This window comes from Streptomyces sp. NPDC002730 (genome assembly GCF_042888805.1).
In the GTDB taxonomy this organism is placed as follows: Bacteria; Actinomycetota; Actinomycetes; order Streptomycetales; family Streptomycetaceae; genus Streptomyces.
On sequence record NZ_JBIAQG010000007.1, the window covers coordinates 170,537 to 227,010 of the forward strand.

The 56,474-nt window shown below is 70.1% G+C and carries 52 protein-coding genes (2 of these 52 running past the window's edge); 39 read left to right on the forward strand and 13 right to left on the reverse strand.

The features are described from left to right. The 4 genes from ACFYXH_RS19495 to ACFYXH_RS19510 all read left to right on the forward strand — a co-directional run. Window positions 1-133 carry the 3' end of a trimeric intracellular cation channel family protein gene (locus tag ACFYXH_RS19495; protein ID WP_389564238.1) on the forward strand. The gene continues 527 nt to the left of window position 1, outside the view, so 133 of the gene's 660 nt are visible here — the last part of the coding sequence; its start codon lies beyond the left edge, outside the window; it ends in the stop codon at window positions 131-133. 152 nt (window positions 134-285) lie between these two features. Continuing rightward, on the forward strand, window positions 286-1,134 hold the full coding sequence (locus ACFYXH_RS19500; RefSeq protein WP_389564240.1) for a thioesterase family protein: 849 nt from the start codon (window positions 286-288) through the stop codon (window positions 1,132-1,134). Between the two features lie 69 nt (window positions 1,135-1,203). Next, window positions 1,204-1,521, forward strand: a complete 318-nt coding sequence (locus ACFYXH_RS19505) for an ArsR/SmtB family transcription factor (RefSeq protein WP_389564242.1) — start codon at window positions 1,204-1,206, stop codon at window positions 1,519-1,521. Then, a complete protein-coding gene (locus ACFYXH_RS19510) occupies window positions 1,518-2,366 on the forward strand; it encodes an SRPBCC family protein (protein WP_389564245.1) in 849 nt (282 codons plus the stop codon). Before ACFYXH_RS19505 ends, ACFYXH_RS19510 begins: the two co-directional genes overlap by 4 nt. A 27-nt stretch (window positions 2,367-2,393) precedes the next feature. Here the strand turns inward: ACFYXH_RS19510 and ACFYXH_RS19515 are convergent, their stop codons facing one another. Continuing rightward, a complete protein-coding gene (locus ACFYXH_RS19515; RefSeq protein WP_389564248.1) occupies window positions 2,394-2,966 on the reverse strand; it encodes a TIGR03086 family metal-binding protein in 573 nt (190 codons plus the stop codon). A 97-nt stretch (window positions 2,967-3,063) separates the two neighbouring features. On the opposite strand from ACFYXH_RS19515, the gene ACFYXH_RS19520 reads away from it, so the two are divergent. Continuing rightward, on the forward strand, window positions 3,064-4,116 hold the full coding sequence (locus ACFYXH_RS19520; protein ID WP_389564251.1) for a helix-turn-helix transcriptional regulator: 1,053 nt from the start codon (window positions 3,064-3,066) through the stop codon (window positions 4,114-4,116). Here the strand turns inward: ACFYXH_RS19520 and ACFYXH_RS19525 are convergent. Continuing rightward, complete coding sequence (locus ACFYXH_RS19525; protein ID WP_389564254.1) at window positions 4,052-4,666, reverse strand: TetR family transcriptional regulator; 615 nt, start codon at window positions 4,664-4,666, stop codon at window positions 4,052-4,054. The two genes, ACFYXH_RS19520 and ACFYXH_RS19525, sit on opposite strands and share 65 nt — an antisense overlap. A 103-nt stretch (window positions 4,667-4,769) precedes the next feature. Here ACFYXH_RS19525 and ACFYXH_RS19530 point away from each other — a divergent pair, with 103 nt between their 5' ends. The 3 genes from ACFYXH_RS19530 to ACFYXH_RS19540 all read left to right on the forward strand — a co-directional run bounded on the left by ACFYXH_RS19530 (window position 4,770) and on the right by ACFYXH_RS19540 (window position 6,600). Continuing rightward, window positions 4,770-4,922 carry a hypothetical protein gene (locus ACFYXH_RS19530; RefSeq protein WP_327326229.1) on the forward strand — a complete coding sequence of 51 codons (153 nt, stop codon included), beginning with the start codon at window positions 4,770-4,772 and terminating at the stop codon, window positions 4,920-4,922. A 21-nt stretch (window positions 4,923-4,943) separates the two neighbouring features. Next, a complete protein-coding gene (locus ACFYXH_RS19535) occupies window positions 4,944-5,336 on the forward strand; it encodes a hypothetical protein (protein ID WP_389564256.1) in 393 nt (130 codons plus the stop codon). Window positions 5,337-5,436: 100 nt separating this feature from the next. Continuing rightward, a complete protein-coding gene (locus ACFYXH_RS19540) occupies window positions 5,437-6,600 on the forward strand; it encodes a cysteine desulfurase family protein (RefSeq protein ID WP_389564259.1) in 1,164 nt (387 codons plus the stop codon). A 30-nt stretch (window positions 6,601-6,630) separates the two neighbouring features. On the opposite strand, the gene ACFYXH_RS19545 is transcribed toward ACFYXH_RS19540, so the two are convergent. After that, on the reverse strand, window positions 6,631-7,302 hold the full coding sequence (locus tag ACFYXH_RS19545) for an N-acetylmuramoyl-L-alanine amidase (RefSeq protein WP_389564261.1): 672 nt from the start codon (window positions 7,300-7,302) through the stop codon (window positions 6,631-6,633). Between the two features lie 61 nt (window positions 7,303-7,363). Between ACFYXH_RS19545 and mnmA the strand changes: the two genes are divergently transcribed. Next, complete coding sequence (gene mnmA / locus ACFYXH_RS19550) at window positions 7,364-8,491, forward strand: tRNA 2-thiouridine(34) synthase MnmA (protein WP_389564263.1); 1,128 nt, start codon at window positions 7,364-7,366, stop codon at window positions 8,489-8,491. A gap of 116 nt (window positions 8,492-8,607) precedes the next feature. Here mnmA and ACFYXH_RS19555 read toward each other — a convergent pair whose 3' ends face one another. Further along, on the reverse strand, window positions 8,608-9,423 hold the full coding sequence (locus tag ACFYXH_RS19555; RefSeq protein WP_389564266.1) for an alpha/beta fold hydrolase: 816 nt from the start codon (window positions 9,421-9,423) through the stop codon (window positions 8,608-8,610). A gap of 57 nt (window positions 9,424-9,480) precedes the next feature. Continuing rightward, window positions 9,481-9,807, reverse strand: coding sequence for a DUF427 domain-containing protein (locus ACFYXH_RS19560; protein ID WP_389564268.1), 327 nt, complete (start codon window positions 9,805-9,807; stop codon window positions 9,481-9,483). Window positions 9,808-9,857: 50 nt separating this feature from the next. Between ACFYXH_RS19560 and ACFYXH_RS19565 the strand changes: the two genes are divergently transcribed. From ACFYXH_RS19565 to gatB, 9 genes are all read left to right on the forward strand, one after another. After that, window positions 9,858-10,397 (forward strand): TIGR00730 family Rossman fold protein, encoded by a 540-nt coding sequence (locus ACFYXH_RS19565; RefSeq protein WP_389564271.1) that lies wholly within the window; start codon window positions 9,858-9,860, stop codon window positions 10,395-10,397. A gap of 7 nt (window positions 10,398-10,404) precedes the next feature. After that, window positions 10,405-11,103, forward strand: a complete 699-nt coding sequence (locus ACFYXH_RS19570; RefSeq protein WP_362680391.1) for an SDR family oxidoreductase — start codon at window positions 10,405-10,407, stop codon at window positions 11,101-11,103. 48 nt (window positions 11,104-11,151) lie between these two features. Next, the gene (locus ACFYXH_RS19575; RefSeq protein WP_389564273.1) at window positions 11,152-12,156 is read left to right on the forward strand and encodes a methionine synthase; all 1,005 of its coding nucleotides are present in this window, start codon (window positions 11,152-11,154) and stop codon (window positions 12,154-12,156) included. Between the two features lie 15 nt (window positions 12,157-12,171). Then, entirely contained in the window at window positions 12,172-14,355 is a 2,184-nt protein-coding gene (gene ligA, locus ACFYXH_RS19580) for an NAD-dependent DNA ligase LigA (protein WP_389564275.1), read from the forward strand. Window positions 14,356-14,671: 316 nt separating this feature from the next. Further along, window positions 14,672-16,786, forward strand: a complete 2,115-nt coding sequence (locus tag ACFYXH_RS19585) for a putative bifunctional diguanylate cyclase/phosphodiesterase (RefSeq protein WP_389564277.1) — start codon at window positions 14,672-14,674, stop codon at window positions 16,784-16,786. A gap of 183 nt (window positions 16,787-16,969) precedes the next feature. Next, the gene (gene gatC, locus ACFYXH_RS19590) at window positions 16,970-17,266 is read left to right on the forward strand and encodes an Asp-tRNA(Asn)/Glu-tRNA(Gln) amidotransferase subunit GatC (protein ID WP_327326241.1); all 297 of its coding nucleotides are present in this window, start codon (window positions 16,970-16,972) and stop codon (window positions 17,264-17,266) included. Window positions 17,267-17,271: 5 nt separating this feature from the next. Next, window positions 17,272-18,783: an Asp-tRNA(Asn)/Glu-tRNA(Gln) amidotransferase subunit GatA gene (gatA, locus tag ACFYXH_RS19595; RefSeq protein ID WP_389564280.1), complete on the forward strand. Its 1,512-nt coding sequence runs from the start codon at window positions 17,272-17,274 to the stop codon at window positions 18,781-18,783. 5 nt (window positions 18,784-18,788) lie between these two features. Further along, window positions 18,789-19,019: a hypothetical protein gene (locus ACFYXH_RS19600; RefSeq protein WP_389564755.1), complete on the forward strand. Its 231-nt coding sequence runs from the start codon at window positions 18,789-18,791 to the stop codon at window positions 19,017-19,019. Between the two features lie 16 nt (window positions 19,020-19,035). Continuing rightward, window positions 19,036-20,544, forward strand: a complete 1,509-nt coding sequence (gatB, locus tag ACFYXH_RS19605; protein WP_389564283.1) for an Asp-tRNA(Asn)/Glu-tRNA(Gln) amidotransferase subunit GatB — start codon at window positions 19,036-19,038, stop codon at window positions 20,542-20,544. A gap of 375 nt (window positions 20,545-20,919) precedes the next feature. On the opposite strand, the gene ACFYXH_RS19610 is transcribed toward gatB, so the two are convergent. Next, the gene (locus ACFYXH_RS19610; RefSeq protein ID WP_389564286.1) at window positions 20,920-21,819 is read right to left on the reverse strand and encodes a hypothetical protein; all 900 of its coding nucleotides are present in this window, start codon (window positions 21,817-21,819) and stop codon (window positions 20,920-20,922) included. 333 nt (window positions 21,820-22,152) lie between these two features. Here ACFYXH_RS19610 and ACFYXH_RS19615 point away from each other — a divergent pair, with 333 nt between their 5' ends. From ACFYXH_RS19615 to ACFYXH_RS19645, 7 genes are all read left to right on the forward strand, one after another. Continuing rightward, entirely contained in the window at window positions 22,153-24,270 is a 2,118-nt protein-coding gene (locus ACFYXH_RS19615; protein WP_389564289.1) for a phosphocholine-specific phospholipase C, read from the forward strand. Between the two features lie 193 nt (window positions 24,271-24,463). Next, window positions 24,464-26,668 (forward strand): MMPL family transporter, encoded by a 2,205-nt coding sequence (locus ACFYXH_RS19620; protein ID WP_389564291.1) that lies wholly within the window; start codon window positions 24,464-24,466, stop codon window positions 26,666-26,668. A gap of 18 nt (window positions 26,669-26,686) precedes the next feature. Further along, window positions 26,687-27,238, forward strand: coding sequence for a GNAT family N-acetyltransferase (locus ACFYXH_RS19625; protein ID WP_389564293.1), 552 nt, complete (start codon window positions 26,687-26,689; stop codon window positions 27,236-27,238). A 35-nt stretch (window positions 27,239-27,273) separates the two neighbouring features. Then, window positions 27,274-27,846, forward strand: coding sequence for a hypothetical protein (locus ACFYXH_RS19630; RefSeq protein ID WP_389564296.1), 573 nt, complete (start codon window positions 27,274-27,276; stop codon window positions 27,844-27,846). A 57-nt stretch (window positions 27,847-27,903) separates the two neighbouring features. After that, complete coding sequence (locus tag ACFYXH_RS19635) at window positions 27,904-28,722, forward strand: GNAT family N-acetyltransferase (RefSeq protein ID WP_389564299.1); 819 nt, start codon at window positions 27,904-27,906, stop codon at window positions 28,720-28,722. 155 nt (window positions 28,723-28,877) lie between these two features. Beyond that, on the forward strand, window positions 28,878-29,096 hold the full coding sequence (locus ACFYXH_RS19640) for a hypothetical protein (protein ID WP_389564302.1): 219 nt from the start codon (window positions 28,878-28,880) through the stop codon (window positions 29,094-29,096). Window positions 29,097-29,115: 19 nt separating this feature from the next. Continuing rightward, on the forward strand, window positions 29,116-32,208 hold the full coding sequence (locus ACFYXH_RS19645; protein WP_389564304.1) for an AAA family ATPase: 3,093 nt from the start codon (window positions 29,116-29,118) through the stop codon (window positions 32,206-32,208). A gap of 29 nt (window positions 32,209-32,237) precedes the next feature. Here the strand turns inward: ACFYXH_RS19645 and ACFYXH_RS19650 are convergent, their stop codons facing one another. The 3 genes from ACFYXH_RS19650 to ACFYXH_RS19660 form a co-directional block, all read right to left on the reverse strand. After that, complete coding sequence (locus tag ACFYXH_RS19650; RefSeq protein ID WP_389564307.1) at window positions 32,238-32,420, reverse strand: DUF6191 domain-containing protein; 183 nt, start codon at window positions 32,418-32,420, stop codon at window positions 32,238-32,240. 15 nt (window positions 32,421-32,435) lie between these two features. Continuing rightward, a complete protein-coding gene (locus ACFYXH_RS19655) occupies window positions 32,436-33,596 on the reverse strand; it encodes a PQQ-dependent sugar dehydrogenase (protein ID WP_389564309.1) in 1,161 nt (386 codons plus the stop codon). A gap of 191 nt (window positions 33,597-33,787) precedes the next feature. Beyond that, window positions 33,788-34,786 carry an aldo/keto reductase gene (locus tag ACFYXH_RS19660; RefSeq protein WP_389564311.1) on the reverse strand — a complete coding sequence of 333 codons (999 nt, stop codon included), beginning with the start codon at window positions 34,784-34,786 and terminating at the stop codon, window positions 33,788-33,790. Window positions 34,787-34,861: 75 nt separating this feature from the next. Between ACFYXH_RS19660 and ACFYXH_RS19665 the strand changes: the two genes are divergently transcribed. The 7 genes from ACFYXH_RS19665 to ACFYXH_RS19695 all read left to right on the forward strand — a co-directional run bounded on the left by ACFYXH_RS19665 (window position 34,862) and on the right by ACFYXH_RS19695 (window position 45,470). Continuing rightward, window positions 34,862-35,812, forward strand: coding sequence for a 2-hydroxyacid dehydrogenase (locus ACFYXH_RS19665; RefSeq protein ID WP_389564314.1), 951 nt, complete (start codon window positions 34,862-34,864; stop codon window positions 35,810-35,812). 385 nt (window positions 35,813-36,197) lie between these two features. Then, on the forward strand, window positions 36,198-39,014 hold the full coding sequence (locus ACFYXH_RS19670; RefSeq protein ID WP_389564316.1) for a putative bifunctional diguanylate cyclase/phosphodiesterase: 2,817 nt from the start codon (window positions 36,198-36,200) through the stop codon (window positions 39,012-39,014). A gap of 202 nt (window positions 39,015-39,216) precedes the next feature. After that, the gene (locus ACFYXH_RS19675) at window positions 39,217-41,085 is read left to right on the forward strand and encodes an acetolactate synthase large subunit (RefSeq protein ID WP_389564319.1); all 1,869 of its coding nucleotides are present in this window, start codon (window positions 39,217-39,219) and stop codon (window positions 41,083-41,085) included. A gap of 39 nt (window positions 41,086-41,124) precedes the next feature. Continuing rightward, window positions 41,125-41,649, forward strand: a complete 525-nt coding sequence (gene ilvN, locus ACFYXH_RS19680) for an acetolactate synthase small subunit (RefSeq protein WP_005311534.1) — start codon at window positions 41,125-41,127, stop codon at window positions 41,647-41,649. Between the two features lie 120 nt (window positions 41,650-41,769). Beyond that, on the forward strand, window positions 41,770-42,771 hold the full coding sequence (gene ilvC / locus ACFYXH_RS19685) for a ketol-acid reductoisomerase (RefSeq protein ID WP_327326256.1): 1,002 nt from the start codon (window positions 41,770-41,772) through the stop codon (window positions 42,769-42,771). A gap of 278 nt (window positions 42,772-43,049) precedes the next feature. After that, window positions 43,050-44,642, forward strand: coding sequence for a phosphoglycerate dehydrogenase (gene serA / locus ACFYXH_RS19690; RefSeq protein ID WP_389564323.1), 1,593 nt, complete (start codon window positions 43,050-43,052; stop codon window positions 44,640-44,642). A 252-nt stretch (window positions 44,643-44,894) separates the two neighbouring features. Further along, on the forward strand, window positions 44,895-45,470 hold the full coding sequence (locus ACFYXH_RS19695) for a TetR/AcrR family transcriptional regulator (RefSeq protein WP_389564325.1): 576 nt from the start codon (window positions 44,895-44,897) through the stop codon (window positions 45,468-45,470). Window positions 45,471-45,896: 426 nt separating this feature from the next. Here the strand turns inward: ACFYXH_RS19695 and ACFYXH_RS19700 are convergent, their stop codons facing one another. Continuing rightward, complete coding sequence (locus ACFYXH_RS19700) at window positions 45,897-47,234, reverse strand: PucR family transcriptional regulator (protein WP_389564327.1); 1,338 nt, start codon at window positions 47,232-47,234, stop codon at window positions 45,897-45,899. Between the two features lie 190 nt (window positions 47,235-47,424). On the opposite strand from ACFYXH_RS19700, the gene ACFYXH_RS19705 reads away from it, so the two are divergent. From ACFYXH_RS19705 to ACFYXH_RS19715, 3 genes are all read left to right on the forward strand, one after another. Beyond that, a complete protein-coding gene (locus tag ACFYXH_RS19705) occupies window positions 47,425-48,351 on the forward strand; it encodes a proline dehydrogenase family protein (RefSeq protein WP_389564758.1) in 927 nt (308 codons plus the stop codon). Between the two features lie 40 nt (window positions 48,352-48,391). Next, entirely contained in the window at window positions 48,392-50,023 is a 1,632-nt protein-coding gene (gene pruA, locus ACFYXH_RS19710; protein WP_389564330.1) for an L-glutamate gamma-semialdehyde dehydrogenase, read from the forward strand. 140 nt (window positions 50,024-50,163) lie between these two features. Further along, entirely contained in the window at window positions 50,164-50,403 is a 240-nt protein-coding gene (locus tag ACFYXH_RS19715) for a hypothetical protein (RefSeq protein WP_362680469.1), read from the forward strand. Between the two features lie 104 nt (window positions 50,404-50,507). Here the strand turns inward: ACFYXH_RS19715 and ACFYXH_RS19720 are convergent, their stop codons facing one another. Together ACFYXH_RS19720 and ACFYXH_RS19725 are read right to left on the reverse strand one after the other, a co-directional pair. Next, window positions 50,508-50,906 carry an ArsR/SmtB family transcription factor gene (locus ACFYXH_RS19720; RefSeq protein ID WP_389564333.1) on the reverse strand — a complete coding sequence of 133 codons (399 nt, stop codon included), beginning with the start codon at window positions 50,904-50,906 and terminating at the stop codon, window positions 50,508-50,510. Then, window positions 50,903-51,358, reverse strand: coding sequence for an SRPBCC family protein (locus ACFYXH_RS19725; protein WP_389564336.1), 456 nt, complete (start codon window positions 51,356-51,358; stop codon window positions 50,903-50,905). The genes ACFYXH_RS19720 and ACFYXH_RS19725 overlap by 4 nt, the downstream gene beginning before the upstream one ends. A 114-nt stretch (window positions 51,359-51,472) precedes the next feature. Between ACFYXH_RS19725 and ACFYXH_RS19730 the strand changes: the two genes are divergently transcribed. The 3 genes from ACFYXH_RS19730 to ACFYXH_RS19740 all read left to right on the forward strand — a co-directional run bounded on the left by ACFYXH_RS19730 (window position 51,473) and on the right by ACFYXH_RS19740 (window position 53,737). Continuing rightward, a complete protein-coding gene (locus ACFYXH_RS19730) occupies window positions 51,473-52,015 on the forward strand; it encodes a GNAT family N-acetyltransferase (RefSeq protein ID WP_389564339.1) in 543 nt (180 codons plus the stop codon). Between the two features lie 180 nt (window positions 52,016-52,195). Beyond that, window positions 52,196-53,293, forward strand: a complete 1,098-nt coding sequence (locus tag ACFYXH_RS19735; protein ID WP_389564341.1) for a calcium-binding protein — start codon at window positions 52,196-52,198, stop codon at window positions 53,291-53,293. 315 nt (window positions 53,294-53,608) lie between these two features. Then, window positions 53,609-53,737: a hypothetical protein gene (locus ACFYXH_RS19740; RefSeq protein WP_326652808.1), complete on the forward strand. Its 129-nt coding sequence runs from the start codon at window positions 53,609-53,611 to the stop codon at window positions 53,735-53,737. A 22-nt stretch (window positions 53,738-53,759) separates the two neighbouring features. Here the strand turns inward: ACFYXH_RS19740 and ACFYXH_RS19745 are convergent, their stop codons facing one another. Next, the gene (locus ACFYXH_RS19745; RefSeq protein WP_389564344.1) at window positions 53,760-55,352 is read right to left on the reverse strand and encodes a purple acid phosphatase family protein; all 1,593 of its coding nucleotides are present in this window, start codon (window positions 55,350-55,352) and stop codon (window positions 53,760-53,762) included. A 178-nt stretch (window positions 55,353-55,530) separates the two neighbouring features. On the opposite strand from ACFYXH_RS19745, the gene ACFYXH_RS19750 reads away from it, so the two are divergent. Beyond that, a protein-coding gene (locus ACFYXH_RS19750) for a 3-isopropylmalate dehydrogenase (RefSeq protein ID WP_389564347.1) crosses the window boundary here: on the forward strand, window positions 55,531-56,474 show its 5' portion. It continues 100 nt past the right edge of the window; only the first 944 of its 1,044 coding nucleotides appear in the window; it begins with the start codon at window positions 55,531-55,533; its stop codon lies beyond the right edge, outside the window.

Sequence of the window (56,474 nt, forward strand, 5' to 3'; positions counted from 1 at the left end):
CGACGTACTGAACGCGGCCACCAGCGGACTGGCCGTGGTGACCGCGTTCGTACTTCGGTTGCTCGCGATGCGCTTCCACTGGCGGGCGCCGCGCGCCTGGAACCGGCGCTCGGAAGCCGCCGAAGAGAGCTAGCTGAAGAGAGCTGGTCGAAGAGAGCCGGCCGACGAGAGCCGACTGAGCCGGACCGCCTCCGGAGCGCCGCGTTCTGCCGACGCGGACGGCGCCCGGTGCCGGGGCAGAGCAAAAAGCTACCGCTCAGTAATTTTCTGTTGTACGGTGCCGCCATGGCACAGGCAGTACAGGCAACCATCGGGGACAGCGAGTTCGACCGCGACACCGCTGTCACCCTGCGCGCACCGGGCGTCTACGACGCGGAGCTCTCAGCGGGCTGGACGATCATCCGCGCCGTCAACGGCGGCTACCTGCTGGCCCTGCTCGGCCGTGCGCTCGGTGACGCCCTGCCGCACCCCGACCCGTTCACGGTCTCGGCGCACTACCTCACGGCGTCGCACCCGGGCCCCGCTGTGATCCGCACCGAGGTCGTACGCAGCGGTCGCACCCTCTCCACCGGACAGGCCTCGCTGTTCCAGTACGCGGAGGACGGCACGGAGGTCGAGCGCATCCGTGTCCTCGCCTCGTACGGAGACCTGGACGCGCTGCCCGACGACGTGCGCACGTCGGCGAAGCCGCCCGTCATGCCGGCATTCCAGGACTGCCTCGGCCCGTCCGACGGCCCCGCGCCGAAGATCCCCGGCAGCTCGGCGATCACGGAACGCCTGAACATCAAGCTCGACCCGGCGACCGTCGGATGGGCCGTCGGTGCCCCCTCCGGCAAGGGTGAGATGCGCGGCTGGTTCGGCCTCGCCGACGGCCGTGACGCGGACCCGTTCTCGCTGCTGCTCACTGTCGACGCGCTGCCGCCGACCTCGTTCGAGCTGGGCCTGCCGGGCTGGACGCCGACGGTCGAACTCACCACGCACATCCGCTGCCGCCCGGCCCCCGGGCCGCTCCGGGTCTCCATCACGACCCGCAACCTGGCCGGCGGATTCCTGGAGGAGGACGCGGAGGTCTGGGACAGTGCGGACCGTCTGGTGGCTCAGTCGCGCCAACTGGCGAAGGCGCCGCGCGGCTGAGGCCGGTCGCGGTTGAGGCTGAACCTTCATTCTCTTGCGGTTATATAACCCGCGAAGTATGTTCGGGGTATGCCCATACCGTTCGACGTGCTCGCGGAGCCGAGCAGGCGCAGGATTCTCGATCTGCTCCTGGAGCGTCCGCACCTGGTCGGTGAGCTCACCGGCCGGCTCGGCCTGAGCCAGCCCGGCACCTCCAAGCATCTGCGGGTGCTGCGGGAGGCCGGTCTGGTCCGGGTCCGCCAGGACGCCCAGCGCCGCTGGTACGAGCTGACGCCCGAGCCCCTCGCGGAACTCGACGCCTGGCTCGCGCACTACCGCCATCTGTGGGCGGGGAGTCTCGACGCGCTCGAACGGCATCTCGACGCCATGGAGGACGACTCCTCATGAACCCGCACTCCGACACCCTCACCACGGCGGACGGGCGCACCGCGCTCCGGATGGAGCGCCGGCTCGCGCATCCGCCGCAGCGGGTCTGGGACGCGATCACCCAACCCGCCCACCTCGCCCAGTGGTTCCCGTCCGAGGTGTCCGTGGAGCTCAGGCCCGGAGGGGCGATGGGCTTCTCCTTCCCCGGTGCCGGCGAGCCGGGGATGACAGGCACCGTGACGGAGGCCGAGGAGCCGCGTGTCTTCGCCTTCACCTGGGGCGAGGACCATCTGCGCTGGGAGATCACCCCGGAGGGCGAGGGCTCGCTGCTCACCCTCGTCCACACCTTCGGCGACCGCTTCGGCGCGGCGAGCTTCGCGTCCGGCTGGCATCTGTGCATCACAGCGCTGGAGCAGCTGCTGGACGGCGAGAAGGTGGACGTCGGCCGCGACAGGGGCGAACTGCACGAGGCGTATCTGGAGCAGTTCGACCTGGGGCGGGGCATCGTCGAGTACTCCGCCGACGGATGGCGGATCCGCTTCGAACGGCAGCTGGTGCGGCCCGCGGAGACGGTCTGGGCGGAACTGACCGCAGGCACGGAGGTGTTGGAGGGTGCGCCGGTCCCGGCGGGCTTCACGGCCCCCAAGACCCCACCGGGCCCGGTCACCGAGGTACGGCGACCGGCCCTGCTCGCCTACGCCTTGGACCCGGAGGGCGAGGTCCGCTGGCAACTCGCCGAGGGCACGGGCCACGGCCCCCGCCTGATCCTGACCCAGACCGGCCCGCGGGACATGGACGTGGATGACCTGCTGGCCTCCTGGCACACCCGCCTCACCCACCTGGCGGCGCGCCTGCTGGAAGGGTAGGGGCGGGTGAGTGGGGGGCACATCCCGTTACGCGGCGCGGCCCAGCCACGATGCCAGTCGGCCGTACGCGTCCGCCCCCTCCGGTGCCTCCTGGACCGCCGCGAACGGGACGCCCTCGCCGCGGCTGTCCGCCGGCAGGACCTGCTGGGCGATCGGGAGGATGACCTTGGCCAACTCCTCGTCCAGGGCCATCGGGTGGCCCAGTGCCTGCGACAGGTCCCAGGTGTGGGTCAGCGTCTCCATTACATAGCCACCCACCGCTGCCGCGCCCGGCAGCTCCGCAGCCCACGGGACCGCGACCAGGCGGGACAGCTTCGCATCGTCCGCCCACGCCGCCGTGAAGCGTCGCCTCGCCTCCTCGTACACCGTGGTCCAGCCGTCGTCCGCGACGCCGTCCACCCGTGCCGGCACCGACAGGCCGTCGCCGCCCTCGCCGATGGTCGCGATCCGGTGCGTACCGCCGACGACATGGGACAGCAGCGCCCGTACATCGAACTCCGTACACGGCGTCGGGTCGCCGAGCCGCTCCGGCGTCACGGTCTTCAGCAGGCTCGCGAACTGGTCGGCCGCGCGCTCGTACAGGGGGCGGGGGTCGTTCATGGTGTCCATCTCCTCAATTGCCGGTCTCGATGACGAGGCACACCCTGCCCGGATAACCTGACATCCACCGTCAAGTTTTCCGGAGACCCTCAGACCCGTGAAATCCGACCGGCTGCTCTCGATCCTGCTGCTCCTCCAGACCCGCGGCCTCGTCCCGGCCGCCGAACTCGCCGAGCGGCTCGAAGTCTCCGTACGCACCATCTACCGCGATATCGAGGCGCTCTCGTCCTCCGGCGTCCCCGTCTACGCCGAGCGCGGGCGGCACGGCGGCATCGCGCTGCTGCCCGGCTTCCGTACCGACGTCACCGGGCTGACCGCCGACGAGTCCCGTGCCCTCTTCGTCCTCGCCGCCCAGGGCGCCCACTCCGCACTCGGCCTCGACGAGGCGCTCGGCTCCGCACTGCGCAAGGTCATGGCCGCGCTGCCCGAACCACACCGGCCCGCCGCCGAGTTGACGAGCCGGCGGATCCTGGTCGACCCGGCCCGCTGGATGCGCGTACCGCAGCCGGCCGTCGATCTGGACGTGCTGAACTCCGCCGTGTTCACCGACCGTCGGCTGCGGCTGCGCTACCGGCACAGCGGGACGACCGAACCACGGACGTACACGCTCGATCCGTACGGACTCGTCGTCAAGGCGGGCGTCTGGTACCTGGTCGCCGATCACCGGGCAGCCCCCCGGCTCTTCCGCGCGGACCGGGTGCTCGCCGCCACCCTCACCGACGCTCCGGTCCGGCGGCGCCCCGGCCAGGAACTGGCGGACGTCTGGCAGGTGTTGCGCCGTCAGGTCGAGGACCGCCCGGCGGACGTACGGGTGACGGCGCTGGTGAGGACCGACCGGCTGGACATGTTCCTGCGCATACAGGCCAGTCAGCTCACCGCGGAGCCTCAGGTCGCCGGTGAGTGGGCGCGCGTGGAGCTCGCACTGCCGACCGCGATGGCGGCCCGCGCGCTGCTGGCCTTCGGCGAGAGCGTGGAGGTGCTGTCTCCGCCGGAGGCGCGGGAAGAGCTGGCCCGCGCGGCGGCGGCCGTGGTCGAGTTGTACGGAAGCGATTCCGGCAGGCCCGGCACGCTGCCCGTCGGGCCCGTCAGTCCAGCCAGTGGCGCCGGCCGAGGCTCACCAGACGCAGCTGACGGCGGGCCACCGAGCTGACCTGCTCCTCGCCCTCGGGACCGGCCTCCAGGAATGTGTACGCCGTCATCACCATGTGGTCGACATAGACACCCGCGAGCATCCGCAGATCGGCCTCGCTCCATCCGGCCGACTCCGGCTCGCGGGCGAAGGCCGCCGCCACTTCGTCGGCGAACCGGCGCAGTTGTGCGCCAATGGCCTCGCGTACGGGCTGTACACCGCCGTGCCGCTCGCGGGCGATGAAGCGGACATGGGCTGGTGACCTGCGGACGAGACCGGCGATCAGCGCGACGGTCCGGTCGATACGTACATCGTCACCGGTCTCGGCGAGCGCCTCGCCGATCATGGCGTGCAGGCTGCCGAGCGCCTCCTCGACGAGCGCGACGCCGAGGTCGGCCGTGTCCCTGAAGTGCCGGTAGAACGCCGTCGGCGCCACACCCACGGCCCGCGTCACCTCACGCAGTCCGAGGCTGCTCAGACTCTGCTCCTCGAGGAGCTGCAGCGCGGCGTCCAGGAGGGCCTGACGGGTCTTCTGTTTCTGGGCCTGACGGATCCCGACGGTGTGACTCATAGCATTCAGTAAACAACCGTTCTCTCGATAAGGGAAGTGTAGACTCGAGAGTCAGTGAACAGTCGTACCGACAAGTGTTCACCCAGAATTGGGAAGGAAGACAATGATCGCCATCGTCGCAGCGCTTCTCCTCCTGGGAATCATGCTGGGCGCCGTGGCCCAACTCCCGCTCTCCGTCACCTTCGTGGCCTGCTCCGTCATCGGCGCATGGCTGCTCGTCTTCGCCGTGCGCGAGCGTCGCGCCCGGAACCACTGACCCGGAAGGAGCCGAACCACCATGCAACTCACCGCCAGCGCACGCACCGCACGAACTTCACGCACCGCACGCGGCGCCCGCACCGAGAGCACCGCCGGGGATGCCACCGTCCGGAACGCCACTCGGCCCGAGACCCGGCCGGAGTCCGAAACCCGGCCGGAGGCGCAGCCCGGGACCCGGCGCGACGCCGACGGCATGGCCGTCGCCGCCTTCATCCTCGGCCTCGTCGGCCTGCTCGTGATGAACATCCTGCTCGGCCCGATCGCCGTCGTACTGGCCGCAATCGCCCTCCGGCGGGGCACCACCCGCCGCTTCCGCGCCCTGCTCGGACTCGCACTCGGACTGGCCGACCTGGCTGTTCTCGCCGTACTCGTCACCGTGAACGGAACCGTCGTCTGGGGCTTCGGAGGCTGACGCCGGCAGCCGCGGACAGCCGGGAAAGCGGAGCCCGCACGCCCGTGCACCCCTGCGCCGCGTCCGCGCCCCCGCCAGGCCTCGTAGAATCGTGGCCACCATGGCTTACCTCGACCACGCTGCGACCACTCCGATGCTGCCGGAAGCCGTCGAGGCGATGACCGCGCAGCTCACCGTCACCGGCAACGCCTCCGCGCTGCACGCCGCCGGGCGCCGGGCCCGCCGCGCCGTCGAGGAGGCCCGCGAGACCCTCGCCGAGGCGCTCGGCGCACGGCCCAGCGAGGTGGTCTTCACCTCCGGCGGCACAGAGGCCGACAACCTCGCCGTAAAGGGCCTGTACTGGTCGAGACGCGACGCCGACCCGGCCAGGACTCGCGTACTGGCCAGCCCCGTCGAGCACCACGCCGTCCTCGACGCCGTCGACTGGCTCGGCGAGCACGAGGGCGCGACGGTCGAGTTCCTGCCGGTCGACGCGTACGGGCGGGTGCACCCCGAAGCGCTGCGCCAGGCCATCGCGCGCAATCCCGACGATGTCGCGCTCGCCACCGTGATGTGGGCCAACAACGAGATCGGCACCGTCATGCCGGTGACCGAACTCTCCGCCGTGGCAAAGGAGTTCGGCGTCCCGCTGCACGCCGACGCGGTCCAGGCCTTCGGTCAGCTCGAAGTGGACTTCGCCGCATCGGGCCTCGCCGCCATGACCGTCTCCGGACACAAGATCGGCGGCCCGTACGGCATCGGCGCGCTGCTGCTCGGCCGCGAGTACAGCCCAGTCCCCGTCCTGCACGGCGGCGGCCAGGAGCGCCATGTACGCTCCGGCACCCTGGACGCCCCCGCCATCGCCTCCTTCGCCGTGGCCGGCCGCCTCGCCGCCGAGCGGCGTGAGGACTTCGCCCACGAGATCGGCTCGCTGCGCGACGAGCTGGTCCGGGCCGTCCGTACGGCAGTCCCGGACGCGATCCTCGGCGGCGACCCGGACGACCGCCTCCCCGCCAACGCCCACTTCACCTTCCCCGGCTGCGAGGGCGACTCCCTGCTGCTGCTCCTGGACGCCCAGGGCATCCAGTGCTCCACGGGATCCGCGTGCACGGCCGGCGTCGCCCAGCCCAGCCATGTCCTCCTCGCCATCGGCACCGACCCGGACCTGGCCCGCGGCACGCTGCGCTTCAGCCTCGGCCACACCTCCACCAAGGCGGATGTGGACGCGGTCGCGGAAGCAATCGGCCCGGCGGTGGAACGGGCCCGTACGGCCGGCCTGGTCTGATCCCGGACGCGCACAGCCCGCCCACAGGGGTTACCGTGCCGCCGCCCGCGCGTCCCCCACCAGCCTTATGTACCGGTCCCAGTCCCAGTGCGGCCCAGGATCCGTATGGTCCGTTCCCGGCACCTCCACATGCCCGATGATGTGCTCGCGGTCCACCGGGATCCCGTACCGCCCGCAGATCCCCGCCGTCAGCTTTGCCGACGACCGGTACATCGCGTCCGTGAAATCGGCCGGCCGGTCCACGAAGCCCTCGTGCTCTATGCCGACACTGCGTTCGTTGTACGAGCGGTTCCCGGAGTGGAAGGCAACATCCAGCTCGCGGACCATCTGCGCCACATGCCCGTCCTTGCGTACGACATAGTGCGTCGCGGCTTCGTGCCCAGGATCCTTGAAGGCCTTGAGCGCCGACGGATAGCTGCCCTGGACGACATGGATGACCACGCGGTCGATGGAGTAGTCGTCGGGCCGGTCCGCGAGCCGCCAGTTCGCCCGGGAGGCGGCCGTCCACTCCGCGCCCGCATAGTCGATCGCACCCTCCTTGCGCGCCCTCGTGATCCCCGGCACCCGCCACCAGATGCGCTTCAGCTCGTCCTTGGCCAGCACGCCCGTCCCCAGCACCACGACCCCGCCGCCGATCAGCACGGCCCGCCTGCTCACGGGCCGCTTACCGCCGTCGTCGCCGCGCTTCGATTCACTCCCCATGCGATCACCAACGCATACTCGCGAGCTTTCGGTTCCCCGGGCCCCTTACCCTGGTAGGGCTATGACTCCTCAGACTTCCCAGCGCCCCCTCCGAGTGCTCGCCGCCATGTCGGGCGGCGTGGACTCCGCCGTCGCCGCCGCCCGTGCCGCCGAGGCCGGACACGATGTCACCGGTGTGCACCTCGCGCTCTCCGCGAACCCGCAGTCCTTCCGCACGGGTGCGCGCGGCTGCTGCACCATCGAGGACTCGCGCGACGCCCGCCGCGCCGCGGACGTCATCGGCATCCCCTTCTACGTGTGGGATCTCGCCGAGCGCTTCCGCGAGGACGTGGTGGAGGACTTCATCGCGGAGTACGAGGCCGGCCGCACCCCCAACCCCTGTCTGCGCTGCAACGAGAAGATCAAGTTCGCGGCACTGCTCGACAAGGCGCTCGCGCTCGGTTTCGACGCCGTGTGCACCGGTCACTACGCCACGGTCGTGACGGGCGAGGACGGCAGCCGCGAGCTGCACCGCGCCAGCGACATGGCCAAGGACCAGTCGTACGTCCTCGGCGTCCTCGACGAGCGGCAGCTGGCGCACGCCATGTTCCCGCTCGGCGACACCCTCACCACCAAGGGCGAGATCCGCGCGGAGGCCGAGCGCAGGGGACTCGCGGTCGCCAAGAAGCCCGACAGCCACGACATCTGCTTCATCGCGGACGGCGACACCCAGGGCTTCCTCGCCTCGCGCCTCGGCACGGCGGAGGGCGACATCGTCGACGAGTCGGGCGAGAAGCTGGGCAGCCACGACGGAGCCTTCGGCTTCACGATCGGCCAGCGCAAGGGCCTGCGCATCGGCCACCCGGCCCCGGACGGCAAGCCGCGCTACGTCCTCGACATCTCTCCCGTGAACAACACGGTGACGGTCGGCCCGGTCGAGGCACTGGATGTCGACGCCCTGACCGCCATCAAGCCCCGCTGGTGCGGCACGGCTCCGGAGGGCCCGGGCACGTACACCGCTCAGCTGCGCGCGCACGGCGGCGAGACGTCAGTGACCGCCGAGCTCGTCGACGGCACGCTGAATGTGAGCTTCGCCGAGCCGGTACGTGGTGTGGCGCCCGGCCAGGCGATCGTGCTGTACGACGGCACGCGGGTGGTCGGCTCCGCGACCATCGCGACGACCGGGCGGGCGGCCGCGCAGGTCGCCTGATCCTGCGCCGAGTGGTCAGTCCCGGCGCCAGGCTGTCGGTCCCGGCTCCAGCCCTCGGTCCCGGAGCCAGACTGCCGGTCCAGGCTCCGGCGGCCCTCGGTCCCGGCGCCGGCCGGTCAGCCCTGGCTCCGGCCCTCACCGGCGAAGAAGTCCGCCAGTAGCGGGGCCAGCACCTGCGGCGCCACCTCATGCGTCTGCCCGGTCAGCGTGTGGTGCCGGCCCCGTGGCAGGCACTCGGACACCGCGCGTGCCGCGGCCCGCAGCCAGCCGGGGCTCGCGCCACCGTCGACAACCACCACGCGCTGGGCGATCGTACGCAGCTGCTCGACCGGCACCTGACCGTTGCCCATGATCTCGTGGTCGTAGGGGAGGGTGTGCGCCACCGCTTCCCTCTCGGCCCACATCGGCGTCTGCCGCATCCCTGCGACCGCCGCCGGCGGCATCCCGGTCTCCGTCAGGAAGAGGGCGAGCGCATCGCCGGGCCGCCCCTGCTCCACCAGCTCACGCAGCCTGGCGACGTAGGCGGCGGGCTCCTCGCGGCTCGCCGGATCCGCCGTGAACGGTGGCTCGTACACCGAGAGTTGAGTGATCGGCAGTCCGGCGGCCGCCGCCTTCAGAGCAAGCGCCGCGCCCGAGGAGATGGCGTGCGCACAGGCGCTGCCACCCGCCGCGGCGAGCACGGCGGCGAGATCCTCGATCTCGCGCTCCACCGCGTACGGAGCGGTGTCACCGCTCGCGCCCCGGCCTCGCCGGTCAAAGGTGAACACACTGAACTGCGAGGCGAGCAGCGCGGCCAGCGGCGCGTCCGTCGCCGCCGTGCACAGCGCACCGCCGATCAGAACCACCGGCGGCCCGGCGCCCCGCTGCTCGTACGCGATGAGCGTGCCGTCACTCGACGTGGCCTTGTGCAGCGTTCTGCTCGAGTTGTCCATGAGACTGCTGACCGCCCCGCTCGGCGGGACTCATCGCTCGCCCGCAAGATTCTTCTGTCAGGCCTCGACGACCTCCGTGTCGTAGAAGCAGAAATGCCCCTTGATCTGCGCCACTTCGTCTTTGGGCTCGGGATACTCCCACACCAGGTCCTGCGCGTCCGGCAGCGACCAGTAGGAGGCCGTTCCCTTGAACGGGCAGTACGTGTGGGTCTCCGAGGGCTTCAGCAGGTCGGTGCGTACGTCCTCCGGGGGGAGGTAGTAGCGCACGGGGCAGCCCGTCTCGCGCAGGACGAGCGGGCGACGGCTCTCCCCGAGAACTTCGTCGCCGCGCGCTACGCGTACGTGAACCGTGCCCTGCTCGATGGTGATCGTGTGTCCAGCCATACATGGCACAGCGTCGCCAGGGCCCGAGTTCTTCCCCGTACCGTGATCCCATGAATATCTGTGTCTTCCTCTCCGCCGCCGACCTCGACGACCGCTACACCCGGCCCGCCCGCGAATTCGCCGAGCTGGTCGGCAAGGGAGACCACACCCTGGTGTGGGGCGGGTCCGAGTGCGGACTGATGAAGGTCGTCGCGGACGGTGTCCAGCAGGCGGGCGGGCGGCTGGTCGGCGTCTCGGTCGACTTCCTCGGGGCGAAGGCCCGTACGAACGCCGACGAGATGGTGATCGCCAAGGACCTCGCCGAGCGCAAGGCGCTGATGCTCGCCAAGGCCGACGCGATCGTGATCATGGTCGGCGGTACGGGGACGCTGGACGAGGCCACCGAGATCCTGGAGCTGAAGAAGCACGGCAAGCACACCAAGCCGGTGGTGCTGCTGAACACCGCGGGCTTCTACGACGGGCTGAAGCAGCAGTTCCGGCGGATGGAGGACGAAGGCTTTCTGCCGCTTCCGCTGACCGACCTGGTGTTCTTCGCGGAGGACGGGGTCTCGGCGCTCGCCTACCTGGAGGAGTCGGTGGGCGTGCAGTAGTGCGAGCATGTCCCGTATGGGCACACATCTGATCACCGGGGCAGGCTCGGGCATCGGCGCGGCGGTCGCGCGCCGACTGCACGGACGCGGCGACGAACTCGTACTCCTGGCGCGTGACGCCGGCCGCGCCAAAGAGCTCGCGGGCCGCTATCCCGGGTCCCGTACGCTCGTCGCCGATCTCGCGGACCCGGACCGCATCTCCAGGTCGCTCGGCATGCAGCCGATGCCGGACCGCCTGGACTCCCTGCTGCACATCGCGGGCGTCGTCGACCTCGGCCCGATCGCGGAACTCCGCCCCACGACCTGGCACCAGCAGCTCAACGCCAATCTGATCTCCCCGGCCGAGCTGACCCGGCTGTTCCTGCCCCAACTCAGGGCAGCCAAGGGCCATGTTCTCTTCGTCAACTCGGGCGCGGGCCTCAACGCCCATGCGGAATGGGGCGCCTACGCCGCGTCCAAGCACGGTCTGAAGGCGCTCGCCGACTCGCTGCGCCACGAGGAGCACAGCAATGGCGTACGCGTGACCTCCGTCTATCCGGGGCGTACCGCCAGCCCCATGCAGGCCAAGGTGCACTCGCAGGAGGGCAAGGAGTACGACGAGTCCCGCTGGATCAGCCCGGAGTCGGTCGCGACGACGATCCTCACCGCGATCGATCTGCCGCGCGACGCGGAGATCAACGACGTGACGGTGCGGCCCGGGCGCTGAGGACGCTCGCGCCGGGCCCCCGACGGGAGCGGCGCGTACCCTTCCCGAGTGAGCGACAAGAACAACTTCCCCTGGGGCCCCGCCACCGGCATCGGATCCATGCCCGGCGGCGACGCACGCGAGGCCGCGAAGACCGTCGCCGGTTCCTTCGAGGACTTTCCCTATCTGGCCGAGCTGCCCGCCCGCGGGCCCGGCGCCGACATGATCGGGCGGACCATCGGGCTGCTCGTCGAGATGTACGCGCACGTCGAGCCCAGCGGCTGGCGGATCAGCGACCGGCCGGGGCGCGACACCCGCCGGGCCCGCTCCTGGCTCGGCGAGGACCTCGACGCGCTGGAGGAGTACACCCAGGGCTACGAGGGCCCGCTGAAGGTGCAGGCGGTGGGGCCGTGGACGCTCGCCGCCGCGCTGGAGCTGCGGGGCGGCGAGGCCGCGCTCGGCGATCCCGGCGCCGTGCGCGATCTGACGGCCTCGCTCGCGGAGGGGCTGCGCGGCCATCTCGCCGAGGTGCGCCGCCGGGTGCCGGGCGCGCGCGTGGTGCTGCAGCTCGACGAGCCGTCGCTCACCGCCGTGCTGCGCGGACAGATCAGGACCGCCAGCGGGTATCGCACACACCGGGCGGTCGACCGCCAGATCGTCGAGAGCGCGCTGCGGGACGTGATCGGGGTGAGCGAGGATCCCGTCGCCGTCCATTCCTGCGCTCCGGACGTGCCGTTCGCGCTGCTGCGCCGGGCCGGGTTCGCGGGCGTCTCATTCGATTTCGGGCTGCTAACCGAGCGTGACGAGGAAGAGATCGGCGAGGCGGTGGAAGGCGGTACGAAGCTCTTCGCGGGCGTCGTACCGTCCACCGACGCCGCATTGTCAGACCCTGCCGGTAGCGTCATGGGTGTCAGGACGTTGTGGCGCAGGCTGGGGCTGAATCCGGGGACTCTCAGCGAGTCCGTGGTGATCACCCCGTCGTGCGGTCTCGCGGGTGCCTCACCGGCGTACGCGCGCGCCGCGCTCGCCCACTGCGTCCGGGCCGCGAGATCGCTCGCAGACAACCCTGAGTAACGGGAGGACGAGACGGTGGCTGTCGAACAGCAAGGGTCTGTGCCCGCCGAGGCACGGGAGAAGCATGCCCAGCTGGCCGAGCAGGTCGAAGAGCACCGCTTCCGGTACTACGTGAACGCCCAACCGGTCATCAGCGACGCCGAGTTCGACAAGCTGCTGCGCGGGCTGGAGGCGCTGGAGGACCAGTATCCGGAGCTGCGTACGCCCGACTCGCCGACCCAGAAGGTCGCCGGGCAGTACGAGACGGAGTTCAGCGCGGTCGCGCACCGCGAGCGGATGCTCTCCCTCGACAACGCCTTCGACGAGGAGGAGCTCACCGCCTGGGCCGAGCGCATCGCGCGTGATCTCGGCTCGCAGGAGTACCACTTCCTGTGCGAGCTCAAGGTGGACGGCCTCGCCGTGAACCTGACGTACGAGAAGGGCCGGCTGACCCGGGCGGCGACCCGGGGCGACGGCCGCGTCGGCGAGGACATCACTCCCAATGTCCGCACGATCGCGGACATCCCGGACCGGTTGCAGGGTGACCGCATCCCGGATCTCGTGGAGATCCGTGGCGAGGTCTACTTCCCGATGGAGAAGTTCGAGGAGCTCAACGCCCGCCTGGTCGAAGCCGGCGACAAGCCCTTCGCCAACCCGCGCAATGCCGCGGCGGGTTCGCTGCGCCAGAAGGACCCGAGGGTCACGGCGACCCGTCCGCTGCGCATGGTCGTGCACGGCATCGGCGCGCGCGAGGGCTTTGACATCGACCGCCTGTCGCAGGCCTACGACCTGCTGAGCGAGTGGGGCCTGCCCACCGCCCGGCACAACAAGGTCGTGGACTCGCTGGAGGATGTACGGGAGTTCATCGCCTACTTCGGCGAGCACCGCCACTCGGTGGAGCACGAGATCGACGGTGTGGTCGTCAAGCTCGACGAGATCCCGCTCCAGGGGCGGCTCGGCTCCACCTCGCGCGCGCCACGCTGGGCGATCGCGTGGAAGTACGCGCCGGAGGAGGTCAACACCAAGCTGGTCAACATCCGCGTGGGCGTCGGCCGCACCGGGCGCGTCACGCCGTATGCGCAGGTGGAGCCGGTCACGGTCGCGGGCTCCGAGGTCGAGTTCGCCACCCTGCACAACCAGGACGTGGTCAAGGCCAAGGGCGTGCTGATCGGCGACACAGTGGTGCTGCGCAAGGCCGGCGACGTCATTCCGGAAATCCTCGGTCCGGTCGTGGATCTGCGGGACGGCAGCGAGCGTGAGTTCGTGATGCCGTCCGAGTGCCCCGAGTGCGGGACGGCGCTGCGGCCGATGAAGGAGGGCGACGTGGATCTGCGCTGCCCCAACGCCCGCTCCTGCCCGGCCCAGTTGCGTGAACGTCTCTTCTATCTGGCCGGCCGCAAGTCGCTGGACATCGAGAACTTCGGCTATGTGGCGGCGGCCGCGCTCACCAAGCCGCTGGAGCCGCCCACACCGCCGCTGACCGACGAGGGCGAGCTGTTCGACCTCACCATCGAGCAGCTGCTGCCCATCAAGGCGTATGTCCTGGACCAGGACAGCGGACTGCCCAAGCGTGACCCGAAGACCGGCGAGGAGAAGGTCGCCATGATCTTCGCCAACAAGGAGCGCGAGCCGAAGAAGAACGCCCTGGCGATGCTGGAGAACATCGCCGCGGCCAAGGAGCGACCGCTGGCCCGGATCATCACGGGCCTGTCCATCCGTCATGTCGGACCGGTCGCGGCCGAGGCGCTGGCCCGGGAGTTCCGGTCGATCGAGCGGATCGAGCAGGCCACCGAGGAGGAGCTGGCGGCGGTTGACGGGGTGGGCGACATCATCGCGGCCTCGGTCAAGCAGTGGTTCGCGGAGGACTGGCACCGCGAGATCCTGCGCAAGTGGCGCGCTGCGGGCGTTCGTATGGAGGAAGAGGGCGCGGGGGAGGACGAAGGGCCGCGTCCGCTCGAGGGACTCACCGTTGTCGTCACCGGCACGCTGCAGAACTACACGAGGGATGGCGCAAAAGAGGCCCTCCAGAGCCTCGGAGCGAAAGTGGCCGGTTCCGTTTCCAAGAAAACGGCGTTCGTGGTGGTCGGTGACAACCCGGGTTCGAAGTACGACAAGGCAATGCAGTTGAAGGTGCCGGTGCTGGACGAGGAAGGCTTCGCCGTTCTGCTCGAACAGGGGCCCGATGCAGCTCGTGAGGCCGCTGTGCCTGCAGAGGCGTAACGGAGGGGGCGTGCGCGGGGCTTGGGAGGGGCTTGCGCGGAGGTCCTTTGGGGGCGCGCGGGGCTGGATTCGGACGCGAAAACGGGACCCGGAACACCAGGTACAGGTCACCCGTTCAGCGCATACCAGATGGTTAAGGGTGGCCGGGTCGCATTCGGGCAAGAGCTGTAGAGCGCTGCCCGTCCGAGCCTCCTGCGGCCTACTGTTGAGATGTGCGCCTGTCGTGCACGGCTGCGGGGTGGGATTTCAGTCGTGGTGGCATGACTACGGGAGCCATCGCGAGGCATCGGCACCGCCGGCTGTGAGAGGGACGGGAATGAAACCGACCGAGAGCGCCGCCCCGGTCTCACGGCCGCGTGGATTCGCGGCCCTTGCAGGAATGACATCCGGGCTGCCCGTCATCGTCATGGTGATCGCCGCCGCCGTACTCGTCACCGGGATCGTACGGACCGTGCAGGAGGGCCATGCGCTCTTCCCCTCGTCCACGGTGGGCTGGTCGCTCGCCGTCCTCACCGGGATCATCGTCGGCCATCTGGTCGCGCTCGGCCGCGACCGCTGGTGGGGCGGCACCGGCTCCGGCGCCGCACTCACTCTCGCCGTCCTCCTGCTCTTCGGCTGGGTGCCCGCCGGCCTGGTCAGCCTTGCCGTCGTCGCACTGGTCGGCGCCGCCCGCAGGCACCGCTGGCGACAGGGCGTACTGCACGGCTCCGTGGACCTGTTGGGGATCGGCGCGGCCGCGCTCGTCCTCGCCGCCTTCGGCGTTGCGCCCAGCGTGGAGCGGCCCTGGCTGCCCCTGGACTGGGGCGTCGAGGCCGTGCCCGAAGTGATCCTGGCGGCCACCGCCTATCTCGCTGTCACCCGACTGCTCCTCTGGTATGTGCTGGTCCCGCAGGGCGGCGGGCTGCCCACCGTCGCCCGTACGGCCCTGCTCAGGCAGGGTCTTGTCGCAGTCGCTCTCCTCGGCATCGCGCCGCTGATCTGTGTGGTCGCCACCGCCCTGCCGCTCCTGCTGCCCCTGTTCGCCGTACCGCTGATCGCTCTGGACTCCACGCTCTGGATCGCGCGGGCCAGAGCCGAGGAGCAGCTGCGCGACCCGCTGACCGGGCTGCCCAACCGTCAGTGGCTGCTGGAGCGGACCTGGGCCGCCCTGGAGGACGCCGAGGGCAGCGGCGCACGATCCGCTCTCGTACTGATCGACCTCGACCGTTTCCGGTCGGTCAATGACACACTCGGCCATCTCGCGGGCGACCGGCTGCTCCTCCAGATAGCTGATCGGCTGCGACTGGCTCTGCCGCGAGGGGCCGAGGCGGCCCGGCTCGGCGGCGACGAGTTCGCCGTACTGCTTCCGACGGCCGACTCCACCACCAGCGCCACCCGCATCGCCCGCCATCTGGTGGCCGAGCTGTCATCGCCACTGGACCTGGACGGACTCACGCTCGTTCTGGAGGCGAGCGCCGGCGTCGCCGTCTTCCCCGACCACGCGCTGGACGCGGAGGGCCTGCTGCGGCGCGCGGACGTGGCGATGTACCAGGCGAAGCGGGACCGTACGGGCGTCGAGGTGTACGAGTCCAAGCGTGACTCCAACACTCCCGACCGGCTCGGTCTGCTCGGCGATCTGCGCCGGGCGCTGGACGCCGGCGACGTGGAGCTCCACTATCAGCCCAAGGTCGGCTTCGACGGCCATGTCGCGGGCCTTGAGGCGCTGGTCCGTTGGGTCCACCCGGAGCGCGGCCGAGTACCTCCGGACGAGTTCATCGCCATCGCCGAGTCCTCGGGCCTGATGCCGTATCTGACGGAGTACGTCCTCGACACGGCCCTCGCCCAGGTCGCCAGATGGCGCGCGCAGGGTCTGGACGTCCCGGTGGCGGTCAATGTCTCGCCGCGCGACGTCCACACCCCCGGGTTCGCCGGGCTGGTCGCCGCCCGCCTCGCCCGCCACGGCGTCCCGCCGGGCTCGCTCCAGCTGGAGATCACGGAGCACGTACTCCTCGAGGACCCGCAGCGCGCCGCCGACACCCTCGCCGGGCTGACCGACCACGGGGTGAAGATGTCGCTGGACGACTTCGGCACCGGCTACTCCTCACTCGTCCACCTGCGTCGCCTGCCGGTGAGCGAGCTCAAGATCGACCGGTCCTTCGTCGCCCGGCTCGCCGTCGACAACGAGGACGCGGCGATCGTCCGCTGCACCGTCGACCTCGCCCACTCGCTGGGCCTGCTGGTGGTCGCCGAGGGCGTCGAGGACGACGAGACCTGGGAGCGGCTGCGCGATCTGGGCTGCGACGCCGTACAGGGCTGGCTGGTCGCGGCCGCGATGCCGCCGCAGGAGACCACCGCATGGCTGCGGGCCAGGGGCGAGCGCGGCTGGCACCGCCCGGCGGAGCTGCCCGCCGCATCGGATGCCGACGAGCCGTCCAGCCAGGTCGTCCCCTGACGGTGCCGGCGGTCGGGTGGTCGGGGCGCGCATCGCTGCCGGTCCGAGGCCGGTGCGTGGCGGCCCGAGGCGGCCCGGGGGTGGCCGGGGCGGAGTCCCGTGGGCAAACCGTTTAGTGGGCAGCGGCCCGCGCCCCATAGGATTGGGCTCAAAGCACACACTCTCACCCCTGAGGATCGCTGCATGCCTGGCATTACGCGCGAGGAGGTCGCCCACCTCGCCCGGCTGGCGCGTCTGGAGCTGAAGGCCGAAGAGCTCGACCACTTCGCCGGACAGCTCGACGACATCATCGGCGCGGTCGCCCGCGTTTCCGAGGTCGCCGACCAAGACGTACCCCCGACCTCCCACCCGCTGCCGCTGACCAACGTCATGCGCGCGGACCAGGTCCGTCCCTCGCTCACCCCCGAGCAGGCGCTCTCCTGCGCCCCGGCCCAGGAGCAGCAGCGTTTCAAGGTGCCGCAGATTCTGGGGGAGGACTAATCACCATGACGGCCATCAACAAAATCGAGAGCTGTATCAAGCTCACCGCCGCCGAGATCGCCGCGAAGATCGCCGCAGGCGAGCTCACGGCCGTCGAGGTCACCGAGGCCCACCTGGCCCGGATCGAGGCCGTCGACGAGAAGGTGCACGCCTTCCTGCACATCGACCGCGAGGGTGCGCTTGCGCAGGCCCGCGCCGTCGACGCCAAGCGTGAGGCCGGCGAGAAGCTCGGCCCGCTGGCCGGTGTGCCGCTGGCGCTGAAGGACATCTTCACCACCGAGGGCATCCCGACGACGGTCGGCTCCAAGATCCTCGAGGGCTGGATCCCGCCGTACGACGCGACGCTGACCAAGAGGCTCAAGGCAGCCGACGTCGTCATCCTCGGCAAGACCAACATGGACGAGTTCGCCATGGGGTCCTCGACCGAGAACAGCGCCTACGGGCCGACGGGCAACCCCTGGGACCTGACCCGTATCCCCGGCGGTTCGGGTGGCGGCTCCAGCGCCGCCCTCGCCTCCTACCAGGCCCCGCTCGCCATCGGCACGGACACCGGCGGCTCCATCCGCCAGCCCGCCGCCGTCACCGGCACGGTCGGCGTCAAGCCCACCTACGGCGCGGTCTCCCGCTACGGCATGGTCGCCTTCTCGTCCTCCCTCGACCAGGGCGGCCCCTGTGCCCGTACGGTCCTGGACGCGGCGCTCCTGCACGAGATCATCGCCGGTCACGACGAGCTCGACTCGACGTCCATCGACGCGCCGGTCCCGCCGGTCGTCGAGGCCGCGCGCAACGGCTCCGTGGCCGGGATGCGCGTCGGCGTGGTCAAGCAGTTCTCCGGCGAGGGCTATCAGGCCGGCGTCGTCCAGCGCTTCAACGAGTCGGTCGAGCTGCTGAAGTCGCTCGGGGCCGAGATCGTCGAGCTGGACTGCCCGTCCTTCGACCTGGCCCTGTCGGCGTACTACCTGATCGCGCCGTCCGAGTGCTCCTCCAACCTCGCCCGCTTCGACGCCATGCGTTACGGCCTGCGGGTCGGCGACGACGGCACGAAGTCCGCCGAGGAGGTCACCGCGCTGACCCGTGAGGCCGGCTTCGGCGACGAGGTCAAGCGCCGGATCATGCTGGGCACGTACGCGCTCAGTTCCGGCTACTACGACGCGTACTACGGTTCCGCCCAGAAGGTGCGGACACTGATCACCCGGGACTTCGAGAAGGCCTTCGAGCAGGTCGACGTGATTGTTTCGCCGACCACGCCCACCACCGCCTTCCCGATCGGCGAGCGCGCCGACGACCCGATGGCCATGTACCTCGCCGACCTGTGCACCATCCCGACCAACCTGGCCGGAAACGCGGCGATGTCGCTGCCCTGCGGTCTCGCGCCGGAGGACGGCCTGCCGGTCGGTCTGCAGATCATCGCCCCTGCCATGAAGGACGACCGCCTTTACAAGGTCGGCGCCGCGGTCGAGGCCGCCTTCGTGGAAAAGTGGGGACACCCGCTGCTCGAGGAGGCACCGTCGCTGTGAGCGCAATGACCAAGGCCAAGGGCTTCAAGAAGTCCAAGACCGGTACGTATCTGTCGATCGGCACCACCGCCTTCGGCGCGATCAGCGTCATCAAGCAGGCCAAGAAGGCCCGCTTCGAGGGCGACACGCTCCGGCTGATCGATGCCGCCGTATCCGCCGCCGCCATCGTCACCGGCCTGGCCCTGCTCTACCGCGAGCTGAAGCGCCTGGGCGACGACGACGTCCTGCTGGGCTGAGAGGGAAAGTTTCACCGTGACCGTCACTGAACTGGTGTCGTACGAGGACGCCCTCGCTGCCTACGACCCCGTCATGGGCCTCGAGGTCCATGTCGAACTCGGCACCAAGACCAAGATGTTCTGCGGCTGCTCGACCGAGCTGGGCGCTGAGCCCAACTCGCAGACCTGCCCGACCTGTCTGGGTATGCCCGGCTCGCTCCCGGTCGTCAACGCGATCGGCGTCGAGTCGGCCATCAAGATCGGCCTCGCGCTCAACTGCGAGATCGCCGAGTGGTGCCGCTTCGCCCGGAAGAACTACTTCTATCCGGACATGCCGAAGAACTTCCAGACCTCGCAGTACGACGAGCCGATCGCCTTCAACGGCTATCTGGACGTCCAGCTGGAGGACGGCGAGGTCTTCCGCGTGCAGATCGAGCGCGCCCACATGGAGGAGGACACCGGCAAGTCGACGCACGTCGGCGGCGCCACCGGCCGTATCCACGGCGCGTCCCACTCCCTGCTGGATTACAACCGCGCCGGCATCCCGTTGATCGAGATCGTCACCAAGCCGATCGAGGGCGCGGGCGAGCGTGCGCCGGAGGTCGCCAAGGCGTACGTCGCCGAGTTGCGCGAGCTCATCAAGGCGCTCGACGTCTCCGAGGCCCGGATGGAGATGGGCCAGATGCGGTGCGACGTGAACCTGTCGCTGCGCCCGCACGGCCGGGAGAAGTTCGGCACGCGCTCCGAGACGAAGAACGTCAACTCGCTGCGCAGCGTCGAGCGTGCGGCCCGCTTCGAGATCCAGCGGCACGCCGCGGTCCTGAACAGCGGCGGCACGATCATCCAGGAGACCCGTCACTTCCACGAGGAGGACGGCTCCACGACGTCCGGCCGCGTGAAGGAAGAGGCCGAGGACTACCGGTACTTCCCGGAGCCCGACCTGGTGCCGATCGCCCCGCCCCGTGAGTGGGTCGAGGAGCTGCGGGGGACGCTGCCCGAGCTGCCGCGTGTACGCCGTAACCGGCTGCGCGAGGACTGGGGCATCTCCGAGCACGATATGCAGTCGATCCTCAACGCCGGCGCGGTCGACCTGATCGTCGCCACGATCGACGCGGGCGCGGATGCGGCTGCTGCGCGCAAGTGGTGGATGGGCGAGCTGGCCCGACGCGCCAACGAGGAAGGCGCGGACCTGGCATCGCTGGCGATCACGCCGGAGCAGGTCGCCCGGGTCGCGCAGCTCGTCGCGTCCGGTGACCTCAACGACAAGCTGGCCCGCCAGGTCATCGAGGGCGTACTCGCCGGCGAGGGCGGCCCGGACGAGGTCGTCGACAAGCGCGGCCTCAAGGTCGTCTCGGACGAGGGCGCGCTCGGCGCGGCCGTCGACGAGGCGATCGCGGGCAACGCGGCGATCGCGGACAAGATCCGCGGCGGCAAGGTCGCGGCGGTCGGCGCGCTGGTCGGCGCGGTCATGAAGACCACCCGCGGCCAGGCGGACGCGGCGCGCGTCAAGGAGCTGATCCTGCAGAAGCTCGGCGTCGAGGGCTGACGGCCTGCATCCGCAGCCTGGAGGCGCGGCTCGCACCACACGGTGCGGGCCGCGTCTCGCGTGGAGGGCGGTCCGAGTGCGGCGGCAGGCGTGCGTGTGCCGACGTCCGTGCCCGCGCCCGTGTCCCGGCGCAAGGCCTGCCCGAGTCCCGGCCGCAAGGCCTGCCCGTGCCGCGACCTGCTTGTGTCCCGTCTCCGGGGGCGACACCGGCTCGGGCGTGCACTCCTGGCCCTACGTGCGCGACGCCCACGCTCGTGTCCCGGCGCCCGTGGTTCGTGTCCCGGCGCCCGTGGTTCGTGTCCCGGCGCGCGTGCCGCAGCGCCTGCCGGTGCCGCAGCGCCCGGCCGGGTCCCCGCCCGGGCTCCGCCCGTCCCGTCAGTGACGTATGCCCAAGCCCGGCAGCCACAGTTCGCCGCGGTCCTTGCAGCTGACATCCCGGGCCCGAAGCTCCTCCGGCTCCTTCGTGCCGCGTGCCCGCAGTTCAGTGATCGCCAGGCGAGCCACCGCGGCCACCTCTCCGCGCTCCGGTTCCGCGAAGTCCGCCTGCCACCAGCCGCGGTCGCGGGAGTGCCAGCCGCGCGAGCGCATCAGCCGGTCGCGCTCCGGGCTGTCCTCGCCGTCCCGGTCGTCGACCGAGACATGCAGCCCGTCCTCCAGGGCGTACGAAATCAGCAGCTGGCGGCCGCGGTCCGCTCCGCTGGTCACGCTGAAGCTCGCCCAGTCCTCGCCGACCTGTACGGCGAGCTGCTCCACCCAGGCCGCGAGCAGCAACGCCAGCGCGGTCTCGAAGTGCTCGAGGCTGGACGCCATCCGGCCGCCCGGCCGCTCGATCGGGCGCTCGCCAGGGCCGCTGCGGTCCAGCTGCCAGATGTAGGGCAGGAAATCGAAGTCGTGCGGCTCGTCCGCCGACCAGGCGCCGCCCCACTCGAAGGTCCTGCGCTCCTCGTTCTCCAAGGTGTCGGTGTTGTGGACCGAAAGCTGCGCCCGCCGGCGGTCCCCGGTGAGCACCACCAGCCTTCTGCTGTCCCGCCACCGGACGTTGGGACCCTCCGCCGAACCTCCGTAGAGCGTCGGCTCCCCGATCCGGGCCACGATCGTGTCGTACACCTCCCGGAACGCCTCCCGCCGGTCCCTCAGCGACGCGCCCGGGTCGTACGCGAGCACCTGAACGGGGGGCTGGTCGAAGTGCGGATCGGGCGCGTCATGGAGCATCAGGGCGAGCTCTGCGGCACCGCCGGGTGACAGGATCGGCTGGTTGGTCCCCGTGTATTCCATGCCGCCATCGTGCCAGCCGCTACCGACAACACTCCTGTGGTCTTGGGGACATGAGGGCGCGGGGATCGAGGTCGTGGCCGAAAGTCGCCGGGTTCGGGGGTCTCGAGCCGGGCACCGGACCGGGACACGCGGCCGGACATCGAACCTGGCACGGTACTGGATGACGCGGGCCGCCCGCCCAACACGGCAGCCTCTCTCCAGCCGCTCCCGGACCCCGGCTTGGACTCTTCGTACGGGCTCTTGGACGTTCACCGACACGATGTCCCTGGGACTTCCCCAAGTCATCCGGACTCATTACGTTCCGGGCGGTAACACCGGAATCGGGAGGATCACTTGGCCACGGACATTTCACGGCGGCGCCTGTTCGCACTCGGCGGAGGCGCCATCGGCGCGGCGGCGGCCGGTTCGCTGCTGCCGCCGTCCCTGCAGGCCGCGCTGGCCGCGGAGCCCCCGTCGGGCGGTCTGCGGTCGGTCAAGCACGTGGTGATCCTCATGCAGGAGAACCGGTCGTTCGACCACTACTTCGGAACCCTGCGCGGCGTCCGCGGCTTCGGCGACCGCAACGCCATTGAGCTCCCGTCCGGAAAGCCGGTCTTCGAGCAGCCCGGCCCGCTGCGCACCGTGCTGCCCTTCCCGGTGCGCGACGCCGCCGAGGCGCAGAAGAAGGACCTCCAGTACATAGGCGCACTCGACCACTCCTGGGAGGGCGGCGCCAAGGCCTGGCACGACGGATGGATGGACGGGTGGGTCTCCGCGAAGACCGCGGCGACCATGGCGTACTACGACCGCCGTGACCTGCCCCTGCACTACGAGCTCGCGGACACCTTCACCATCTGCGACGCCTACCACTCCTCGACGCATACGTCGACGAGCCCGAACCGCAACCATCTGTGGAGCGGCTGGACCGGGAACGAGGCCGACGGCAGCCGGGCCGTGACGAACGCCGCGTACGACGAGGGCACCCACCCCGGGTACCCCTGGCCCACCTACGCGGAGCGGCTCGAGAAGGCCGGCCGGTCCTGGAAGACGTACACCGAGTGGGAGAACTTCACCGACAACAACATCGAGTTCTTCACCAGCTTCAAGAAGATCGCGCGCAAGGCGCTGGCGAAGGCCGGCGACTTCACCTACATGGAGGCCTTCTACGCCAAGGTGCGCGAGACCGAGGACGCCGCCGAGCGTGCACGGCTGCTCGCGGCGCTCGAGGAGGGCGTGGCGACGCTGAGCAAGAGCGAGCTGTCGCTCTTCGAGCGGGGGCTGCGGCGGGTGGAGACCGGCGGCCTCGCCGAGCACTTCCGGGCCGATGTGGCCGCGGGCAAGCTCCCCGAGGTGTCGTACCTGGTGCCGTCCGCGATCGACTCCGAGCACCCCGGCTCCTCCTCGCCCATCGCCTCCGCCTCGCTCGTCTACAAGGTGCTGGATGCCCTCGGCTCGCACCCCGACGTGTGGCGGCACACCGTCGTCCTCATCAACTACGACGAGAACGACGGCTTCTTCGACCATGTCCCGCCGCCCGTGCCGCCCGTCGACAACAAGGACGAGCGCTGGCAGGGGCTGCCGACCGGGCTCGGTGTCCGCGTGCCGATGCTGGTCGTCTCGCCCTGGTCGGTCGGCGGCTATGTCTGCTCCGAGGTCTTCGACCACACCTCGGTGATCCGGCTTCTCGAGAAGTGGACAGGCGTCGAGGAGCCCAACATCACCCCGTGGCGGCGCGCGGTCACCGGCGATCTGACCTCCGCCTTCGACTTCCGGCGCGGCAGGCCGCAGCCCGAGGTGGAGCAGCCGGGGGCGGTACCGCCGTTCACCGGACGCTGGCGGCCCGTGCCACCTCTGGTGCAGCACATGCCCGTACAGGAGGAGGGCACCCGGCCCGCGCGTCCCCTGCCGTACCAACCCGACGCGCACGGCAAGGTCTCGGGCGGCGCCTTCACCGTGTCGCTCAGCAACAGCGGGCGCGCGAGCGCGCACTTCGCGCTCTATCCGTACGCCGGTGAGTTCCCCGTCCCGCAGCACAAGGACGTAAGGGGCACCGCGCAGTGGACCGTGCCCCTTACCAAGGACGCCTACCGCTTCACGATCACCGGGCCGAACGGCTTCCGCCGTGAGTTCGCCGGCAGCGCCAAGGGCGGCGTTCAGGGCCGTTCGGAGGGTCGCGCGGAGGTCTCCTCGCACATCGACCATCACGACCGCGATCTGCATCTCACCCTGCGCAACGACGGCGCCCAGCCGGTCACCTTCACCGTCCGCCCGCTCGGCTACGTCGACCAGGCCGACCTCGGCGACTGGACTCGCACGATCACGGTCAAGGCCGGCCGCAGCCGCACCGTCGTGCACTCGGCGGCCGACGCGCACGGCTGGTACGACATCGAGGTGACCACTGACCGGGACCCCGTCTTCCGCCGCCGGCTGATGGGTCATATCGAGAACGGGCGCGCGAGCGTCTCGGGCTGAGAAAGCGCCTGTACGCCGGTGGTGCGCGGGAGTTCGGGAGGTATGGCCCCGGACTTCCGCGCACAACTGTGAGTAAGGACACGAAAGGGGCAAAGAATCATGATTGACTGTCAGAGTGTATCTTTGTAGATCATGAGTTCTTTGCGGGCTGTTCCCGGTCAAAGATCCACGAACCATCCAGGGAGCAACCGCGTTGGCAGCCATCGCCCGGTGGTGCATCACGCACCGCCTCGTTGCCGTGCTTCTCTGGCTGCTCGCCCTCGTCGGCGTAGCGACCGCGGCGGTCTTCGCGGGAGCCGCGTACTCCAACGACTACGAAGTCCCGGGCACCGAATCCGGCCGCGCCACCGCTCTCCTCGAGGAGGGCTTCCACGGCCGGGGCGGTGACAGCGACACCATCGTCTGGCACACCGACGCCGGCAGCGTCCGCTCCGCCGGCGTCGAGCAGCGCATGTCCGAGGTGCTCCACGACGTCGCCAAGCTCGACGGGATCGCCTCCGTCGCCGGCCCGTACGGAACCGAGGGCGTCCGGCGGATCAGCTCCGACGGGCACACCGCGTACGCCACCGTCACCTTCGACCAGCAGGCCGATGGCATTTCCAAGGCGCGGGCCGAAGCTGTCGTCGCGACAGCGAAGGCCGCACAGGCCGACGGGGTTCAGGTCGAGCTCGGCGGCAGCGCCATCGCGCTCACCGAAGCGCCGGGCGCGCATATGGCCGAGATCGTCGGCGTGGCCGTCGCCGCCGTCGTCCTCTTCCTCGCCTTCGGTTCACTCGCCGCCAGCCTGCTGCCCATCGCCACCGCGCTGGTGTCGGTCGGCACGGCGTACGCGGGCATCGTGCTCCTCGGCCATGTGATGACCGTCGCCGACTTCGCACCGATGCTCGGCATGCTGATCGGGCTCGGCGTCGGCATCGACTATGCGCTGTTCATCGTCACCAGACATCGCAAGGGCCTGCGGCGCGGACTGCCGGTCGCCGAAGCGGCCCGGAACGCCGTCGCCACCACCGGACGCGCCGTCGTCTTCGCCGGCGCCACCGTCTGCATCGCCCTGCTCGGCATGCTCATCCTGCGCCTCAGCTTCCTCAACGGTGTTGCGATCGCCGCCTGTCTCACCGTCGTACTCACCGTGGCCGCGTCCGTGACTCTGCTGCCCGCGCTGCTGTCCTTCATCGGGATGCGCGCGCTGAGCCGGCGCGAACGCCGACAGCTGATCGAGCACGGTCCGCAGCCCGAGCCGCCGACCGGTTTCGCCGCGCGCTGGGCCACGTTCGTGGAGCGGCATCCCAAGCTGCTGGGAACGGTCGCCGCGGTGGTCATGCTGGTGCTGGCCGTGCCGACGCTCTCGCTCCACCTCGGCACCTCGGACCAGGGCAACGGCCCGTCGTCGTCCACCACCCGCCGGGCGTACGACCTGATGCGGGACGGCTTCGGGCCCGGCGTCAACGGGCCGCTCACCCTCGTTGCCCATCTCGACGGCGCGGACGACCGGCTCGCCATGGCCAAGCTGCCCAACGCCCTGCGCGGCGCCGAAGGCATCGAGTCGGTCGGCCCGGTCACGTACAACGGCAGCGCCGACACCGCGGTCCTCACCGTCGTACCGGACTCCGCACCCCAGTCGCAGTCGACCAGCGAACTGGTCGACCGACTGCGCACGGACGTCCTGCCGCCCGCCACGGACGGCACCTCGCTGGCGGTCCACGTCGGCGGCGTGACCGCGAGCTACGACGACTTCGCCCGGATCATCGTCGGCAAGCTGCCGCTCTTCGTCGGCGTCGTCATCGCGCTGGGTTGTCTCCTGCTGCTGCTCGCCTTCCGCTCCATCGGTATTCCGCTGAAGGCCGCCGCGATGAATGTGGCCGCCGTTGCCTCGTCCTTCGGGATCGCCGTCGCGATCTTCCAGTGGGGCTGGGGGAGCGAGCTGCTGGGGCTGGGCAGCGCGGGCCCGATCGAGCCCTTCCTCCCGGTGATCATGGTCTCGGTGCTCTTCGGGCTCTCCATGGACTACCAGGTCTTCCTGGTCAGCCGCATGTACGAGGAGTGGCTGGAGACCGGCGACAACCGGCGGGCGGTACGGGTCGGCCTCGCCGAGACCAGCCGCGTGATCAACTCCGCGGCCGTGATCATGATTTCGGTCTTCCTCGCCTTCGTACTCAGTGGCGACCGGGTCATCGCGATGTTCGGTATCGCCCTCGCGGCCGCGGTCGCGCTGGACGCGTTCCTCCTGCGTACGCTCCTGGTGCCCGCGCTCATGCACATGCTGGGCGGCGCGAACTGGTGGCTGCCGCGCCGGCTGGACCGGTGGCTGCCGCGGATCAGCATCGAACCGCCCGAGTGCCGGGCCCATGCGAAGATCTCTGTGCATCGCGCGAGCGAAGACGCACAGCTCGTGCCGTAACCGGCCGGAGGATGAGGAATGTTCGCGATATCGCTGGGTGACGCCGGAGCGGAACTGCGTCCCCTGGAACCGTGGCGGGCCGAGGAGTTCTTCGCCCACATGGACCGCGGACGGGACTTCATCGGCCAGTACATCGGGCTCGCCACGCTCTGCACGGACGTCGAATTGGCGCGCGCCTTCCTCCAGTCGTACGCCGAGAAGCAGGCCGCGGACACCGGCCGGATCTATGGAATCTGGCTCGACGGGACGCTCGTCGGCGGCGTGCTGTTCCGGATCTTCGACGCGGCGTCGGGCAACTGCGAGGCCGGCTGCTGGCTGGAGCCGTCCGCCGCGGGGCGTGGTCTGGTCACGCGCGCCACCCGGGTGCTGATCGCCTGGGCGGTGGAGGAGCGTGGGATACACCGCGTCGAGTGGGTGGCGTCCGCTGCGAACACCGCCAGCGTCAACGTCGCCAAGCGGCTGGGGATGACGCGGGACGGAGTGCTGCGGGAGAGCTACCTGTACAAGGGCGTACGGCACGATATGGAGGTCTGGTCGGTGCTGGCTCCTGAGTGGCGGGCCGGTCGTTAAGGGGACTCTCAGACAGGCCACCTAGCGTGCGGCGCATGAACCCCACCGAGACCACAGAGACCAAAAAGACCACCGCCGCGACCGATGTGACCGAGGCGCCCGAGGCGACGGACAAGGCTGCCGCCGAGCCGGCCGAGGCCGCTGGGCCCGCCGAACCCGGGGCCGCCCAGAACGCCGCCGCGGAGGACAACGAGACGGACGACGACGCCCAGGAGACGCCTCACACGTCCTCCGGTATCGGAGCCGCCGCCGGGGCCGTCGTCGCGGCCGGTCTCGGCGTCGTGGCGCTCAGCGGCAGCTGGGTCGGGAAGATCGCCGCCGAGCGGCAGACGCTCATCGGACAGATCAAGACCTCGCAGGGTGGCACCCCGGCCCAGCAGATCTCCGCGGTCTACGGCGACGCCTGGCACACCACCGCTCTGGTCAACGGCATCTTCGCGCTGCTCGCGCTGATCGTCGGCGTGGCCGTACTCGCCTGGCCGCAGAAGGCCGGCTGGGTACGGGCCTTCGCCGTGGCCGGAGTCGTACTCGGTGTCCTGGGGCTGATCGTCTCCGCCGGCATGTACTTCGACCTCTTCCTGGGCCTGCCCAGCGCCGGTTCTCAGTAGCCCCTGGGGCGCTGAAACCATTGGTGCCCACGGTCCGCCCACTGCTGCAATGTGCGGATGGATCACGACGCGGCGCTCACCCTGTTCGACCACCAGATGCGGCAGCGCACCCGCGCCGACGACCCCGACGACTCCGGCGCGCGCGTCGAACGGGTCGGCGACGTCGTGCGGCAGGTCGGCGCCGACGGAGACTGGAACGGCATCGTCTGGTCCGGCCTCGACCCGGCCACGGCCGACGCGGCGATCGCCGAGCAGGTGCGGTACTTCGCCTCCCTGGGGCGCGACTTCGAGTGGAAGCTGTACGCCTACGACCGGCCCGAGGACCTCGGCGCACGGTTGCGGGCAGCCGGCTTCACCCCCGAGCCCGAGGAGACGGTGATGGTCGCCGAGATCCGCGAACTGCCCACCGCCGTCGACCTCCCGGAGGGCGTCCGGCTGCAACCGGTCACCGATCCGGCGGGCGTGGATCTCATCGCCGATGTGCACGAGCAGGCGTTCGGTACGAGCAGCGCCCGCCTGCGCGAACAGCTCCTCGCGCAACTGGCACAGACTCCGGACTCGGTCACCATGACCGTTGCGATGGCCGGTGACCTGCCTGTGTGCGCGGCGCGTATGGAGCTGCACCCGGGCACCGGGTTCGCCAGTCTCTGGGGCGGCGGCACCCTGGCCGCCTGGCGGGGCCGGGGCATCTACCGGGCCCTGATCGCTCACCGGGCCCGTATCGCCGCCGCGAACGGCTACCGCTTCCTGCAGGTCGACGCCTCCAGCCAGAGCCGGCCGATCCTGCAGCGGCTCGGCTTCGTAGCTCTGAGCACCACCACTCCCTATCTGTACGAGCAGCCTCATATCCACGAGCAGCCTCCGGTACGGCACTGAGGCCCAGGCGCTCCATAAGGCCCAGGCGCTCCATAAGGCCCGAGATGGCGGGGCCTTAGGCCGTCGGCGTACGCATTCCGGTACGTCTAAGGCCCCCCACCCACGCGAAGATGCGGCACTCTCCCGATGTGGCAGGACCCCCTGGGAGACGAGAGTTGAGGCATCGCAAGACGCCGGAAGAACTCTTCACCAGGGAGTACAAGATGTTCGAGTACGAGCTCCAGCAGTACCGCCGGGCCGACCTGATCCGCGAGGCCGACACCCAGCGGCTGGTGCGCCAGGTACGCAAGGCCCGCCGCGCCGCGAGGCGGGCCGCCAAGGACGCGGAGGGCCGGGTGAGTCCCGACAGCGTCCGCTACACGCGCGCCGCGTGATGTGGCGTGGCCTCGCGAGATGACTGTCGTCCCGATCAAAAAGGGTGCCACGGTGTCGGACGGTTGTGCGATGCTCGGCGACGTGGAGACCAGGTCCGTCAGCCCGGTGTTCGTCGGCCGCGCCGGCGAACTGGCCAAGCTCACCGATGCGCTCGCCCGCGCCGGCGCGGGCGAGCCGCAGGCGTTGCTCCTCGGTGGTGAGGCCGGGGTCGGCAAGACCCGCCTCGTCGAGGAACTGCTTGCCGAGGCATGCCGCCGCGAGGCCGTCGTCGCGGTCGGCGGCTGTGTCGAGATCGGCGCGGACGGACTTCCGTTCGCGCCCTTCTCGACCGCCCTGCGCGCCCTGCACCGGCAGGTGCCGAAGGAGCTGTCCGCGGCCGCCGCGGGTCAGGAGGACGAGCTGGCGCGGCTGCTGCCGGAGCTGGGGGAGAGCACCCGCAGAGAGCCCAGCCAGCACGACGAGGAGGGCATGGCCCGCCTCTTCGAACTCACGGCGCGGTTGCTGGAGCGGATCGCCACCGACCGCACCGTCGTCCTGGTGCTCGAGGACATGCACTGGGCCGACGCCTCCACCCGGCACCTCCTGGCCTATCTCTTCCGCACACTGCACCGCGGGCGGCTCGTCGTGATCGCGACCTACCGCTCCGACGACGTCCACCGGCGCCACCCGCTGCGGCCCTTCCTCGCCGAGCTCGAGCGGATGCGCACCGTCCAGCGCATCGACCTGACCCGCTTCAACCGCGGCGAGGTTCACCACCAGATGGCCGGGATCCTCGCCGTCGAGCCCGAACCGGCCATGGTGGACCGGGTCTTCGAGCGCTCGGACGGCAACGCCTTCTTTGTCGAGGAGCTCGCCTGCAGCATCGCCGACGACTGCCCCACCGGCCTGCCGGAATCCCTGCGCGACATCCTTCTCGTACGCATCGAGGCGCTGCCCGAGGACGCACAGCGGGCGGCACGAATCGTCGCCGAGGGCGGTTCGACGGTCGAGTACGGGCTGCTGCTCGCCGTCGCCCGGCTGTGCGAGGACGACCTCATCGAGGCGCTGCGGGCCGCGGTCGGCGCGAACATCCTGCTGGCCACGCCCGACGGGGACGGCTACCGCTTCCGGCATTCGCTCGCCCGCGAGGCCGTCAGCGACGATCTGCTGCCGGGCGAGCGTTCCCGGCTCAACCGTCACTTTGCGGAGGCACTGGAGGCCGACCCGTCCCTGGTACGGAAGGACGAGCGCGCGATGCGGCTCGCCACGTACTGGTACCACGCGCACGATGCGGCCAAGGCTCTGCCCGCCGTGCTCAGCGCCTCGGTCGAGGCGCGGCGGCGGCACGCCTATTCCGAGCAACTGCGGCTGCTGGGCCGGGCGATGGAGCTGTGGGACAGCGCGCCCGACGAGGTCCGGGCCGAGCTGCGTCCCGTCGACTACGCGGAGGTCTATCCGCCGTGCGGCTGCGATCCCGCCACCACACCGCTGCGCTATCTCGACCTGATGGCGGAGGCATCCGTCGCGGGCCGGCTCTGTGGTGAGCGCGAACGGGCGCTGAAGATCACCAAGCGGGGTCAGCGGCTGGCGGAGGCGGAGAACGACCCGCTCCGCACCGCCTGGTTCTCGGTCCAGCGCTCCCGGCTGGTGTCGTCCCTGGGCCGCGGTGACGGCTGGGCGGAACTGGGGACGGCGCAGCAACTGGTCCGCGGACTGCCGCCGTCCGCCGTTCACGCGGAGGTGCTCGCGGAAGCGGCGAGCTGGGGCATGGTGCACGATCCGGGCCCCGGCAGCCTGGCGACGGCCGAGCGCGCCGTCGAGTACGCGCGGATGGTCGGCGAGGAAGACATCGAACTGCGCGCCCGTCTCACGCTCGGCAGCCTCATGGTCGACGCGGGCAACGTCGACGGCGGGCTCACGGAGATGTACGCGGTCAAGGAACGGGCCGTCGCCCTCGACCTGCCCTCGCACGTGGGCCGCACCCATGTGAATCTTCCGTCCGTACTGGAAGGCGTCGGCCGCTCCGCCGAGGCGGTGGACATCCTCGCCGAGGGCATCGAACTCTCCCGCACCTTCGGCCTGTTGGACACCGAGGCGTGGATCTCCGGGAACCTGTCCGAGTCGTATGACTCGCTCGGCCGCTGGGACGAGGCGGCCGAGGCCGCGGAACGGGCGCTGCGCATCGCGCTGAGCCCCAAGCCGCGCGGATACGGCGCCGCCCGCTGCGCCGCCCTGGCACTCGCCCGGGGCGATGTGGCGACCGCGACCGAACAACTGGAGGCGGCACGCGCCCACTTCGGGCCTCATGACCCGATGCCACAGTGCATCCTGCCCCTGGGCACGGTCGCGCTCAGCATCGCCGCCGCGCAGAGCCGGGTGCTGGACGCCCGGGTGGAGTTCGAGCGCGCGGCGACGGCGGGCTTCCCGCCGGGCACCCAGCGGTACGCCTGGCCGCTGCTGCGCGCCGCGGCCACGCTGGAGGCCGATACACGCAGCCTGTCGGCCGCGGAACCGGGCCGTGCCGAGGTGCTGGAACGGATCCGCAAGGCGGCCCGCGGCCTGGTCACCGCAGTGCCGGTGTGGGTGGCGCACGAGCGGTGGGTCCGTGCGGAACTGCTGCGCGCCGAAGGCGAGGACACGGCGCTGGACTGGGCAGAAGCCGGCGCGGCCTTCGAACCGCTGGACCGCCCGTACGACCTGGCGAGGGTCCGCCACCGCTGGGCGGAGGCCCTGCTGCAGTCGGACCGGGCGCAGGCAGCCGAAATGCTGCGCCTGGCCCATGCCACCGCCCGGCAGCTGGGCGCACGCCCCCTGGCCGAGGACATCGCGCTGCTCGCCCAGCGTGCCCGCATCCAGCGGACCGACGATCCGGCGCCCTCGGACGCCGCGGCGGCCGGACCCGCGCTGGGACTGACGCGTCGCGAAGAGGACGTACTGCGCCTGGTGGCGGCGGGCCGCAGCAACCGTCAGATCGCCGAGGAGCTGTACATCTCCCCGAAGACGGCGAGTGTCCACGTCTCCAACATCCTGGCCAAGCTCGGCGTCTCGGGCCGCGGTGAGGCGGCGGCGATGGCTCACCGCCTGCGCCTCTTCCCGACCCCGGTGGAGGAGCGGCAGGAGACCTCTGCCTGACCAAGGAGACCTCGGCCTGACCGCCGCTCTCATGCGCCGCCCGGCGGCTGCTCCTCCGGCGCGCGGACGGTGACCTTCCCCGATGCCAGGTCTATCGGGCCGCGGCTCGGGTCGTTGTCGCCCACGTCGGTCCTGGTCAGTGCGAGCCGGTTCTGTTCCTCGTCGGTGTGCTTGCGGCCCGGCGCGAAGAACTCCTCGAAGACGTTGAACACCAGCTGTTCACCCCTTCACTTCACCTCCAACTGGAGGATCTTGTCGTCCCCCGGCTCGGGTGTGCCCCGGGTGTCCGTCTCGCTGGTGACGAGCCAGACCTTGTCGCCGCCCGCCGACAGAACCGTGCGCAGGCGGCCGTACTTCCCTATGAGGAACGACTGGGGCGCGGCCGAGGGTTCCGCGCCCGCCAAGGGAATCCGCCAGAGCCGCTCGCCCTTCAGCGACGCCATCCAGATCGATCCTTCGGCGTAGGCGATACCGCTCGGCGAGGCGTCCGCCGTCTTCCACTGGGCCACCGGGTCGACGAACCCGGGCTTGCCGGCCTTGCCCTCAGCGTCGGGCCAGCCGTAGTTCTTGCCGGGCTCGATCAAATTCAGCTCGTCCCAGGTGTCCTGACCGAACTCCGACGCCCACAGCCGCTTGTCGGCGTCCCAGGCAAGGCCCTGCACATTGCGGTGACCGTAGGAGTAGACGACGGAGTCGGCCTCCGGATTGCCGTGCACCGGCTGGCCGTCCGGCGTCATCCGCAGAATCTTGCCGCCCAGCGACTTCTTGTCCTGTGCGAGCCCGGTGTCACCCGTCTCGCCCGTGCCCGCGTAGAGCATCTTGTCCGGGCCGAAAGCGATCCGCCCGCCGTTGTGCCTGACGCCCTTGGGGATGCCTCGCAACACCGTGTCCGGCGCGCCCAGTTGCTGCCCGGCCGGCTTCTTCTCGTCGTACAGCATGCGGGCGATGCGGTTGTCCGACTCGGTGGTGAAGTACGCGTACACCTGATGGTCCGAGGCGAACGACGGCGAGAGAGCCAGGCCCATCAGACCGCCCTCGCCTTCCGGCGCGACCCCCGGCACCGAGCCGATCACGGTCTTCTTGCCGCTCTCCACGTCGACCCGGCTGATGGTCCCCTCGTCGCGTGACGCGACCAGCAGATCGCCGTCCGGCAGAGCGGCCACACCCCATGGCGACTTCAGCCCCTCGGTCAGCGTGGACACCACCTTCACCGAGCCCTTCGCGGGCGGCCCCTTGGGACTTGGCGAGCCGCTCGAGGCGGAGGGCGCCCCGGTGGCGGACGTCGACCCCGTCCGGCCGGCGGGCGTCTTGTCCTCACCGGACGAGCACCCGGCCGCGAGGAGAAGCACGGCAGCGGCCAGTAGGGCCGTCACAGCAGGACGTTGCACAGTTCTGATCCTTTCGACGGCTGCTCGAGCTGTCTGGTCGACAGCTGTCCGAGCTGTCTGGCCGGCTGCCTGACTACTGTTCTTACACCGCAGCGGCCGTTCAGGTTCCCGATCTTCCGAGAAGAAATTCCGCGAAGAAGTCCCGAGAACGAATTGCGGCAAGATCTTCCGAGAAACGCAGGTGCGCGCACTCACTCCCAGGAACCCCGCGCCGGCGGCAGCCCCGCGATCTCCGCCAGGTCGTACGCCGTCAGCTCCAGCTCCGCCGCGGCCGCGTTCTCCACCGCCCACTCCGCGCGCTTCGCCCCCGGCACCGCCACCACACTTCGCCCCCGCCCCAGCACCCACGCCAGCGCCACCTGCGCCGGAGTCGTCCCCGGACCGTGCCGCTCCGCGATCCGCCGCAGCCCCGCCACCACCGGCTGGTTCGCCGCCATCATCTCCGCCGAGAACCGCGGATGCCGCGCCCGCACATCGTCCGGCTCGAAGCCCTGCCCCGGCGTCAGCGTCCCCGTCAGGAACCCGTTCCCCAGCGGCATCGCCGCCAGGAACCCCACCCCGCGCGCCTCGCACCACGGCAGCAGCCGCTCCAGCGCCTCCGGCGACCACACCGACAGCTCGGCCTGCACGGCACTCACCGGGAACACCTGCTGCACCCGTTCCAGCTGCCGGATCGTTCCCTCGTGCAGATGCGCTCCGGAGCGGCGCGAAGCCCGTGCCCCCACCGCGCACATCCCCAGCGCCCGCACCTTCCCGGCGCTCACCAGCTCAGCCATCGCGCCCCAGGTCTCCTCGACCGGTACTTCCGGATCCGCCCGGTGCAGCTGATAGAGGTCGATCACATCGGTCTGCAACCGGCGCAGCGAGGCGTCGCAGGCCCGCTTCACATACCCGGGCCGTCCATTGGCGACCACATGCTGTTCGCCGACGAGCAGCCCGACCTTCGTCGAAACGAACGCCTCCGCGCGCCGCTCCTTCAGCACCCTGCCGAGCAGCAGCTCATTGGTGAAGGGCCCGTACATGTCGGCCGTGTCCAGCAGGCTCGAGCCGGCGTCGAGCGCGGCGTGCACCGTACGCAGCGACCGGTCCCCGCGCTGCTGAGAGCTGCTGTATGCCCAGCTCATCGGCATACAGCCGAGCCCGATCGCACCCGCTACGAGGGCCGCCGCACCGATTGTCCTGCGCTCCAACTGCCCGTACCCCTCCCTTGGCCGCTGACCAAACTAACCAATGCGGACCGCGGCACTTCGCATAGCCTCCTGACCATGACTGCAGACGTGTGGCTCCCGATTCCGGCCGACGAGATCGAAGGACTGCCCGCTCCCTCGGAATCGGGCCTCAACTACCTTCATTGGGACGGTGGCCCGTACTTTCCCGCCGATCCCGCCGGCTGTGTCTTCTACGCCGTCCCGTACATGAAGGGCACCGAGGTCGCGGTCCGTCCGCTGGCCGCGATGACGTCCGTACGCGTCGTCCAGACCCTCTCCGCCGGGATCGATCATGTGGAGCCCGGACTCGGCTCGCTGCCCGCCGGCGTACGCCTGTGCAATGCCAAGGGCGTCCACGAGGCCTCCACCGCCGAGCTCACCCTCGCCCTGATCCTGGCCTCCCTGCGCGGCATTCCCGGATTCGTACGCGGCCAGGACAAGGAGGAATGGCGATCCGGCTTCTATCCGGCGCTCGCCGACAAGTCGGTGCTCATCGTCGGGTACGGATCGATCGGTGCCGCCATCGAGGACCGGCTCGCACCCTTCGAATGCGCGCGGGTGGCGCGCGTCGCGCGCTCTGCCCGCGCCACGGAGCGCGGCGAAGTGCGCGCACTCACCGAGCTGCCCACCCTGCTCCCCGAGGCGGACGTCGTGATCCTCTCCACTCCGCTCACCGAGCAGACCCGAGGCCTGGTGAACGCCGGTTTCCTGGCCCGGATGAAGGACGGATCGCTGCTGGTGAACGTCGCCCGCGGCCCGGTGGTCGACACCAAGGCGCTGCTCGCCGAGGTCGAGAGCGGACGCATCACCGCAGCTCTCGACGTCACCGACCCGGAGCCGCTGCCCGCCGGCCACCCGCTCTGGCACGCCCCCGGTGTCCTCATCAGCCCCCATGTGGGCGGCTCCACCTCGGCGTTCATGCCGCGCGCCAAGCGGCTGCTCGCCGCGCAACTCACCCGGTTCGCCGCCGGGGAGCCGGTGCACAACGTGGTGTTCACGACCCGATAGTGAACCTCTCGCCCGCGCGCAGCGTGCACTCTATGAAGTCACTCGGATGCGTCGCGTGCCGATACTTCTCCCGATCGTCACGGAGAGTAGAGGGGCTATGTCCCTGAGTGACGAGACTGGTGTATCGTCCCGACCGGGGGACTGCACCGGGCAAGGGGCGGTGCTGTAACGCGACCTGACTGTCGATCAGACTTCGAGGGGGGCGACGGGCGATGTACGGCCACTGGGCGAACCATCCGACGCGGCGGGGCCGCCGCCGACCACCCTCGCACGCTGCGAAGCGCAGACCCGATCCGACGACGGTCACGCCGGACGCGGCGCCCCGTAGGACGACGACTCCCCGTACGACGCCCCGCAGGACGGCGACGCCCCGCGGAGCGGCCCGGTGAGCGCCCTGGGGGCGCTCATGGCCCGGCAGTCGGTCGCGGACGGCGGAGACAGTACGAGGCTGGTCTCCAAGCTTGTCCTGGCAGCCATCTGTGCCGGCTACGGCGTCGGTGCCGCCTTCGGCTGGGGCTCGCGCGAACTGGCGCTGATCATGGGCGATTTCGGCCTGAGCGCCGCCGCCCTGATCGCAGCCGTCTCCTGCTTCCTCTACGCCCGCTCGAGGCACAGCCGTTTCAGGCCCGCGTGGCTGCTGTTCGCGCTCTCCTCCGCCATGGCCGCCGGTGGCAACGCGATCTGGGGGTGGTACGAGGTCGTGCTGGGCCGCGAGGTGCCGAGCCCCTGCATCGCCGATCTGTTCTTCCTCTGCTTCGCGCCGCCCGCCATCGTCGGCCTGCTCGTCCTCGCCAAGCGTCCGGTCACCAGGGCCGGCTGGGTCTGTCTCGCGCTGGACGCCTGGCTGATCGGCGGCTCGCTGCTGACTCTCTCCTGGAGCCTCGCGCTCGCGCACACCGCGCATGTCCAGGGCGAGAGCGTGGCCCCGGCCGCGCTCGCCCTCGCCTATCCGCTGCTGGACATCGTGCTGGTCAGCATGGTTCTCGCGCTGCACTTCCGGCGCTCGGCCACCAACCGCTCCGCGATCAACACCGCCATCGCCGCCCTCGCGCTGACCGTCCTGTGCGACGCCCTGTTCACCTCACCGCTGCTGCGGGAGAGCTACCGCTCGGGCCAGCTCCTCGACGCCGGCTGGTTCTCCGGTTCGCTGCTGCTCGCGTACGCCCCCTGGGGCGCGCGCCGCACGGTCGAGACCGCGCGGCCCCAGCGTGGGCCGCGCCACCCGAGCCGCCCCGTCGCGGGCTCGCTCGCCGCCCTCACGCCGTATCTCGCCGCCGCCGTCTGCACCCTCGGCATCCTCTACAACGTCATCGAGGGCCGCCGTGTCGACCGGGTCGTCGTCCTCACCGGCTGCACCGTCGTGCTCGCCCTGGTCGTCCGGCAGGGCATCATGCTCCTCGACAACATCGCCCTCACCCATGAACTGGCGCAGAAGGAGAACCACTTCCGCTCGCTGGTGCAGGGCTCGAGCGATGTCATCATGATCGCCGCCCCGACCGGGATACTGCGCTATGTCAGCCCCGCCGCCTCCGGCGTCTACGGCCGCGAGGCCGAAGATCTCATCGGCTCCGAGCTTGCATCGCTCATCCACCCCGAAGATCTCGGCCGTGTGGTCCTCGAGGTGCGCCGGTTTCTGGCCGCGGCGCCGGCCGAGGAGCCCACCACCCGGATCGAGTGCCGCTTCAAGTCGGGCACCGGCGACTGGCTCAATGTGGAGTCCACGGTCAACCGCCACCAGGGCGGCCTGATCTTCAACAGCCGCGATGTCACCGAACGGGTCCGCCTCCAGGCACAGTTGCAGCACAACGCCGAGCACGACCCGCTCACCGACCTGCCCAACCGCGCCCTGTTCACCGAGCGGGTCCGCCAGGCACTGACCGGCCGCCGCGCCGGTGACCAGGGCACGGCCGTGCTCTTCATCGATCTCGACGGCTTCAAGGGAGTCAATGACCGCCTCGGCCACCAGGCCGGCGACGAGCTGCTGATCCAGGCGGCCCGCCGCCTCCAGGACTCGGTACGGGCCGGGGACACCGCGGCCCGCCTCGGTGGCGACGAGTTCGCCGCCCTCATCGTCGGCGACGGCACCCGCGACCAGTCGGCCCGCGAGTTCCAGGTCCGTGAGATCGCCGACCGGCTGCGGCTCACCCTCTCCCAGCCGTACCTCCTCGACGGCAACGACGTACGCGTGGCCGCCTCCATCGGGGTGGCCTTCGCCGAGCCCGCCATCACCCCCACCAACCTGATGCGCAACGCCGACCTCGCCATGTACCGCGCCAAGGCCGCCGGCAAGGACCGCGTCGAGTTGTACGCACCACAGATGCAGGCCGAAGTGGTGCGCCGTACGGAACTGGACGCCCGGCTCCGCAGCGCCCTGCACGAAGGCGAATTCGCGCTGCTCCACCAGCCCGTGGTGAGCCTCGCCACCGGCCGGATCGACGCCGTCGCCGCGCAGGCCCGCTGGCGCTCCGCCCAGGGCATCCTCTTCACCCCCGCCGAATTTCTGCGGGTCGCCGACGACACGGACCGCACCGCCGAGCTCGGCCGCTGGCTGCTCGAGGAGGCCGTGGCACAGGCCGCGGAGCGCGGCAACCTCGGCCACCGGGTGCCCGTATCGGTCCGTATGTCGGCCCGCCGCCTGCTGGACAAGTCCCTGCCGCTCGGCTCCATCGAGGCCCTCCTCATCCGGCACGGGCTGCCCTCGGGCGCGCTGGTCATCGAGCTCGCCGACAGCGATCCGCGGATCTCCTTCGACGATCTGGAGCTGCGGCTCGTCTCGCTGCGCAGACTCGGCGTACGGATCGCGCTGGACGGCTTCGGCAGCGGTTACGCCGCCATCAACGCACTGCGCCGCCTCCCCGTGGACGTACTGAAACTGGACAGGGGTCTGGTGGAGGGCGTCGTCGAGTCCGCCCGGCTGCACAAGATCACCGCCGGACTGCTGCGGATCGCCTGCGACCTCGGGATGCAGTCCGTGGCCGACGGTGTCGATGTGCCGGAGCAGGTGCTGGCACTGCGCGCCATGGGCTGTACGCACGGCCAGGGCATGGCTTTCTCCGGGCCGCTGGACGAGTACCGGCTGCGCCGGGCGCTGGTGCGCGACGAGTTCCCGGTGCCCGGCGGGATCGCTCTGCCGGCCCTCACGGGTGGCGCGTTCCCTGCCCGCAATGGCTCAAATAATGAGACGCGCGTCCCACCCACTTGACAGTGATAGCACGCCGGGGGGAGGGTCATTGCCATGCGCACCCGAATTCTCGTACTTGGAAAGCGCGTCGGCTGAGCAGAGCTATGAAGGCCCTGCGGACCCCTCCCGACGCGCTCCCCTCGCTTGCCTCACGGCACGAGGGGTTTTTTGTTGCACTGGAACATCTCAAACCCTCGCAAAAACCCTCAGCTTCGAGAAGAGAATGCCGATGACCGAGCAGGCCACCGGGGCCCACCATCCGCAGCCGCGGGCCCGTAGCGGCGGACCGACGTCCGCCACCGTTGAGCACGTCACGGGCGCGCAGTCCCTCATCCGTTCTCTCGAGGAAGTGGGGGCCGACACGGTGTTCGGCATCCCCGGCGGTGCCATCCTCCCCGCGTACGACCCGATGATGGACTCCACCAAGGTCCGTCACATCCTGGTCCGCCACGAGCAGGGCGCGGGCCACGCCGCGACCGGCTACGCCCAGGCCACCGGCAAGGTCGGCGTGTGCATGGCCACCTCGGGACCCGGCGCCACCAACCTGGTCACCCCGATCGCCGACGCCCATATGGACTCCGTCCCGCTGGTCGCGATCACCGGCCAGGTCTCCTCCAAGGCGATCGGCACCGATGCCTTCCAGGAGGCGGACATCGTCGGCATCACCATGCCGATCACCAAGCACAACTTCCTGGTCACCAAGGCCGAGGACATCCCGCGGACCATCGCCGAGGCCTTCCACATCGCCTCGACGGGACGCCCCGGACCGGTCCTGGTCGACATCGCCAAGGACGCCCTCCAGGCGCGGACCACCTTCAGCTGGCCGCCGCAGCAGGACCTGCCCGGCTACCGGCCGGTGACCAAGCCGCACGCCAAGCAGATCCGCGAGGCCGCCAAGCTGATCACCCAGGCCAGGCGCCCCGTGCTGTACGTCGGCGGCGGCGTCCTGAAGTCGCACGCCACCGCCGAGCTGAAGGTCCTCGCAGAGCTCACCGGCGCCCCCGTCACCACCACCCTGATGGCACTGGGCGCGTTCCCCGACAGCCACCCGCTGCATGTGGGAATGCCGGGCATGCACGGTGCGGTCACCGCCGTCACCGCGCTGCAGAAGGCCGACCTGATCGTCGCCCTCGGAGCCCGCTTCGACGACCGCGTCACCGGCAAGCTGGACAGTTTCGCCCCGTACGCCAAGATCGTCCACGCCGATATCGACCCGGCCGAGATCGGCAAGAACCGCACCGCGGACGTCCCGATCGTCGGCGACGCCCGCGAGGTCATCGCCGACCTGGTCCAGGCCGTCCAGGCCGAGCACAGCGAGGGCCACGCCGGCGACTACACCGCATGGTGGAACGACCTCAACCGCTGGCGCGAGACCTACCCGCTCGGCTACGACCAGCCGAACGACGGCAGCCTCTCCCCGCAGCAGGTCATCCAGCGCATCGGCGAGCTCGCCGACCCCGACACCATCTTCGCGGCGGGCGTCGGCCAGCACCAGATGTGGGCCGCCCACTTCATCAACTACGAGCAGCCGGCCACCTGGCTGAACTCCGGCGGTGCCGGGACGATGGGGTACGCGGTCCCGGCCGCGATGGGCGCCAAGGCCGGTCAGCCGGACCGGATGGTCTGGGCGATCGACGGCGACGGCTGCTTCCAGATGACCAATCAGGAGCTCACCACCTGCGCGCTGAACAACATCCCGATCAAGGTCGCGATCATCAATAACGGCGCGCTCGGGATGGTCCGCCAGTGGCAGACCCTCTTCTACAACCAGCGCTACTCCAACACCGTGCTGCACTCGGGGCCCGAGGACGGCATCGCGGTGGAGGGCAAGTCCAGCGGCGGCACCCGCGTCCCCGACTTCGTGAAGCTGTCCGAGGCGATGGGCTGCTACGCACTGCGCTGCGAGTCCCCGGACGACCTCGACAAGGTCATCGCCGAGGCCAACGCCGTCAACGACCGCCCCGTCGTGATCGACTTCATCGTCCACGAGGATGCCCAGGTCTGGCCGATGGTCGCCGCAGGCACCTCCAACGACGAGGTCATGGCCGCGCGTGGCGTCCGCCCCGACTTCGGCGACAACGAAGACGACTGAGCCGAGAGTCCGAGAGAGAAGACCGAGAGAGACCGACACATGTCCAAGCACACGCTCTCCGTCCTGGTCGAGAACACCCCAGGCATCCTCGCCAGGATCGCCGCGCTGTTCTCCCGCCGTGGCTTCAACATCGACTCGCTCGCCGTCGGTGTCACCGAGCACCCCGACATCTCCCGCATCACGATCGTGGTCAATGTCGAGGACCTGCCGCTGGAACAGGTGACCAAGCAGCTCAACAAGCTGGTCAACGTTCTGAAGATCGTCGAGCTCGAGCCGGGCGGCGCGATCCAGCGCGAGCTCGTGCTGGTGAAGGTCCGCGCCGACAACGAGACCCGCTCCCAGATCGTCGAGATCGTCCAGCTGTTCCGCGCCAAGACCGTGGACGTCTCGCCCGAAGCGGTCACGATCGAGGCCACCGGTTCGAGTGACAAGCTCGAGGCGATGCTCAAGATGCTCGAGCAGTTCGGCATCAAGGAGCTCGTCCAGTCCGGGACGATCGCCATAGGGCGCGGCGCCCGGTCCATCACGGACCGGTCCCTGCGCGCCCTGGACCGCAGCGCCTGACCGGAACCTGCCAGGGCCGTGCTCGCATGGCGAGACTTGAAGACTTCCGCACCCCATCCCGCCGTACGGTGGGACGCAAACAGCGTCATTCCAAGACGTGCACACCAAGGAGATATCCCAGTGGCCGAGCTGTTCTACGACGACGACGCCGACCTGTCCATCATCCAGAACCGCAAGGTCGCGGTCATCGGCTACGGCAGCCAGGGTCACGCCCACGCGCTGTCGCTCCGTGACTCGGGTGTCGACGTCCGGGTCGGTCTGCACGAGGGCTCCAAGTCCAAGACCAAGGCCGAGGAGCAGGGCCTGCGCGTGGTGACCCCCGCCGAGGCCGCGGCCGAGGCCGACGTCATCATGATCCTCATCCCGGACCCGATCCAGGCCCAGGTCTACGAGGAGTCCATCAAGGGCAACCTGAAGGACGGCGACGCGCTGTTCTTTGCCCATGGCTTCAACGTCCGCTTCGGCTTCATCAAGGCGCCGGCCGGTGTCGACGTGGCCCTGGTCGCCCCGAAGGGCCCCGGCCACCTGGTCCGTCGCCAGTACGAGGAGGGCCGCGGCGTCCCGGCGATCGCCGCCGTCGAGCAGGACGCGACCGGCAGTGCCTTCGCGCTGGCGCTCTCGTACGCCAAGGCCATCGGCGGCACCCGCGCCGGCGTCATCAAGACGACCTTCACCGAGGAGACCGAGACCGACCTCTTCGGCGAGCAGGCCGTCCTCTGTGGTGGCACGTCCGCGCTGGTCAAGGCGGGCTTCGAGACGCTGGTCGAGGCCGGCTACCAGCCGGAGATCGCGTACTTCGAGTGCCTCCACGAGCTGAAGCTGATCGTGGACCTCATGTACGAGGGTGGCCTGGAGAAGATGCGCTGGTCGGTCTCCGAGACCGCCGAGTGGGGCGACTACGTCACCGGCCCCCGCATCATCACCGACCAGACCAAGGCCGAGATGAAGAAGGTCCTCGCCGAGATCCAGGACGGCACGTTCGCCAAGAACTGGATGGACGAGTACCACGGCGGTCTGAAGAAGTACAACGAGTACAAGACGCAGGACGAGAACCACCTGCTCGAGACCACCGGCAAGGAGCTGCGCAAGCTCATGAGCTGGGTGGACAACGAGGAGGCGTAAGCCTTGGGGCCGGGGGCCGGGACGAGCGAGTCCCGGCCCCCGGCCACTCGTCCGGGCCCCTGCCACTCTGTCCGGCCGTGCTCCAGCGCTTCTCCACTCTGTCCAGCCACGGACGGGTGATCCTGCCGTCAAGGCGTAAGACTCACCTTGTGGCACCACTACACTTCTCAACACATACGCGTCAGGCCCACAGTGTCGTGCGTCTTCCACGCGGCTAGCCCCCTCCACCGCCTGCGGCCGTCGGGACGGCCGTCCGCAATGGACTAGTGAGGACTCACGTGAGCTCGAAACCTGTCGTACTCATCGCTGAAGAGCTGTCGCCCGCCACCGTCGACGCGCTGGGCCCGGACTTCGAGATCCGGCACTGCAACGGCGCCGACCGTGCCGAACTGCTTCCGGCCATCGCCGATGTCGACGCGATCCTGGTCCGCAGCGCCACCAAGGTCGACGCGGAAGCCATCGCCGTCGCAAAGAAGCTGCGGGTCGTCGCCCGCGCCGGTGTCGGCCTCGACAATGTCGATGTCTCCGCAGCCACCAAGGCCGGCGTGATGGTCGTCAACGCCCCGACGTCCAACATCGTCACCGCCGCCGAGCTCGCCTGCGGTCTGCTGGTCGCCACCGCGCGCAATATCCCGCAGGCCAACACCGCCCTGAAGAACGGCGAGTGGAAGCGCTCCAAGTACACCGGCGTGGAGCTGAGCGAGAAGATCCTCGGCGTGGTCGGTCTCGGCCGTATCGGCGTCCTCGTCGCGCAGCGGATGTCGGCCTTCGGTATGAAGATCGTCGCCTACGACCCCTATGTGCAGCCGGCGCGCGCCGCGCAGATGGGCGTCAAGCTGCTCTCGCTCGACGAGCTGCTCGAGGTCTCGGACTTCATCACCGTGCATCTGCCGAAGACCCCGGAGACGCTGGGGCTGATCGGCGACGAGGCGCTGCACAAGGTCCAGCCGCACGTCCGTATCGTCAACGCCGCGCGCGGCGGGATCGTCGACGAGGAGGCGCTGGCCTCCGCGCTCAAGGAGGGCCGGGTCGCCGGCGCGGGCCTGGACGTGTACACGAAGGAGCCCTGCACGGACTCCCCGCTCTTCGAGTTCGACCAGGTCGTCTGCACCCCGCACCTCGGCGCGTCGACGGACGAGGCACAGGAGAAGGCGGGCATCTCGGTCGCGCGTTCCGTGCGTCTCGCGCTCGCCGGTGAGCTGGTGCCCGACGCGGTCAACGTCCAGGGCGGAGTCATCGCCGAGGACGTACGTCCGGGTCTGCCGCTCGCCGAGAAGCTCGGCCGGATCTTCACCGCGCTGGCGGGCGAGGTCGCGGTCCGCCTCGACGTCGAGGTGTACGGCGAGATCACCCAGCACGATGTGAAGGTGCTCGAACTGTCCGCACTCAAGGGCGTGTTCGAGGATGTCGTCGACGAGACCGTGTCGTATGTCAACGCCCCGCTGTTCGCGCAGGAGCGCGGTGTCGAGGTCCGGCTCACGACGAGCTCGGAGTCGCCGGACCACCGCAATGTCGTCACCGTCCGCGGCACGCTCTCGGGCGGTGAGGAGGTCGCGGTCTCCGGCACGCTGGCCGGCCCCAAGCACCTCCAGAAGATCGTCGCGATCGGCGACCACGACATCGACCTGGCGCTCGCCGACCACATGGTCGTCCTGCGGTACGACGACCGTCCCGGTGTCGTCGGCACGGTCGGCCGGATCCTCGGCGAGGCCGGACTGAACATCGCGGGCATGCAGGTCTCGCGTGCGGAGGAGGGCGGCGAGGCGCTCGTCGTGCTGACCGTGGACGACACGGTGCCGCAGTCGGTGCTGACGGAGATCGCGGACGCGATCGGCGCGGCGTCGGCCCGTACGGTGAACCTCACCGACTGAGAGTGACGGAGACCGACTGAGTACCTCGGGCGGAGTACGTCAAAGGGCCCGGCCCACCGCGTGATCGCGGTGGGCCGGGCCCCTTTGTGTGTACGTTCAGCTCGCCGTGACCAGTTGAAGCGCCAACCGCGGGCGAAGGCCTCGCAGTCCGGGCGGAGGGCGCGCCGCCGTGCTGCCGTCAGCGAGTGTCTAGTACATCTGTGTAAAACATAGGTATAGGACAGTTGTATGGACGCGCGGTACGCTGCTGACATGGGACATCGTGAGGATCTGCTCGAAGGCGCCAAGCGCTGCCTGCTGGAGAAGGGCTACGCCCGGACGACCGCGCGCGACATCGTCGCGGCCTCCGGCACCAACCTGGCCTCCATCGGCTACCACTACGGCTCCAAGGAGGCGCTGCTCAACCAGGCCTTCCTGGCGGTGACCGAGGAGTGGGGCGACGCGGTCGGCCCGGCCAACAGGGAGGCCCCCGATATGGCGGCGGATCCCCTCGAGCGTTTCGAGAAGACCTGGGAGCAGGTCATCGCCGCGTTCGATGCCAGCCGCCAGGTCTGGAAGCTCCAACTGGAGGTCGTATCGCGGCTCGACGACGACGAGAAGCTGCGCGAGGCCATCAGGGAACCGCAGTCGGAGGGCCGGATGGGGATGGCCGAGGCCTTCGCCGGCATGGACCAGGAGGCGGACCCGGAGAAGGCCCGGGTGGCGGGGCTCTTCTACCAGGCGCTGGTGGCGGGCGTGATGATCCAGTGGATGGTCGACCCGGAGACGGCTCCGTCGGCGAAGGACCTGACCGACGGGCTGCGGGCGATCCTGGAGAAGAAGGGCTGAGAGCCGCTGCGGGGTCCGCCTGTCGCCGTACGGTGAGCGGCGGCTGACCCCGGGCGGGCTCGACGAGACGCTGTGGGCGGCGTCGCTGGCCGCGATCAAAACGCTGGCGGCGGACGAGGAGGCGGTCGTCCCTGGCGTCGTCCGCGACCGGGACGGGCTGCTTGCGCGCTCGGGAGAGACCTGCCCGCTCTGTGGGGAGCCGCTGCGCGAGGTCCCCGACATCATCGACGAACTGACCGAGACCGTCATCGACGACGGCGGCGAGGTCCGGCACATCGTGGCGGAGACGGAACTGCGCACGCACCAGGCCGGGGCACTGCTGCGCTTCGAACTGCCCCCGCAGCCGCCCGCCGCGAAGTAGTCCGCCGGATCCGTTTGTGCGCAGGATCCCCTCGGGCCCGGGTCGACGACCCGGGCCTTGCGGGTCTAGAGCCGTGCCGCCTTCAGGGCCATGTGCAGCAGCAGTCGGTCCTCGCCGTCGTTCAGGTCCAGGCCGGTGAGCTGCTCGACGCGCGAGAGTCGGTAGTAGAGCGTCTGGCGGTGGATGCCGAGCGCCCCCGCGGTGCGTCCCGCCTGGCCCGCGCAGTCGAGGAACACCTCGGCGGTGCGGGCCAGTTCGGTGTGGGAGCGGTCGAGCAGCTCGCGTACGGCGGGGTCGTGGGCGGCGTCCGCGGGGAGCGCGGTCAGCATGCGGTACGGGCCGATGGCCGGCCACTCGGCGACCGGGCCGAGCCGGGGCTCGGCCCGGGCAGCGCGGGACGCGGAAGCCGCCTCCAGCCAGGCGGTGTTGAGCCCGGCGAGGCCGTGCCGCGGCGTGGCGATCCCGGCGGTCGCCGCGTCCCCGCCCGCGGCGGCGCGGAGCCGGTCGGCCGCGGCGAGGGCGGGCGAGAGGGTGTCGGCGGAGCGGAGCCGTACGAGGACGGCGAGCGCATGGCCGTCGGGGGCGGAGTCGTCGTGCGGGTGCGGGGCGCCGGACAGAGAGGCATCGGCTCTGCCGCGAGACGTGCGGGTCGCGGCGCGCCGGGTCGAAGCGCCGGTGGTCGCGCCGCTGCCGGGATCTCCGGCCACGTCCGGGGCCGTATCGAGTGCCCCGGTCCCGAGCTGCCCGGACCTGCCGCCGTCGCCGAGTCCCGTGTCCCACGGCACCGTGCACAGCGCCGCCACACCCGGCAGCGAGCGCGACGACGGGGCATCGGCCGCGGTCCATGGCGTCACGCACACCACCGCGTGCAGGCGGTCCGCGCTCGTGCCGCCCAACGCCGTGCGGAGCGCCGCCACCGCCATGTCGTACTGCCAGCCGCTCTCCGCCGTCAGGACGGCGCGGAACTCACGGGACAGATCCGTGCCCGCCCGTTCCTCGTCGGCGAGCAGTGTGCCGATCCTGGCCGTGACCTCCATCGCCGCGGCGAGCTGGGCCCGCGTGGGCCCAGGGGCCGCGTCGAGCAGCCATACGTATCCGAGGACGATGCCCCCGTGGCGTACCGGAAGGCAGATCCGGTCGCGGAAGACCCCCGCCTCCGGGGCCGCCGGGATCCGGACCGGGCCCGTCGCACGTGCGATGCCGAAGCCCTCGAACCAGGCGCGGACCGCCGGTGTGGACTTCCGGGTCAGGATCGAGCGCGTCCTGACGGGGTCCATCGCGGTGTCGTCGTCGCTGTCGTGCGCTCCGAAGGCGATCAGGCCGAAGTCCCGGTTCTCCAGCGTCGCCGGCTCGGCCAGCAGCGTCGAGATCTCGTCGACCAGCTCTTGGTAATCGCCCTTCACTCCGACATTCTCGCACCCCTTCAGACATATGTCTGAGATCCGGACCACGGATGCGTGACAGCTGTCGATGGCAGAGGATCGGAGCGATCCTTAGGTTTCACGGTGGTTCTTCGTGCTGTTCCGGATGCGTTGTCTTCTGTTCCGCTTCGCCTCCGCTTTCGGCTCTGTCCTTCTCTCCGTGGAGGTCCCTGTGCTGGGTCCCGTGATCCTCGCCGCGTCGCGCAGCGACAAGATGCGCCGTATCGTCTCGGCCGCCCCGGTCACCAAGCCCGTGGTGAACCGTTTCATCGCCGGCGAGACGGTCCAGGAGACGATCCCCGTCGTCCGGGACACGGCCGACCGCGGTCTCGAGGTCACGCTCGACGTCCTCGGTGAGGACATCACCGACCCGGCGGAGGCGCTGCGCGCCCGCGACGCCTACCTGGAGCTCATCGAGGCCCTTGAGCCGCTGGATCTCGGGGTCCGCGCCGAGATGTCGGTGAAGCTCTCCTCCTTCGGCCAGGCCCTGCCCGGCGGGCACGACCTCGCGCTGAAGAACATCACCTCGGTCGTCGAGGCCGCCGCCGGGATCGGCACCACGGTCACCCTCGACATGGAGGACCACACCACCATCGACTCGACGCTCGCGATCCACTCCGAACTGCGTGAGCGCTTCCCGCAGACCGGCGCCGTCGTCCAGTCGTACCTCTTCCGCACCGAGGACGACTGCCGCGCGCTGGCCGCGGCAGGCTCACGCGTACGTCTGGTCAAGGGCGCCTACAAGGAGCCCGCGACCGTCGCGTACCAGGACAAGGCCGAGGTCGACAAGGCCTACATCCGCTGCCTGAAGATCCTGATGGAGGGTGAGGGCTACCCGATGATCGGGTCGCACGACCCGCGCATCATCTCCATCAGCCAGGAGCTCGCCCGCCGGGCGGGCCGCAAGCTCGACGAGTACGAGTTCCAGATGCTGTACGGCATCCGCGAGGCCGAGCAGCAGCGGCTCGCCGCCGAGGGCCACCGGATGCGTGTCTACATCGCGTACGGCACGGACTGGTACGGATACTTCATGCGCCGCCTCGCGGAGCGCCCCGCCAACCTGGCGTTCTTCCTGCGTTCGCTGGTCAGCCGCGGCTGAACCCCCCAACTGACCTACTGATTAAGGAGATTCGGCACCCATGGACGCTGTCACCCAGGTCCCCGCGCCGGTCAACGAGCCGGTTCACTCCTACGCGCCCGGCAGCCCCGAGCGCGCCCGCCTCGAGGCGAAGCTCAAGGAGCTGTCCGAGAACCCGATCGAGCTGCCGATGACGATCGGCGGCGTCCGGCGGATGGGCGGCGGCGAGCGCGTCGACGTCGTACAGCCGCACAACCACAAGGCCGTCATCGGTACGTTCGCCGCTGCCACGCAGCAGGACGCGCAGGACGCGGTCGACGCCGCGCTCGCCGCCGCGCCCGCGTGGCGTGCGATGTCCTTCGACGACCGCGCCGCGATCATCCTGCGCGCGGCCGAGCTGCTGGCCGGTCCGTGGCGCGAGACGCTCGCCGCCTCCACCATGCTGGGCCAGTCGAAGACCGCCCAGCAGGCCGAGATCGACACCCCCTGCGAGCTCGTCGACTTCTGGCGCTTCAACGTCAAGTACGCCCGTGACCTGCTCGCCGAGCAGCCGCCGGCCAACTCGCCGGGTGTGTGGAACCGTCTGGACCACCGTCCGCTCGAGGGCTTCGTCTACGCGATCACGCCCTTCAACTTCACCGCGATCGCGGGCAACCTGCCGACCGCCCCCGCCCTCATGGGCAACGTCGTCGTCTGGAAGCCGTCCCCGACCCAGACCCACGCCGCCGTGCTGCTGATGCAGCTCCTGGAGGAGGCCGGTCTGCCGAAGGGCGTCATCAACCTGGTGACGGGCGACGGTATCGCCGTCTCCGAGGTGGCGCTGAACCACCCCGAGCTGGCCGGTATCCACTTCACCGGCTCGACCAAGACCTTCCAGCACCTGTGGAAGACGGTCGGCAACAACATCGAGAAGTACCGCTCCTACCCGCGCATCGTCGGCGAGACGGGCGGCAAGGACTTCGTCGTCGCGCACCCGAGCGCCGACCGCGCGGCGCTGAAGACCGCTCTGACCCGCGGCTCCTTCGAGTTCCAGGGCCAGAAGTGCTCGGCGTCCTCGCGTGCGTACATCCCCGCGTCGATCTGGAACTCCGGCTTCAAGGAGGAGTTCGCGGCCGAGGTCGACGGCATCAAGATGGGTGACGTCACGGATCTGACGAACTTCATCGGTGCCGTGATCGACGAGCGTGCCTTCGCGAAGAACAAGGCCGCGATCGACCGCGCTGCCGCCGACCCGACCTGCACGATCGTCGCCGGTGGCACGTACGACGACTCGGTCGGCTACTTCGTCCGCCCGACCGTCGTCGAATGCGCGGACCCGAGCAACGAGGTCTTCACGACCGAGTACTTCGGCCCGTTCCTGGCGGTCCACGTCTACGAGGACGACCAGTACGACGCCATGCTCGAGCAGATGGAGTCGGTGTCGGCCTACGCCCTGACCGGCGCGGTCATCGCCAACGACCGTGCGGCGGCAGCGCACACGATGGAGAAGCTGCGGTACGCCGCGGGCAACTTCTACATCAACGACAAGTCGACCGGCGCCGTCGTCGGCCAGCAGCCCTTCGGCGGCGGCCGCGCGTCCGGCACCAACGACAAGGCGGGCGCCCCGCAGAACCTGATGCGCTGGACGCTGACCCGCGCGATCAAGGAGACGCTGGTCCCGCCGACGGACTACCCGTACCCGCACATGGGCTGACCTCCGCCCACCCCGGCCGACGCCCCACCGGGCCGAAGCCCCCTCGTGACCCCGCCCCCGCCCGGCCCCCACGCCGGCCGGGGGCGGTCCACGTTCGACGGGTTTAGGCTGCAATGAGGGGGTGCTGGAAGGAGAGTGTGATGCCTGGTTCCACGACTCTCGGCCCCGGGCACGGGATCGACTGGATTGAGCACACCGACGCCGTGCGGGTGGCTTCCGTGATGCGGGAGTTGAGCGCGCTACTGACGATGGATGGGCCGAACCGGCTCACCGATGCGCAGGTCAGCGTCTTGTGCGGGGGACTCGTGCATCACCGGCAGGAGTTCAGTGAGTGGGTCGAGCGGCTTGCGCAGGACCTGACCCGGAAGGTGTCGGCGTAAGGCGGCGGCCCCGCGCCGGGGGGGCGACCCGAAGGGCGCCCGGATGCCGGGCATCGGCCTCCCTGACTAGGCGTCGCTTCCCCGACTAGGTGTCGCCTCCCCGACTAGGTGTCGGCCGCGGAGCCTGCTTCCACCTCCGGTTCCGTGTCCGGGTCGGCCTTCTCTGCGTCCGGGGCGGCCTCGGCCAGGCGCTTGATGGCCGAAAGGCGGGTGTCCCACTCGTCGGCGACCCGGTCCATCCATCGGGCTGTGATGCCCAGCCGCGCTGGCAGGACCGTGTACCGCGTCTCCCGCCCCTCCCGGCGGCCGGCGACGAGGCCGGCCCGGTCGAGGACCGCGAGGTGCTTCACGATCGCCTGCCGGCTGACCGGCAGCTCTGTCGCCAGGACCGTGGCGGTCGCCTCCCCGTGCGCGGCGAGGGCGTCGAGTATCCGGCGCCGGGTCGGGTCCGCCAGTGCGGACAGGACCTCCGCCACGGCCTCCTGGTCTGCGTCCGCCGTCATTCCGCGAGCTGCTCCGCATACTTCTGCATGTTGACGACCACCTCGGTCCAGCCCGCCGAGTGGCTGTCGTACCCAGCGGTGTCGATCCTGTCCTCGGGGATGGCGAGTGCGTCGAAGCCGGTCTCCACCACGCGCAGGTGCGTGCCGGTGCCGTCCGGGGTGAGGGTGAACTCCACCAGGGTGGAATTGCCCTCGACCGCCTGCTCCCCGGGGAAGGCGCTCGCCCAGCGGTACGAGAAGTGGTGCGGCGGGTCGACCTTCACGATCGTGGTGGGGAACTGGCCGTACTGGCCGTGATCCAGGTACATGGTCCCGCCCGGGCGCAGGTCGACCGGCGTCGGCTTGCCCTGTCCGAACCAGGAGCCGACGTGCTCCGGCTCAGTGAGCACGGCCCACACGCGCTCCACCGGTGCGGCGATGGTGATCTCTCGTTCGATGCGGTCCTTACTCATGATCCCTGCCTCCTGTTCGGCTATGACGTGCTACCCAATGGTTGCACGTCATAGCCGAATCGTGCAACCCATCGGTTGCGCGAGTGGTTGCGGCGGCCTGGGAGGATGCGGAGCATGAGTGAGTCACTGCGCACCGCCCACACCTTCGAACTCGGCCCCGCCGAACTCCTCGAAGTCCGCACCCTGTTGACGGATGCGTTCCACGGCGGCTTCAGCGACGACGACTGGGATCACAGCCTCGGCGGCATCCATGCGCTGGTGCATGAGGACGGGGAGCTCGTCGCGCACGGCAGCGTGATCCAGCGCCGGGTGATCCACGACCACCGCTCACTGCGTATCGGATACATCGAGGCGGTGGCGGTCCGCGCCGACCGGCGGCGGCGCGGACTCGGCGGCCTGGTGATGGAGACGCTGGAGCGGGTGATCGACGGGGCGTACGAGTTCGGGGCCCTCTCCGCCTCCGACGACGGCGCCGAGCTGTACCGGGCACGCGGCTGGCGGCTCTGGGAGGGGCCGATCGCCGCGCAGGGGCTGGGCCGGGTCATCCCGCTGCCGGACGAGGAGGACAGTACCTACGTCCGCCCGGCGGCGAGCCGCCCCCTCCCCGCCCCCGGCCGCAAGCTCATCTTCGACTGGCGCGACGGCGACGTCCTCTAGCCCGGGACCGAGGCCCACGAGCGGCCGAAGGGTGCAGGCGTACGCCGGGTGGCCGAGCCGCCGTGACTGATACGGAAGCCGTGACTGAACGGATGAAATCGCGCGCGGCGGCGCTGTTCGGGCGCCCGGGGCTGGAAGTGATCATGCGCCAGTGCTCACGACCAGACCCAGGGAGCAGCCATGCAGCACAAGCACCTTCGACAGGGACCTGGCCACCGGGCCCTCCTGATCTGCTGCGTCGACGTCCTCGCGGCAGCCGCCCTCGTCGGCCTGGGAGCGGGCGAAGCCGGTGCGCGGGCGCCGCTCTGTTTCGGCGCCCCGGCCACGGCCACGACCGGGACGCCGGGGCCCGACGTGATCATCGGCACTCCGGGCGATGACGTCGTCGACGGTCTGGGCGGCAACGACCTGATCTGTGGTCTCGGTGGCGACGACCGTCTGATCGGCGGACCGGGCAACGACTCGGTCAACGGCGGCGACGGCGACGACGGGGTGATCGGCGACGGTTACAGCGGCACCGGAGACGCGACCGGAGCCACGGGAGCGGACCGTCTCATCGGCGGCGTCGGCGACGACAGCCTGGTGGGCGATCACTACGCCATCCAAGGCAGGGCCGACGGGGAGGCGAGTGACGCTCTGTACGGCGGCCTCGGGGACGACACCTTGATCGGCGACAACAGAGGCGACTACGCCTCCGGCGGCGCGAGGGACCGGCTCGAAGGCGGCGACGGAAACGACGGTCTCTACGGAGACGCGGTCGGCTTCTACGAGGCCTCGGGAGCCGGCGACGACGTGCTGCTGGAAGGCCGTGGGGAACTCGGCGATGCGACGGGCGACAACACGGCCATCATTGGCAACGCGAGCGGGAGCGGCGGTGACGACGTCATCGACCTGGGCGCGGATGGTGGAACGGTCGCCGTCGGCGACCACAACGCCTCCGGGGGCACGGCGATCGGCTCCGGCAACGACCGGATCGTGGGTGGCAGCGCGGGCGAGTTCTTCATCGTCGGCGACAGTGCCCCGGGGGATGCCACCGGAGCCACCGCCGGGCACGACCTGATCTTCGGGCGCGGTGGGAACGACGTCTTGTTCGGTGACAACGTCGGCCAGAACGGCCAGACCGTCGGCGCCGCGGGCGGGGCCGACGCGATCGACGGCGGAACCGGCGACGACGTCCTCAGGGGCGGTCCCAGCACAGATTTCCTCAACGGCAATGCCAATACGGACGACTGCGACGGCGAAGCGGGTGCCGACCTCGAGATCAACTGCGAGGTCTGACCGCCAACTGGCCCGCACGGTCGCGGTCAGGGCTCTGATCCGGGAGCTCAGAGCCCTCTCCCGGTCAGCGCGCGGTGATCGTCCGGTGATCGCCGTCTCAGATAGTAGGAAGTCCGAGTAATTGTGGAGACAGAAGCGTGTACCTGTCCTAGCTTTGTAGAAGCCGAACGTCTCGCTCGATCCAGCGAATGGCGGCCCTGAGCCAGTGCCCCCAGCAGGCAACCCCTGTGGCACCGCTCACCGCCCCTTCCGGCGCCTCACAGATACATCACCGGCATTGCCGTGTGGCTTTCTGATCTGAAGGAGTCGATCATCATGCCCGCTGAGACCGCCCGCCGCGTCCGCCACTCGTCCCGCACGAGCGAGTCCGACCGCAAGAATGCCGCCGCCGCCCTGCAGCGAGCCCTCGACCGCAGGGACAACGGCGGTTCCACGGGTCACTGACCCGTCATCCTCGCCGCCCGCTTCACTGCCCGCGCTTGACCTCGAAGTAGTCGATGCGCTTGCCGCTCTCGGCGAGCGCGGAGACCTTCAACTTCGGGGCCGTACCGGACTCCGCCTCCACCGCGAGGAAGGAGAAGCCGGTGTAGCGCACGCGCGACCACTGCACGGCGTCGGGGTCGGGCAGTCGCAGCTTGGTCCAGTGGAACGTCACGATGGTGTCGTGGTCATGGACATTGCCTTCGTAGCTGTCCTCGACACCGGGCCCGAAGCTGTAGAGATCCTTGCCCGCGCCGCCGGCCGTGACGTACACGATGCCGTCCCGCGTCGGGTCGGTGGACGCCCCGATGGGCACCGGCCTGCCGACCTCGCCGCCCTTGATCGCGTCCGTGCGCTCGTACACATGGTTGTGCCCGTTGATCACCAGGTCGACCTGGTGCTTGGTGAAGAGCGGCAGCCAGGCGTCCCGCACTCCGCCGTCCGAGGCATGGGTGGCCGTCGAGTACATGCAGTGGTGGAAGAAGACCACCACGAAGTCGATTCCGCGCTGCTTGCGCAGCTCGCCCAGCCGCTTGTCGAGCCAGGCGGTCTGCTTCCCGTCCGTGTAGCCCTTGTTGGCCGGGATCTCGTACGAGACGTCATTGGCGTCCAGCGCCACGATGCCGACGTTGCCGTACGTGAAGGAGTACACGCCCGGCGCATTGCGCGCGTCGGGACCGTTCCCCGGCAGCGACCAGCGGGCCGACTGGCCGCCGTAGCCGTTCGGCGAGTACCAGGCCTCCATGTCGTGGTTGCCGGTGGTCACCATCCACGGCACCCGCGAGGCCACGCTCTCCGTCTGTGCCAGGAACTGGTCCCACACCCGTGCGTCGTAGGTGTCCGACTCCTTGCCCTGCCCGCTGCTGTCCGCGTAGCAGATATCGCCCGCGTGCAGATGGAAGGACGGGTTCTGACCGAGGATCAACTGGTCGTTGGCGAGGGCGTCATAGCTCACGCCCTGGTCCCCGAAGGCTGTGAAGACAAACTTCTCGGGCGTCGCCGGAGCCGTACGGAACGAGCCGATCGTGGCCATCCGCTCGGGCGAGGCCGGATCGAAGCCGTCGTGCCCGACCCCGTAGTAGTACGTCGTCCCCGGCTTCAGCCCGTCGAGCCCCGCGTGCAGGTAGTACTGGTCGACCGCCGGCAGCTTCTTCGACAGCGAGGGCGTGTGCAGATCGCGCACCTCGGCCTCGATCTTCCGGCTCAGATCCCAGGGCTTCGGACCGACGCGCAGGTACGGCTTCTTCACCGCGAACGGCACCTGCCAGGAGATCCGCATCTGCGTCTTCGGATCGGCGCCGAAGGCGAGATGGCGCCCGAACGGCGCGACCAGCGAGCCGTTCACCACCGCGGTCGCCGGGGCCGTGGCGAGCTCGGGGGAGGCCGCGCTCGCGGTGGACGCACGGCCGAGCAGCAGACCGCCGCCGCCCGCCACACCCGCCGCAAGGCCGCCGGCCAGCGCGCCGCGCCGGGAGAGCTTGGGGCGCGCGTGTTTGGCGCGCAGATACTCGTGCTGCTCCGGCATGCTCATACGGCGGGCGAGGTCTTCGGGGACGCCCAGGTGGGGGGTTTCGGCCATGGCGCCGAACTTGCCAGTAACTTCGAACGCCGGCCCAGACTTTGGGTGAACGATTCACAAACTTCCCACCGAGTCCGACCGGTCGGCGGAGTTCGGGCCCGTCCGGCGATCGAGGACACGCCTGTCCGGATGGTGGACATCAAGTGTCATTGGATGGGACGCGGAGTAGGGTGCCGATATGTCTCGCAGCATCAATCTCGCAGTGATCCCCGGTGACGGCATCGGCCAGGAAGTCGTGGCTCAGGGCCTGAAGGTCCTCTCCGCCGTCCTCCCGCAGGATGTGAAGCTGGAGACCAAGGAGTACGACCTCGGCGCCCAGCGCTGGCACCGCACCGGAGAGACCCTCCCGGACGCGGAGCTCGAGTCCCTCAAGAACCACGACGCGATCCTGCTCGGCGCGATCGGCGACCCGTCCGTGCCGTCCGGTGTGCTGGAGCGCGGGCTGCTGCTCAAGCTGCGGTTCGCCTTCGACCACTACGTCAACCTGCGTCCGTCGAAGCTGTTCCCGAACACCGCGACCCCGCTGGCCGGCCGCCCCGACATCGACTTCGTCGTCGTCCGCGAGGGCACCGAGGGTCCGTACACCGGCAACGGCGGCTCCCTGCGCACCGGTACGCCCGCCGAGGTCGCCACCGAGGTCAGCCTCAACACGGCGTACGGTGTCGAGCGCGTCGTCCGTGACGCGTACGAGCGGGCCAACTCCCGTCCGCGCAAGAAGCTGACGCTGGTCCACAAGAACAACGTCCTCGTCTACGCCGGTCACATGTGGAAGAACATCTTCGACAGGGTCGGCCAGGAGTACCCCGAGGTCACCACCGACTATCTGCACGTCGACGCCGCGACGATCTTCTTCGTCACTCAGCCGGAGCGCTTCGACGTCATTGTCACCGACAACCTCTTCGGTGACATTCTCACCGACCTCGCCGCTGCCGTGACCGGCGGTATCGGCCTGGCCGCGTCCGGCAACATCAACCCGACGGGCACCTTCCCGTCGATGTTCGAGCCCGTCCACGGCTCCGCGCCCGATATCGCGGGCACGGGCAAGGCCGACCCGACGGCCACGATCCTCTCCGTCGCCCTCCTGCTGCGTCACCTCGGCTTCGAGACCGAGGCGGCACGCAT

Excerpts from the sequence above, each read along its gene's own strand:
- ACFYXH_RS19500 (WP_389564240.1), top strand. The coding sequence starts at position 286 with ATGGCACAGGCAGTACAGGCAACCATCGGGGACAGCGAGTTCGACCGC.
- ACFYXH_RS19505 (WP_389564242.1), top strand. The coding sequence starts at position 1,204 with ATGCCCATACCGTTCGACGTGCTCGCGGAGCCGAGCAGGCGCAGGATT.
- ACFYXH_RS19510 (WP_389564245.1), top strand. The coding sequence starts at position 1,518 with ATGAACCCGCACTCCGACACCCTCACCACGGCGGACGGGCGCACCGCG.
- ACFYXH_RS19515 (WP_389564248.1), bottom strand. The coding sequence starts at position 2,966 with ATGAACGACCCCCGCCCCCTGTACGAGCGCGCGGCCGACCAGTTCGCG.
- ACFYXH_RS19525 (WP_389564254.1), bottom strand. The coding sequence starts at position 4,666 with ATGAGTCACACCGTCGGGATCCGTCAGGCCCAGAAACAGAAGACCCGT.
- ACFYXH_RS19530 (WP_327326229.1), top strand. The coding sequence starts at position 4,770 with ATGATCGCCATCGTCGCAGCGCTTCTCCTCCTGGGAATCATGCTGGGC.
- ACFYXH_RS19535 (WP_389564256.1), top strand. The coding sequence starts at position 4,944 with ATGCAACTCACCGCCAGCGCACGCACCGCACGAACTTCACGCACCGCA.
- ACFYXH_RS19540 (WP_389564259.1), top strand. The coding sequence starts at position 5,437 with ATGGCTTACCTCGACCACGCTGCGACCACTCCGATGCTGCCGGAAGCC.
- ACFYXH_RS19545 (WP_389564261.1), bottom strand. The coding sequence starts at position 7,302 with ATGGGGAGTGAATCGAAGCGCGGCGACGACGGCGGTAAGCGGCCCGTG.
- mnmA (WP_389564263.1), top strand. The coding sequence starts at position 7,364 with ATGACTCCTCAGACTTCCCAGCGCCCCCTCCGAGTGCTCGCCGCCATG.
- ACFYXH_RS19555 (WP_389564266.1), bottom strand. The coding sequence starts at position 9,423 with ATGGACAACTCGAGCAGAACGCTGCACAAGGCCACGTCGAGTGACGGC.
- ACFYXH_RS19560 (WP_389564268.1), bottom strand. The coding sequence starts at position 9,807 with ATGGCTGGACACACGATCACCATCGAGCAGGGCACGGTTCACGTACGC.
- ACFYXH_RS19565 (WP_389564271.1), top strand. The coding sequence starts at position 9,858 with ATGAATATCTGTGTCTTCCTCTCCGCCGCCGACCTCGACGACCGCTAC.
- ACFYXH_RS19570 (WP_362680391.1), top strand. The coding sequence starts at position 10,405 with ATGTCCCGTATGGGCACACATCTGATCACCGGGGCAGGCTCGGGCATC.
- ACFYXH_RS19585 (WP_389564277.1), top strand. The coding sequence starts at position 14,672 with ATGAAACCGACCGAGAGCGCCGCCCCGGTCTCACGGCCGCGTGGATTC.
- gatC (WP_327326241.1), top strand. The coding sequence starts at position 16,970 with ATGCCTGGCATTACGCGCGAGGAGGTCGCCCACCTCGCCCGGCTGGCG.
- gatA (WP_389564280.1), top strand. The coding sequence starts at position 17,272 with ATGACGGCCATCAACAAAATCGAGAGCTGTATCAAGCTCACCGCCGCC.
- ACFYXH_RS19600 (WP_389564755.1), top strand. The coding sequence starts at position 18,789 with ATGACCAAGGCCAAGGGCTTCAAGAAGTCCAAGACCGGTACGTATCTG.
- ACFYXH_RS19610 (WP_389564286.1), bottom strand. The coding sequence starts at position 21,819 with ATGGAATACACGGGGACCAACCAGCCGATCCTGTCACCCGGCGGTGCC.
- ACFYXH_RS19625 (WP_389564293.1), top strand. The coding sequence starts at position 26,687 with ATGTTCGCGATATCGCTGGGTGACGCCGGAGCGGAACTGCGTCCCCTG.
- ACFYXH_RS19630 (WP_389564296.1), top strand. The coding sequence starts at position 27,274 with ATGAACCCCACCGAGACCACAGAGACCAAAAAGACCACCGCCGCGACC.
- ACFYXH_RS19635 (WP_389564299.1), top strand. The coding sequence starts at position 27,904 with ATGGATCACGACGCGGCGCTCACCCTGTTCGACCACCAGATGCGGCAG.
- ACFYXH_RS19645 (WP_389564304.1), top strand. The coding sequence starts at position 29,116 with ATGACTGTCGTCCCGATCAAAAAGGGTGCCACGGTGTCGGACGGTTGT.
- ACFYXH_RS19665 (WP_389564314.1), top strand. The coding sequence starts at position 34,862 with ATGACTGCAGACGTGTGGCTCCCGATTCCGGCCGACGAGATCGAAGGA.
- ACFYXH_RS19675 (WP_389564319.1), top strand. The coding sequence starts at position 39,217 with ATGCCGATGACCGAGCAGGCCACCGGGGCCCACCATCCGCAGCCGCGG.
- ilvN (WP_005311534.1), top strand. The coding sequence starts at position 41,125 with ATGTCCAAGCACACGCTCTCCGTCCTGGTCGAGAACACCCCAGGCATC.
- ACFYXH_RS19695 (WP_389564325.1), top strand. The coding sequence starts at position 44,895 with ATGGGACATCGTGAGGATCTGCTCGAAGGCGCCAAGCGCTGCCTGCTG.
- pruA (WP_389564330.1), top strand. The coding sequence starts at position 48,392 with ATGGACGCTGTCACCCAGGTCCCCGCGCCGGTCAACGAGCCGGTTCAC.
- ACFYXH_RS19715 (WP_362680469.1), top strand. The coding sequence starts at position 50,164 with ATGCCTGGTTCCACGACTCTCGGCCCCGGGCACGGGATCGACTGGATT.
- ACFYXH_RS19720 (WP_389564333.1), bottom strand. The coding sequence starts at position 50,906 with ATGACGGCGGACGCAGACCAGGAGGCCGTGGCGGAGGTCCTGTCCGCA.
- ACFYXH_RS19725 (WP_389564336.1), bottom strand. The coding sequence starts at position 51,358 with ATGAGTAAGGACCGCATCGAACGAGAGATCACCATCGCCGCACCGGTG.
- ACFYXH_RS19730 (WP_389564339.1), top strand. The coding sequence starts at position 51,473 with ATGAGTGAGTCACTGCGCACCGCCCACACCTTCGAACTCGGCCCCGCC.
- ACFYXH_RS19735 (WP_389564341.1), top strand. The coding sequence starts at position 52,196 with ATGCAGCACAAGCACCTTCGACAGGGACCTGGCCACCGGGCCCTCCTG.
- ACFYXH_RS19740 (WP_326652808.1), top strand. The coding sequence starts at position 53,609 with ATGCCCGCTGAGACCGCCCGCCGCGTCCGCCACTCGTCCCGCACGAGC.
- ACFYXH_RS19745 (WP_389564344.1), bottom strand. The coding sequence starts at position 55,352 with ATGGCCGAAACCCCCCACCTGGGCGTCCCCGAAGACCTCGCCCGCCGT.